Origin of the sequence: Oscillatoria sp. HE19RPO, assembly GCF_024220515.1 — a bacterium.
In the GTDB taxonomy this organism is placed as follows: Bacteria; Cyanobacteriota; Cyanobacteriia; order Cyanobacteriales; family Laspinemataceae; genus Laspinema.
The window spans coordinates 1-40,395 of record NZ_JAMXOT010000125.1 but is presented as its reverse complement, the minus strand read 5'-3'; the positions used below and the strand labels follow the sequence as shown (position 1 = coordinate 40,395).

Genomic DNA, 40,395 nt, shown 5'->3' with positions numbered 1-40,395 from the left:
CTTTCAAAAATTTCTGTCACTTAACCACAATCTAGGCAGAAACCCGGTTTCTAGCCTCCTACCAGACTCAGAAACCGGGTTTCTTTCAAAAATTTCTGTCACTTAACCACAATCTAGGCAGAAACCCGGTTTCTAGCCTCTATAATACCAACCTCCAATCACTCGGCATATGAGGTGGCGGATGACCCTAAAATCTCCAGCCGCACCTGTGCAACACCACTGTTGATCATGCCCAGATTCCGGGCTGCTGCGGCGGAAACGTCGATAATGCGTCCTCCGGTATAAGGTCCGCGATCGTTAATTCTGACGACCACCGAGCTCCCGTTATCCAGATTGGTGACCCGGACTTGGGTCCCAAAGGGTAAATACAGATGGGCCGCAGTTAAGGCATTTTCGTCAAAGATTTCTCCACTGGCACTCATTCGACCATGAAATCCTGGGCCATACCAAGAGGCCATCCCGTTGATTTGGTATTGAAGATATTCCGGGGTGACAGCTTGTAGCGTTGGCGGTTCCGGTTCTGGTCTGGGTTGGGGGCGATTGGCAATTTCAGCGATCGCCGGTGCGCTGGCAATCAGGCGGCGAAGTCGGTTGGTGGCCTGAATCGCATCTTGTGCTAAGTCGTTGGTGGTGTCTGGTAGGCGGGTTTCCTCGTCGATCGCCACCAGGTCCATGCCATTAACTTTGATCAGATATTCGTCACGGATGGAGTATCCTTCTTCGTCCAATTCCCCATTCCATTCGAGGGTAATTTCTGGTGTGGCGGGACTGTTTCTCAGTTGATTCAAGCTGGCGGCGATCGCCTCTGCTCTCGATACGGGATCCCTGGGATTCTGGGCCTGAATCGGACTCTGGGCGATCGCTTTGGATTCCAGATTGCTTAACCCCTTCAATCCCGTTGCCTTCAGTCCCGTTCCTGCGGACCCCATCTCAGTCTCCGCATTGGAATCCCCACTCATGTCCCCAGACTCGATAAAGGTCAAGACGGGAATATTGCGGACATAGAGGGTTGCTGCGGGTTTCCCCGTGATTTCATGGGGTTGAATCTTGGTGATGACTTCGGACCAAGGACTGACCTGGATTTGGTCTGGATCCGAGTTCAAATTAACGGGTCTATTCGGTTCAGCATGACTGGTTGAGGTTGTCCCGCAGGCGGTCGTGAGCAGCACAACCGTTGTCCACCAAAATCTTTGCTTCATATATTTTGCTGTGAGGAACTGATAAAGAACAATCATGAGTGGGGTTAGGCCCTGGGATAGACCCAATGCAGCCCCTTCCTTGGGGCTTGAGCAACCCTATCTCATAGTCGATACGTTTTCGGTTTGGTGTGTTGAACTGCAACAGAGTATCACGAAGGTTTGGGCTTCGGGATCGGTATGGGCGATTAAAACAGTGTAACCTTATTAAAACTTTACAATTGCCAAACTGGGGCTATCCTACTTAAACCGAGATAGAATCACGATTTTGGATTTATCGGCGAGAAAGAATACTTTATCAAAACTTTACATTCACAGGGCAAAATTTGCGATGTGTTCAATTGCCACGCAAAAACCCCCAGGCTGAAGCCTGGGGCTATACGGACGAAGCCTGCCTCCGCAGGCTGAAGAGTAAGGGGATTCCAACAAATAAATCATCCTTGCTTTGATGCGATCGCACCTAACAAGGCTCTTTTAGCCCGCGCAGGCACCGCTTTGTCCTGTGAGCCTCCATGCTTGAGCCTGCGGGTTTTTTGAAGGTTTTATTTTTTGGAGTTCCCTAATAGCAAATCCGGTTGTTCAAAGTAGGTTGTCGCTTTTAGCCCGCGCAGGCGGGCTTTGTCCGTATAGCCCCAGGCTTCAGCCTGTGGGTTTTGATAGACTTTGACAACCGGATTTGGGTAAAAACATCGTGCCTCCCACGATCCATTGGTCCTACCTCCCCTGTAAAATAGCCAAGGTGGAAATAGCCGTTCAGATGGGTTGATACATGGATTATCGAGAAGCAGGCGTGGATGTTGAGGCGGGTCGAGCCTTTGTCCAAAAAATTCGGAATATGGTTACAGGGACCCATCGACCGGAAGTCCTCGGTGGGATTGGTGGATTTAGCGGTTATTTCGAGTTACCCACCGGATATCGGCAACCCATCCTCGTCTCTGGGACCGATGGAGTGGGAACGAAACTCAAACTCGCCATGTTGCTCGATCGCCACGATACCGTTGGCATTGACTTAGTAGCAATGTGTGTGAATGATGTTCTAACATCCGGTGCCGAACCTTTGTTCTTTTTAGATTATTTAGCCACGGGAAAACTGAATCAAGAACAACTGGCGAATGTAGTCCAGGGAATTACCGACGGATGTAAACAATCCGGTTGTGCGCTGTTAGGGGGAGAAACCGCAGAAATGCCCGGATTTTATCAACCGGGAGAATATGATTTAGCGGGGTTTTGTGTGGGAGTCGTGGAAAAAAGCGAACTGCTCACGGGTCAGCAAATCCAAGTGGGAGATGTGGCGATCGGGCTGGCGAGTTCTGGAGTGCATAGTAATGGATTTAGTTTAGTTAGAAAGATTGTGAGTGACTGCGACATCGATTGGCAGGACAAACCGGAACCCCTCCCCGCATCCGTTGGCGAAGTCTTGCTCACCCCCACCCAACTCTACGTTAAACCCGTATTAGCCGCCCGAAAAGCCGGAATAGAAATTCACGGCATGGCGCATATTACCGGAGGTGGATTACCAGAAAATCTCCCCCGTTGTTTACCGGAAGGATTATCCATCCAAATTGACCCCAACAGTTGGCCGATTCTGCCCATTTTCACCTGGTTAGCTGAAGTCGGGAATGTAACGTTGCCCGAAATGTTTAATACCTTTAATATGGGCATCGGTTATGTAGTCGTTGTGCCAGCCAATCAAGCCGAAAAAACAATTCAATGGTTTGAATCTCAGAAAATTTCAGCCTATCAAATCGGTGAAGTTGTTGAAGGAACTGGCGAATTGGTAGGGATTCCATCGGGGGAGTAATTTTTGGGGATTGACCGGCAATTCGGTTCCCATCATGTCTCAATATTGAAGGGTGAGAGTTGTAGGGTGGGCACTGCCCACCTTATTTAATGTGGGCAGTGCCTCCTGAGCTTGTCGAAGGGCCTACAATTGCTCCTTCCCCGTCTGATTAACGCTCAATTATACAAAGATTATCAAGGGTTCTGGACTCATCAGGTATCCATCGCAATCGGGAAGGAGTCCAGGAACTGCTATACCCGACAAGGTGCAAACGATCGCCTATGTTGCCGCGATACCCCATACTGTTGCAAAGCCTGAGTATGTTTCGCCGTACCATATCCTTTATTACTTGTCAAATCATACTCCGGATATTTCTTTGCCAAGCGCACAATTAAATCATCGCGCCAGACTTTTGCCAGAATACTGGCAGCAGCAATCACCAACGAATTGCTATCTCCTTTAATCATCGTTTGTTGGGGAATTCCTAAATTAGGAATGCCCTGATTACCGTCAATTAAACAAAACTCCGGTTTAACTTGCAGTTTATTAACGGACCGTTTCATCGCTAATAATGAGGCTTGTAAAATATTCAGGCGATCGATTTCTTGGACTGATGCCATGCCAATTGCACAGGCGACTGCCTCCTCCCGAATCAGTTTTGCTAACCGACAGCGTTGGTTATGGGACAACTTCTTACTATCCGTTACCCCGGCTGCCTTCAACAGTACAGCCGCCTCATCGGACAAAATAACCGCCCCTGCAACCACCGGACCAAATAAACAACCCCGTCCCACCTCATCTACTCCAGCAATTCTGTCATTTGGGGACGTTTTCTGGGAATTTTTGCTGTTATCTGAAACATCCCAGAGACTAAGTTGTTGCGGCACATTTAACGGCACGATTTTATTGGGGGTAAACAATGATTCAGATTCAAACAAAATTTAAACAAAAAGATTGTCCTTGGAGAAGTGGATGGACTCTCCAAGGACAATTTTGAGGAGCATCTCAATGTTGCCTAAAAACCAGTCTGACCTCTCCGGTGGCCCTCTCCTAAAGGGAGAATAAACCAATTTTTCTATTGCTTGGAGGAGGGAATTTACCTCTTTCTCCCCCTTCCCTCTTAGGGAAGGGGGCTGGGGGGTTAGGTCTCTTTACTAACCTTCGGCAGCAGAAGAACGACGACGGCGACGACGAATGACGACTCCAGCCGAATTATCCTCATTGTCTTCCTCATCGGATGCGGAGATGTCCTCATCATCATCATCAGAATCTGCATTCGCATCCCCATGATGAACTGGAGCAAAATTCTCCTCGGGAGAGTCCTCCTCGGGAGAATCATCCTCTACATCCGCCTCTGCAAGGGATTCTTCATGGTTAAAACCCTGTTCCGAGAAAGAAGAAACCGACTCTCCCGGTTCCGTCACCGAGATGACGGCTGATTTGGAAAGTTTCACCTCCTCTTCCCGGAGCAACAACGGAGAAATTCCCATGAGTGCATAGACATCTTGCTCTTCCGGGGTCATTTCGACATGAATCACCTCTGCCGGTTCGTTCCCCTTGTCATAATCGCGGAAACGGCGACCCCGTTCTAAGCGATCGGGACGATCCTCCTTCGACGATCGCATATCTCGCTCATTCGTCAGCGCATACGCAGGAGCAGCCACATAAGGTTCCGGTTCCGTCCATTCCGGTTTCGGTTCCCGACTCCCCGGTAGGATCGGCGAGGTACTGCGAACCGCAGCAGGCGTTTTTACCGCTGTTTCCTCGGCTGCTTCCCCTTCACCCCCATCTAAGCGGCGACGACGGCGACGGCGGGGGCCTCCTGGACCCAATTCTTGATAGCTGGGATGATTGAGCAGATCCAAGTCCGAGACTTCCGTGGTGGGCTCATAATCGGGGATATCGCGGACGGTGGGTTCTAGGACGCGAGTTTCCTTATCCTTAACGGGGGAGGGGACTACTAGGCGATCGCTCACATCGGGGAGAATCGGCTGACTCGGTTCAATCGGACTATCCCCTTCTCCTGGTAGATGCACATGATGTCCTGACCCTCCACAAGTCGGACAAGAGCGACTAAACAATTCATACACATTCTGACCTTGGCGCTTGCGGGTCAGTTCAACCAACCCCAACTCCGAGAGTTGAGCAATTTGCGGTCTATTTTTATCCGCTTTCAGGGCCTTATTGAAATGCTCCAGAACCTGCAACTGATCCCGACGGGAGTCCATATCAATAAAATCGACAATAATCACCCCAGCGATATTCCGTAACCGCAATTGACGGGCGATTTCCGTTGCCGCTTCACAGTTGGTCCATAACACCGTTTCCCGGGAAGTCGCCGATCGCGTAAATGAACCCGAGTTAACATCGATCACCGTCAGCGCTTCCGTCGGCTCAATAATAATGTAACCCCCGGACGGTAAATCTACCCTCGGTTTCAGCGCTTCACGAATCGCCGCATTCACCCGGAAATATTCCAAAATCGGAGTGCGCTCGCGGTGTTCATCAATCAACACCCCCGGAGGCGTTTTCCCCTCATTCCAACTCATCAACTGTTGCTTGACGCGCTTCACCCCAGTGCTGGCATCAACCACAATCCGATTCACATCAGCGCTGTACATATCCCGAAGCACACGCTGAATAAAATCATCATCTCGATTCAACAGTGCCGGAGGGCGAATTGTCGCCGCTTCTCGTTGCACATCCTCCCACTGTTTTTGGAGAAACTCTAAATCTTCTAAAATCGCCTCTTCCCCGACCCCTTCAGCTTCCGTGCGGACTAACAGTCCCATCCCGGCAGGCTTAATTAAAATAGCTAAGGCTCGGAGTCGATTCCGTTCTGCTTCCGTGCGGATGCGGCGAGAGAGGTTCACCCCACGACCAAACGGCATCAGGACCAGATAACGACCGGGAAGAGTAATATTCCCAGTCAGGCGGGGTCCCTTATTTCCCGTCGGTTCCTTCATCACCTGGACCAGAACTTTTTGTTGGGGTGACAACAGTTCCGTGATGGCTCCGGAGGAGCGTTTTAAGCGTAAAGGTCCAAGGTCAGTAACGTGAATAAATCCATTGCGGTCCGGATCGCCGATGTTGACAAATGCTGCATCTATCCCCGGTAGGACATTTTCCACTACTCCAAGATAGATATCACTGACTTGATGCGTTCCGGTGGCGACGACGAGTTCCTGAATCTGATCTTCAGAAAAAACAGCAGCAATTCTATACTGCTCTGCGATAATAATTTGCTTCGGCATTCAATTTCCTCAAAACTTGGCTATGAGCTATCACCAACTTCAGACTTTTAGTGGAGTCTCTACGTTTACTGGGTTCGCTCGTGGCATCAAAAGCCCAGTACGACCGATGACCGCTTCCTATGTAGCTATAGAAAAAACGAAACTTGATGTTCTAGGGTGTCGGGACAGTAGAGGGAAGACAAGAAGGGTTTTTGACAAAATTTATGCTGGCAAAAGCGAATGGCTTTGGGCCTTAAACCCAGTTTTTTGTCCTGTTTATCTAATACTGAACCGACCCGCTAGGGCGGAAAATTAATCTTTGATATCCCTCGTTGGGTCCAAGCTAGAGCTATTGCCGAAAAGCCCGTGACCGAAGCGATCGAATCAATAGCTACGATGAAAAGGGTATCCCGACTACATTCGTAGAATACTTTGGATTCCCTCTGGCGAAAGAGTGGGTATCCAATTCCTCTTATGGAACTGGCAAAGAATACATCTAAATTCTGAAAGTTTTGGCGGCAGGGAATGATTGCCAGCATCTCGTGCTTGGCATCTGGTGCGCGTCAGTAAGGTCGTAGAACTGCTAAATTTCGCCTCTCTACGGTTTGTCCAGCCACAACTACCGAGGTGTTGATTGCCCCTTTGACACTGTAGTGACTGTATAGAGAACAGAAAGTGGGTAATTAATCTTGACAAATTTACCCTGAACGGCTTCGCACTTAGCCAAAAAGGGATATCACAACCGATGGGTCCCACAGGAGAACAGCGACCGGCTCTGTCTCTGTTGCTTTCTCAAAACTTGACCCGTTTCAAAGGTCCCTGGGCTGTTTGTCTTGATCAAATGCTCTCTATGACGATGGCCTTTTTTAAAGGCCCTTCAACTTTTTACCCTGGGCTGACTCAATATGACTCAATTTGGACGAGTTTAAGGCAGGAAACCTTAAACGTTCTCAAAAGCTGAGTTCCTGTCGCTTCAGGTAAGGATGGGTTGGGCCATCGGGTTATATTTTAGCAGAATCTCGCCTAGCGGTAAATAAATTTCAGATTTCAGCCAAAATTAACTGTTTTCGGTGAGCATGCAACAACTCAAACTCCCGTTTTGCCATCTTTTCAAACATATAGAGGATATGGGTGGGACGTAACAGGGTCCCGTCGTGACGGCAACTGCCGAGAACGCGGAGGGTGCAAGTCAAGGCATCGGTGGACACTTCAACTTGTTCCAATTCAAAGAGGCGATCGCGCAGATTCACCCATTTGACTTTCCCTCTTTTGGTCGTATGTTCCCATTCAATTTCCTCAGCAGCCAGGATTTCCGAGATCCACTGCTGCCAGTCTGACCCTTGCAAAGGTACTTCGGGATCTGACGATGAGGTTAAACCCAATCGCAGGATATACTCAGCTTGGTCCAGGAGTTGACTCGCCGAAGGCGCTTTCACCGCCACAGGTTCAATCCGATAAATCGGCAGGTCTGCCGGAAGTTGAGCCGTCAACCTTTCCCGGAATTCTTCGGGATCCATGAGTTCAGTCAATTCAAAATCTACGATTTCGCTTTCCGAGGTGTAACCCAGAGTCAAAGCATTTGCGGGTGCAATTCGAGGTCCGGGGTGATATCCCCCCGTGAAGGAAATCGGCAAATCCGCTCGGCGCACAGCGCGATCGAATAATCGGAGCAAATCCAGATGGCTAACCAGTGCCATGTCACCCCTTTTACCCATCCACAGACGCAATCGTTGGACGCGATCGATGTTAGGCGAAAAGTGACCGGCAAATGCAGGAATCGGCAGGGGTGCAACAACGATATTGTGACCAAAGTCAACACCACAGACCCCACAATGGGAACAACCCTCAAAAGAACAGTCGGGAACCGTTGCCGCTGCCAGTGCCAGCTTGAGATCTTCTTTCAACCAGTTTTTATCAATTCCGGTATCTAGGAAATCCCAGGGCAGAGGCGCATCGAGACGAGCATCTAAGTCGGTGCCAGTGCCGTCCATGACGTTCCATTCGCCACTTTCGACTTGCCGGTATTTCCAACTTAAATCGGATTCAGCGATCGCCTGGGTCCAAGCTCCAAAAGCCCGGTCCAAACTCTCCCACCAAGAATCCATCCCAGCACCCAGTTCCCAAGCCCGACGTACCACCGGGGCTAAACGGCGATCGCCACGGCCCACAAAATCTTCCATCGCCGAGATCCGCACATCCGTAAAATTGGCCTTCACCCCTCGCATCCGGCGAAATTCCTGGCGAAGCAGGTCCTGCTTCCGCAAAAATTCAGCCGTAGAGACAGAATGCCATTGGAACGGAGTATGGGGTTTCGGCGTAAAGTTAGAAATGGTCAACGTGACCTCTAACCGCTTCCCTCCTAGGGTACGACACTCCTGTTGGAGCCAATGGACGGTTTCGGCAATTCCGATCACATCCGCATCGGTTTCTCCAGGTAAGCCGATCATAAAATAAAGTTTGACTTTATTCCAGCCCTGTTCGTAAGCGGTTTTAATGCCCCGCCACAATTCTTCGTTGGTCAGTCCTTTGTTAATGATATCCCGCATCCGCTGCGTTCCCGCTTCTGGGGCAAAAGTCAGCCCACTGGTGCGGGTACCCCCGAGGATATTGGCAATATTTTCATCAAAGCGATCGACCCGTTGCGATGGCAGGGAGAGGGAAATATTTTGGTCCTTGAGTCGGTTTTTGATTTCCATTCCCACCGCAGGCAAGGCGAGATAGTCCGAACAACTCAGGGATAATAGAGAAAATTCGTTATAGCCGGTGGCCCTCATTCCAGCTTCGATCGCCTCGATTACTTGGTCTGGATCCACATCTCGGGCGGGACGAGTCAACATTCCTGGTTGACAGAAGCGACAACCGCGAGTGCATCCTCGGCGAATTTCCATTGTCAGGCGATCGTGCACCGTTTCCACATAAGGCACTAACCCGATGGAATAGGCAGGAATCGGGGTGGCAACTCGCCGCAAGACCCGTTTGGGCACTCCGGGACGGTTGGGATGCACGGATCCATCCTCCGCCATATCGTAGAACTGGGGAACGTACACTCCCGGAACTTGGGCTAAATCAAACAGCAATTCTTCCCGAGTCAATCCCGCAGCTTTGCCTTCTTCCAGCACTAACCCAATTTCCGGCAGGAGTTCCTCCCCATCACCGAGGGCGATAAAGTCAAAGAACTCAGCGTAGGGTTCTGGATTAGAGGTGGCGGTTTGGCCCCCGGCGAATATGAGGGGCCAGCTTCCGGTTTCCACGTTCCAGGGACCTGGACTAGAACGCTCTTGGGCGGTGAGGGGAATGCCCCCTAGGTCCAACATTTCTAAGATATTCGTGGCCCCAAGTTCATAACTGAGGCTGAACCCAAGGATGTCAAATTCCGGCAGCGATCGCTTGGACTCCACGGAAAATAACGGAGTCTGAGTATTTCGCAGCTTCAAAACCAGGTCTGCACCGGGTAAATAGGAGCGATCGCAAAGCTGTCGCGGTTGGGCATTCAAAATATTGTATAGAATTAGATGCCCTAAATTGGAGGCTCCTACCTCATAAACTTCTGGATAGGTGAGCACCCAACGCACAGCGGCACTTTCCCAAGGTTTATGCACCGCCCCCAATTCATTACCCAGATAACGAGCGGGTTGTAAGATGTCTGGGGTGAGGAGTTTCTCTACTGCAACTGACACGGCAACTCTCTACTTTCTAATGGTTCTCGATGCCCTTCATCAGGGCCAAGCCACATCCAGTCCATACTGATGCACTGATGCGCCATTCGAGCCTCTTTATTTTATACGCTTGCAGGGAAGGATCAAGGCTGAACGCTCAAGAGCAAAAGCTCAAGGCTGAAGAGATTCTACCAGGACCGCCCCATCCATTCCCTCTCCTCTCCCTCTCCTCTATAGATAGAGACAATCCATCTACTGCCCCCTACATCCCAGATTCCATCTCAAAAAATCATCCCTAATCCGGTGTTCGTAGTAACGACTTCAGTCGTTCTCTTAGGGAACTCCACAAAATAAACTATCCAAAACCCACACCCTGTTCGCGCAGCGTTCCGCTAGGAAAGGGTGGGGCTACCAGGACTCAGCCCGCCTGCGCGGCGTCATAGAGTCTTGTTAAAGTCTTCAACGGACAGCTTTACGCCAATCTTGTAGCAGGTGGATAACATTTCAATGCCGGAAATTCTAAATTTATTTAAAATTAAGCCATCTTTGTTTTAATACATTTACCCCTAGAAGTTATCTCAGAAAAATATAAAATCCTAGCCACAAATTCCCTAATCAAAAATAAATATCTCCTGATTATCCCCAATTATGCCATCTTACTCAGCCAAAGAATCCGCCTATTTCCATCTGAAAATTATTTGCTCATAAAAAAATAGCCAACCACAGAAATTCATAAGTCATAACCACCGGAGAATCATAAAACGTCAACTCTGAGCTTCCCATGCAACAGGGGCAAACCCCCAGTTTCTCATACCTTCTGGGAATTTGCCCCTGTTGAAATAGATTTTGCAAACATCCTTAAGTTAATCGAATCAAAGCCAAATATACGGTTAACAGCTCAGAAATAGTTCTAAGTCAAAACGGCTTCAAATTCCGCCCGAGTGTCAAATAGCTCAAAAACCCTATCGAGTTGAGTGATTTCAAAAATAATCCGAATCGATGGAGAGACACCACATAAACTAAAGCGGCGGTTGAGCCGGTGAGCTAGACTCATTGCTGAAACTAACGCCATCAGACCCGCACTATCCAGAAAATTGACATTTTCCATATCGACCAGAACCGTAGAAGGGATCGAAGACTGCACGACTGTGGTGAGTTGAGTTTGAAGTGCAGCAGCATTAGAGGCATTGAATTCACCCTGTAACCGAACGAAGCTAATTTCGGGACTGGCAACATTAGTAAGCATTTGTTTAACCTCGACTGAAGCCTATTTTTTAGTCAATTTAACATCTTGTTTTTATAATGTAGTCTAGTTTCCGGAAAATCTTCTATAGAGGGGGAGTGATTTCGTTGAATCTTTTTATTTAATCCAAGTTTTATAAAGTTTTCATTAAGAAGCTCTAAAACGTATTAAATTATACTCAAGTGTCTCAGTGATCTCCACAAGTCCAGAAAAATTGGGATAGTGAACTTGATATCACAGACTGTCAAATTCTTATGCGATCGAAATCACTAACAAAGGCCGCCTCTTATCACTCGATCTGGTCAAGATTCAGCGGACAATGACAGATGTATCGAATTCTCCCGATCGACCCCATGCGAGGTACCGCAGTGATTCGTCAACTGGTAGAGAAAGCGCTCTATATCAAACAGCTAACTCCAGATATCGAAAATGGTATCAACTCTGAGTTAAGCCGCCTTGGTTATATCGATGATGTAGATTATGAAGCTCTGGAATTATTAATGGCAGAAATGGATGCAGGTCGGATTCAATTAGTGGCAAGTCGCTAAAACATCCAACAAGCTGGCATCCAAAACCCAATTCCAACTCAAAAACAGCCTTCAATCGGTTGCAACCCCTGAATCGGGGTGCATTGGACCCGCCAACCGACTGCTCAGGTCCCAGTCTGACTGGACTGGTTTCCCCGGGTCAAAAAGAAACTTTAGGGGATCAAAAAGTGCGGTAAACTGTCTTCAGGTTTTTTATGCTGACCTGGATCGGGTTGTCACGTCGTCATGCAGTTTGCCAAACGTTTAGAAAAAATTCCTCCCTATCTATTTGCGGAGATTGACCGCAAGCGCAACGAACTCATCGCCCAAGGGATTGACATCATTAATATGGGAGTCGGCGATCCGGACAAACCGACTCCGGCACATATTCTTCAGGCTATGCATGAGGCGATCGAGGATCCCGCAACCCATAACTATCCCCCGTATCAGGGAACCCAGGAGTTCCGGGAAGCAGCGGTCAAATGGATGGAGAAACGGTTTGGGGTGAAAGGATTAGACCCAGACCAAGAAATTGTCTCTTCAATTGGCTCAAAAGAAGCGATTCATAATACTTTTTTAGCCTTTGTGGAACCGGGAGACTATACCTTAATTCCGGATCCCGGTTATCCAGTTTATCGGTCCTCAACTCTGTTTGCCGGTGGCGAACCCTATACCATGCCACTGACACCAGAACGAGAATTTTTACCAGATTTAGAGGCGATTCCAGAAGATGTGGCGCGGCAGACTAAATTGTTGTGGATTAATTATCCCAGCAATCCCACTGGGGCGATCGCCTCTTTAGAATTTTTTGAAAAATTAGTCGCATTTTGTTGCAAACATGACATCTTGTTATGTCACGATCATGCTTATGCAGAAATGGCTTATGACGGCTATAAACCCCCCAGCGTCTTAGAAGTCCCCGGTGCCAAGGATGTCACCCTAGAATTTCACAGTTTGTCTAAAGCCTATAACATGACCGGATGGCGCATCGGTTTTGTCGTGGGGAATGCCAAAGGAATTCAGGGATTGCGTCAGGTGAAATCCAATGTAGATTCGGGAGTATTTAAGGCGATTCAACGAGCAGCAATTGCCGGATTTTCCACCACTGAAGAAGAACTGCAATCGGTGATTTCTGTGTATCAAAATCGCCGAGATATCTTAATTCAAGGGTTACAATCTCTCGGCTGGCCGATTTCACCCCCGAAAGCCACCCTATATGTCTGGACTCCCGTTCCCCCAGGCTATTCTTCTGCGGAGTTTGTGACGTTGCTCTTAGAAAAATGCGGCATTATCGTCCCACCGGGGAACGGATATGGCGCGGCAGGGGAAGGGTTTTTTAGAATTGCTTTAACCCTACCGGAAGAGAGAATAATGGAAGGGATTCACCGCATGAAAGATGCGGGAATTCGGTATCGATAAGCAAGCGAGTGTAGGGGTGGGAGGCGACTGCCTGTGAGGAGTTTCCCAGGGCATCACGGTAGGGAGAAGGGGGGGAAAGAAACCGGGTTTCTGTCTTAGATTTGGGCGGGATGCCAGAGATGGCGACAAGAAACCCGGTTTCTGAACCCTGTAGTGATGTTCAAGAAACCCCTTCAGGCGATCGCTAACACCCATCAAAGGCTTCAGGATGAGCTTGCCAAACCTGTTGAACAAACCCTCGGAGGCGATCGTGGGCGATCGCCGAAAAGCCGGGTTCTGGGGGCGGAAAACTTTGGAGTTCCGTCAACAAAGGAATCACTTCCGTATCTAAAGCCAAGCGGAATAAACTTTGAGGCCAAACGAGATCTGCCCCCTGGCGTAGATCATACAGTTCCCGGGATTCATCGGGAAAGGGTGGACGGGTCAGCACGGGACCCACGGCCAACATCAGGGGCCTCAACCATAACATCGAACGACTTGCCAAAATTTGAATCACTTCGGCATAGAGGCAAGTTTGGTGATGTTCGAGACAGACAATCTGGCAAGGTTGAAAAGAACAAGAAAACTGCATGAATTAGTTTTAAAGCACCCTAAAAACGGCACAGACAACCGGGGTTTGGCTAAAGTGGAGAATCCAGAGCGGATCGAGAGGTGGTTACCCCTTTAGCTGAGACAGTCCGTCGGAGGAAGGCAACTTGCACTTAGGCAATGGTACATCCGGAGAAGGAGGTTAGTTCCCTGAAAAATGGTGGAAACCTGGGAAAGGCGCGATCGCGAATCGGTTCTCAATTCCGAGGAGGACATCCCCACTCAAAGAGTGGACGATTTCTGAGGAGTTCCAAAACTTGTCAGGGTTCAAAGCTTTACCTCCTAAAAGTCGTTTACCCTTGAACTTTATTGTGGAGCAATTCCAAAAGTGCCATGAATTGACCCCTTAAAATGAATCGAGACTTACTCCACCCCAGGAATTCTGAAAACCCATGAGAATGGTTTGCATCTCCCGGTCAGCTAGATATAATAACTTACTCAGGAGATGGAGTTAGGATTCTAGCCCTGTCAAAACCGGGTTAACTCAGGAAGAAAAAAGTGGATGGGAGTGTAGCCTCCCTGAAAAACTGCCCAGGTTGAGTCGGCACGGGTCCCTCAGCAAGGTCTTAAAAAAAATCTGAAAAAAGGGTAGGTTACGCTTGATGGGGACAAAACTTCCACTTTTCCCGATGAGAACATGATATCGTTCAAGCCAGTCTTAAGATTATGTTAATAAACTAAGGCTTATAACCCGTGGGAGGGTGCTGATGGCAACTGGGCTCTTCCAGCCCCTGTTAACCGCTATGGCTGTACTATCCGCAAACAAAACATTTTCATTATGAGAAATTGGGTGAAACCGCAAATATTTTCTTGGCTACTCCCAGCGGCAACTGCCGTGTTACTACTATCGGCTCCCGCGCAAGCGGCTAGACTCGAATACTGGCGTTTTGATACGGCTCAAAACCGACTCCACTTTACGACTGCCGGAGGGGTTCAACCGAAAGCCCAATTAATCGCCAATCCCACACGCCTTGTGATTGATTTGCCCGGGACTACTCTGGATCGATCGACGGTAACTCAACCCGTTGGCAGTCCAGGATTTGAGTCGATTCGGGTGGGACAGTTTGAGTCAGACACGGCTCGATTAGTGATTGAATTAAGCCCGGGTTATACCCTAGATCCGCAACAGGTGCAATTCCGGGGCATCACTCCCACGGAATGGACGGTTGACTTACCGACACCGCAACGGATTGGGACCGCATCAAGTGGATCGGCGGTGGCGGCGTCACCGGCTCAATCGGGCAGCGGAGTTCAAATCGAAAATGTTCAAGTGACGCCGGATGGATTTTTTATCCGGACCCGAGGGGGGCAGCCTCAAGTCAAAATGGAGCGGAATAGCGATCGCTCTTTATATGTCGATATCCCCGGGGCCACTATCTCCCCCAACATGGGCTCACGAGACCAACTGTTCGATCGCCACGGAGTTGCTCGCATGAGTGTCCGACCCCTGGAAGGGTCAGATCCTGGAGTGCGCGTGACCTTCGTATTATCGGATACTAACTCCAATTGGCAGGTCACGGCGAGCAACCTGGGTGGCGTGGTGGTTTTGCCCAGTCCTCAAGGTCCTAGGGTCGGGTCCGGATCTGTGGCAATGGCGCAGAATCCCAGTAGCGATCGCATGGTCACCATTGAAGGTATTGAACTTCAACAAGATGGGTCCCAACTTTTAATCCAATCCAATCAACCGTTCACCTACACCAGTGAATGGGACCGCACTTCCGGAGCTTATCGCATCGTCATTCCCTCGGCTCAGTTAGGCAATGGGGTCCAACCGCCTCAGTCTACAAATCGCGGTGCTTTTTTATGGGTAAAGTTGCAGCAAGAAGACCCCCAAACCGTGGCAATTCTGGTCCAACCCGCAGCCGGGGTGCGGATTGGACCCCTGACCCAACCCAGTCCACAATTGCTCTCGGTGACCTTACAACGTCCGGGTAACGTCGCAGCGGCCCCTAATTCCAGGACCTCCGTTCCCACCGCCCCGGCACCGATGAATTATCCTGCGCCGTCGCCGATGCGATCGCGAGATGGCAGACGAGTTGTGGTCATCGATGCTGGACATGGCGGTCGAGACCCTGGGGCCGTTGGCATTGGGGGACTCCAAGAAAAGGGAGTCGTCATGGACATTTCCAACCAGGTGGCGAGACTTTTAGAACAAAATGGCGTCCAAGTTGTCATGACTCGTCAGGATGACCGGGAAATCGATTTAGCCCCTCGGGTTCAACTGGCCAACCGGGTCAATGCAGATATTTTTGTCAGTATTCACGCCAATGCGATTGATATGAGTCGCCCGGATGTGAACGGCATTGAGACTTATTATTATTCCAGCGGTCAGCGTCTGGCTCAAACGATTCATAACAGCCTCTTGCAAGGGACTGGCGCTCGCGATCGCCGGGTGCGGCAAGCGAGATTTTACGTCTTGCGCCATACCTCCATGCCTGCGGTCTTACTGGAAGTCGGGTTTGTCACGGGTGCAGAAGATGCCCCAAGGCTGGCAAATGCCGCTTACCGGACTCAATTAGCTCAGGCGATCGTCCAGGGTATTCTACAATACCTGCAAAATCCCTAGTTCGCCTCTCGATCGGAAATCTTTCTGAAAAATTCCCGAATTTTGGCTGCTGAGTGCTGATTTTTAACCCATACACTTCTCGCAAATCAACCACCCGTGTCTAACTTTTTTGAGTCTGACCTGCGTCCCTTGCATGACGATTGTCCAGGACAAAGCGATGGGTTTGTCCGCAATACTGGCTCTTCTGACTATCTATCCAGTTCCATTGTGGGTTCCCCCCCCTATCCCCCTGGGGCTAATGGCCACAACCAACGACCTAGAATAGGGGTTTTTGACAGTGGTCTGGGGGGCCTGACTGTCTTGCGAGAACTCTACCGCCAGCTTCCCCAGGAATCTGTTCTTTATTTTGGGGATACCGCTCGTCTTCCTTATGGCACTCGCTCTCAAGCAGAAATTGTCCAATTTGTGCGCGAGATTCTCTACTGGATGATGACCCAGAATGTCAAAATGGTCATTATGGCCTGCAATACCAGTTCCGCTCTGGCCCTGGAAATGGTACAAGCGGAGTTTCCAGTGCCGATGTTGGGCGTGATTTTACCGGGCGCTCGGGCGGCAGTGAGTCAAGGTCGCCGCATTGGGGTGATTGCGACCCCGGCAACCGCGGCTAGCAATGCATATCGGCGGGCGATTCAAGAAATGAATGCAGAGTCGCGGGTTTGGCAAGTGGGTTGTCCGGAGTTTGTCCCTTTAATTGAAGGCAACCTAATTAATGACCCTTACACGATGGAGGTGGCAAGGGAATATTTGGCTCCTCTACAAGAGCAGCAAATCGATACGTTGGTTTATGGCTGTACTCACTATCCCCTTTTAGCTCCAGTTTTCAAGAGTATTTTGCCGAGTTCGGTCCAGTTGGTGGATCCGGCTGTTCATGTGGTGGCAGCGGCGGCTCGGGAGTTGGAGATGTTAGGGTTGCGCGAGACTCGTCCGGCACTCCCTACTCGATTTACGGTGAGTGGTTGTGCTCAAGAGTTTGCTCAACGGGCGGTGCATTTACTCGGATGTACTCCAGTCGTGTCCAAGGTTTGTTTACCTGTGTTAGAAGGTCAGCCTTTGCCTGTGGAACCTTGATCAACGGGCTGTTTCCATTTGCTCTGAGTATTAAGGCGGCCTTTTGCCCGATGTAGAGTGGGTTAGGGCCGTCTTTGTTGATCAATTTTGGGGGTCTGGCTCCTAGATTTTGGTGTCTGGCTGAGGCGATCGCCCCAGGGCCGGTTATTTTAAGGGGAGTCGAAAGCGATCGCCACTCAGCTTGAGGGCGATCGCTCTGCACTGGAATCGTTCTGCGGCATCTGAATCCCGCAGGAACACCGCTTCAGGGTCTCGAACTCGACCCTCTCGCGTGTCGCCCTGCCAAACTCAATAGCAAATAAATGGTTAACAAATAACCTGTTGCCAGAACCGGAATAATCAAAGGCATATCAGTGTAAGTCATAGTACGGCCAGAAATGAAAGCGTGGGAGTCGTCAACGAAAATAGTCATAGGAATTCTGTCAGCACTTTCAAGCAGAATTTGCTTCAAAATACTGGCATGGGCCTTGTAGGACCCATATAGTCGCTCGGTGAAAACCCCTTTTAAAATCTTGAGGACCTATTGAGACTTCCTCGAACCCCTCCAGTTACAGCCGTAACCTTCAAAGCTGGAAATACATCCCGTCCAAAAGATCTCTATCGTTCTAGGTTTTCGATGGATCCCAGGTATCCCGAGCAATGCAACAGTGTGAATGGGAGTGGTGAATGCCAAACCCAATACCATCGGTCTTGCGGTGACCGAGAAAAACCCACTCTAGGTTTTTCAGGGTTCTGGCTACTCCTTGCTTTCCCAAAGCAACAAGCTGCCTGGGAGCGAACGAAACACAAGAAGCGATCATCAAAGAAAATCCAGACTGAAAGCCACCCGTCTTGGGTTTACTGAAAGTAACCCACTCTGGGTTTTTTTCTCATCCAATTATCTAATCTACATCCCAAGCGCCAAGTGACCTAGGAGAAGTTCTGATCTCTAGATCAGTCTCTTAGTTAACAATCTGTTACTTGAACACTCTCTTTGGAGGCAAACCATATCAGGTAGCGTTGCTACACTTATGGATGGAATCTTTAAATTCTTACTTCTTACCCTAACACAAGCGGGTTAAGTTTTCCAGGGTTTTTGCAACTTTATTTAACAATTCTTTAAAAAGAGGCCAAGACATCGGTCCGATGAGCTTTTCAGGATATTTTTATGAGAAAAGTGTCGGATTGGGAGAGGCTTCGCTTAGAATATATGTAAAATTTCGTAACTTTACGTCTGAGTCGGCCTATCCATGACCTCAACCACCTCCCTATTTTCCCCGGTTGAAGCAGACCTGCGGTTGTTAACCGAGAACCTGAAACAGCTAGTTGGTGCCCGTCACCCCATTTTGTTCGCTGCGGCGGAGTACCTTTTTGGGGCCAAGGGAAAACGGATGAGGCCAGCAATCGTGCTGTTGCTCTCGCGGGCCTTGTCACCCGATGGAGAGATCACCCCTCGTCATCGCCGATTAGCAGAAATCACGGAAATGATCCACACCGCCAGCTTAGTCCATGATGATGTAGTGGACGAATCGGAACTCCGCCGAGGAGTGCCGACGGTTCATAGTCGATTTGGCAATCGTGTGGCGGTGTTAGCTGGGGACTTCCTGTTTGCTCAATCGAGCTGGTATTTAGCCAATTTAGATAACCTAGAAGTGGTCAAATTGCTCTCGGAAGTGATTATGAATCTAGCCGAGGGAGAGATTCAGCAAGGGCTGAATCGATATGACAGCAGCTTAGGAATTGAAGCTTACCTAGAAAAAAGCTACTATAAAACCGCCTCCTTAATTGCCAACAGTTCTAAAGCGGCGGGTATATTAAGTGAGGTAGATGAAGAGTTAGCCGAAAACTTCTATCAATATGGACGCCAGATTGGTCTAGCGTTTCAAATTGTGGATGACATTTTAGACTTCACGGGTTCAACAGATGTTTTAGGAAAAAATGCGGGTTCGGACCTCAGCAGCGGCAATCTGACGGCACCGACGTTATATGCGTTGGAAGAGAAACCCTATTTAGAGGTTTTAATAGAGCGCGAGTTTGCCGAAGAGGAGGATTTAGCCGAAGCGATCGCCTTGATTAAAGACTCCAATGGTATCCCTCGTGCTAGGGAATTGGCCGCTTTCCATGCTCGGGATGCGGTCAAGCACTTAGAGGGGCTGCCCCCAGGCGAATGTCATCAAGCCTTGGTAAAGTTGGCGGATTATGTACTGAGTCGCTTGTATTAGCAATGAGCGTTCAGCCGGTCGGGTGGATCGTCATGTAGCGAAATCGCACCGAAGATGAACCGTTAACGGTCCGTTGAGGGTGTTGAGGGTTTGGAAGCGATCGCCGTCGATGGCTCTAGTTTTCATGGGATGCGATCGCGCTTAACCCTTGTTCTGGAAATGGCGATCGCCATTCAAGTTGCCGATCAACTTGCTAAATTTCCCTCCGCCATTTTGGGACCTCTGCTGCGGCAGTGGCACCGAAACCCAGGAACGAAGGAGGGAGTTGGCCAGCCAGGGTCCAGTGTTCAGGCCCTTGAGCCCATGAACCGAGAGCATTTTGTAGAATAGATCCATCAAGGCGGTGGAACGATTCACCCGACAACCGATTTAACAAAGCGGTTGCCCGGTTAACAGAGTGCTAAACAGAAAGAAAACCCGACCGAAGTCAAAACCAATCGCCCTCACCACCCAGGTGAGCCAGACTAACCCTTTGCCCTCTAGCTATTTCTTGAGACTGTTCAGGGGAGAGGTCCTCCAAAAGGGCTAACCTGACCAAACCGGGACTCCCCCCCGGATCGGAATTAGGCAATATCCGGCGGGACCGGGCGAGATTTCAGCGGGTAGGACTTCTGTTGCAGATGCTGTTGTAACTGGGCCTGAATCAAGGTTTGAAGGTCCTGACGGCGGACCTCCGTACCGGCGGAAACATCTCCTGACTTTTCAAAAAAAACCACACTATCGAGGGTATCAATTGCCACCATCTGAAATAAAATATGAATGACCGGGACCGGCACAGCGACGGCTTGTGAATCTTTGGGAGCATAAGTACCATTGCTGGCGTCCTTAACTGAAGGAAAAGCATAAATTACCTGTTTCTCCAGATCGGGTTGAGCGCGATTGCGTAACGCCGTCACCATCCACCGTTGATTAAGAGTTTGCAGGATATAATACTGGGAATGGCGCAATTGCAAAGCCAGTTGCTTCAACGCTGGCGCGATCGCAGCCACGATACCAGGAGTTTGACCATCTTGGGGTGCATTGTCAATCAGAAGCTGAACTTGTCGATCTAAATTCATTGTTAAATAGGTCGAGCTTTCTATCATCCATTTAAGTTTAGCTGTAGTCATCCCTAGCTGGACTAGGGGGTTGATACTTACCAAAACCACCATGATGGGAAAAATCGAGGGGAGCGTGGAAGAAGATATTTTTCAACTTCTATTTACAGAACTCCAGCAAAATACCCGTTCTTCTGACCAAAAATGCCGGGAAGTCGCCGATCGCATTGCGGCAGAAGTTAACCGGATTTGCCAAGAAAGTCAAAGAATTAAAGCATCAGGAGAAGAAGAAAAATGGAGAGTTACCTTATCGCGACATCGCTTACAGCAATGTCTATTTTACTATAATTTTGGGGCGCGTGGGGGGAGAGTGGAATTACACAGTACCCTCAGTGCGATGGTTTATCGCTACATCACGCCGCCTCAAATCCAGTCGAGTTATCAGGCTCGCTTGAACTTGATTGAAGATTTTCTACAAGGATTTTATGTGGAATCCTTAAATGCGTTTCGACGAGAAGCGCAACTGGAAGGGACCTTTTCCCCCACGACCTTGTTAGAACTGTCGGAATATATGGCATTTACCGAACGGTATGCTAAACGACGGATTCCGCTATCGGGAGGGCGATCGCAACAACTGCTGATCTTGCGTGCACAAACCTTTTCCCAACAGCAACCGCCAGAAACAACCGTCGATATGGAACAGGCTGCGGAAGGGTCCTCTTTAGACTCAGACCAAACCTGGAATGACTCCTCCGTGCAGCAAGTGCGAAATGCGATGGTCGATCGCGATCTAGAACCTGCCGATGATTCCTTACGCGAAACCGTCATCAAAGAAGTGCTGGCTTACCTGCAAGAGAGAGGACAAAACGACTGTGCGGACTATTTTATCTTGCGATTGCAAGATTTACCCACCAATGAAATCGAAGAAATTTTAGGCGTGAGTCCCAGGCAGCGGGATTACTTACAGCAGCGCTTTAAATATCATTTGATTCGATTTGCCCTCTCTCACCGCTGGGAACTGGTCCATGAATGGTTAGAAGCCGATTTAGAGCGAAACTTAGGGTTAACCCCGGAACGGTGGCAACAATTTCAAGACAGCCTAGAAGCTCCCCAACGGAAATTACTCCGATTAAAGCAACAAGGCGCGAAGGATTCAGACATTGCCAAACTCTTAGAATGTACAGTGAACCAAGTGCAAAAACGGTGGTTTAGACTATTAGAAGCCGCATGGCATCTTCGCAACGAGCGCGATTCCGGAAATAATGCATCTACAGATGAATAGGGGGGTAAGACATGGATAGGGACGAGCAAGTTTTTCAAAACCTTGCCAACTCAGAGGCTATTCAAGAGCGAATTCTCGGGTGGCTGTTCCAACTCTCTGAGCCAGACTCGATACCGCAAATGGAAGAGCTAACCAGTCCGGAAACACCTCCGGGAGCAGACTTCACGAACCGTTTAGCTCAGAATAACTTAGACCCTCTCGATTCTGAACCAATCGAGCGATCGCCCTCAATCGAGGGTGACTTGGAAGCAGGGTTTAGCGAACTGGACGAGGGAGTGAGTCTCAACCCAGAGCAATCACTTAAACCAGGAGAGATACCTGCCGTGCAAGACCGTTTTTACACACTTGTGAAACGCCGACTGGAAACTGAAATTCAACATCATCCCCCCCTGTTTCCCTGGGAAAATGAACTGTTGGATTACGAACCTGACTATTTAGATTTCCCAGAAGAGAAAAAAGTTCCTGCCTTCGATTGGTTGACCCAGTTGCCCTTATTGAGTTTGCCCGTCACTCTCCCGGCGACTGTGCTCACCCAACTTTTAGAAGAATGCCGGGTTCTGATCCAATCTTCCCTACAAGATGGCGCTAAATTAGTCCGTGCAGTAGAAGGATTATTTCCCGATCGCCGTCCTCAACTCCATCAGTTAGCGGGATGGGCCCTGGCGATGTCTCCAACTCGTGGATCCAGTGCCGAGGCGCTCAATCCCCTGGCCAGTGGAAGCGTTGATTTTCCCCCCACCTACGAAGGGGCCAGTACGGATCAGCAAATGGTCCTCTGCTTACTGGCGGCCCGAGAAATTATGGGGACCCTGACCTTAAGCGTCAGTGCCTCGGGAGGGCCAGTCGAACGACAATGGCTCACCAGTGCCGGAATGTTGAGCATTCGGGTGGAATCTGTCGGGAAACCGAATCATGACCCCTCAAAAGAGACTCAATCCCTAGGATGTCTGCGAGTCCGGGGTGAACTGCCCTCCGGTGGGACCTTACAACTGCGCGGCGGTGAGGCTCAATCTACCACCTCTCGTCCCAATGCCGGATGTTTGCACGTTGAACTGTTTGAACCCCAACCGGACTGCTCCTATTTATTAGAAGTGCGCTTCCATAACGAATACCATAACACCCTGACCTTTGTCGTGCGTCTCTCCTAGAACCGGCAACGGCAGCATTCATCCGCTCTATAGAGTAAATTAGGAAGGAATAAAGACACTCTTTTGCTCTTTTATCCTTCATCACTATGTTTAACTCGTCAGGGATTCGGCATCTGTCCCTTATTCCCATCTGGCGTAGGATCCGACAGCAAATCCAGGCGAGCAAACCTCCGACTCCGGAGGACTCGTTAATGCTGCGGGTGCTGGTGCAGGCCCTTGTGATCGTCGGGATTATTGCAACGGATGTGGCGGCAGGGACGACGATGAGCCTTTGGGCAGTCCCCTTGAGCATTCTGGGAGCAACCTGGAGTTGGTATCGCCGCCGCGATCGCAATATTGCTGTTAAATTTTTGCTCGCAATTGGGATGCTCGTCGCCCTCGGTGCGTTTTTTGGGCGCTTAATTGAGGCACTCAACGATACCCGGGTAGTTCTGGCTGAACTGCTGATTCAAGTTCAGGTTCTCCATAGTTTCGACCTCCCCCGACGCTCGGATTTGGGCTATTCGATGGTGATCGGATTGATCCTGTTGGGGGTAGCGGGAACCGTCAGCCAAACTTTAGCCTTTGCCCCGTTATTATTAATCTTTTTGGCGATCGCCTTGCCGACGTTGGTCTTCGATTATCGATCGCGCCTGGGACTGAAACCGCAGAAACGTCCCACAGGAAGCCAAAAACAAAAGAAAATCAACTCTTCTCAACTGGGTTTTTACGCTTTCCTGTTTAGTCTGGTTCTGGCGATCGGACTGGTCATTTTTGCCGTCATGCCGCGCTTTCCTGGCTATCAATTACAGACTTTTCCCGTGAGTTCTCCCATTGAAATCCCCGGAGATTTAGATGGCCGTCAAATTGTCAATCCGGGCTACGGCAACGGCGAAGGAGACGGCACCGGGGGGGATGGCACCGATGGGCCCGGAGAGATTGATGATACCTTTTATTATGGGTTCAATACCCGGATGAACCAAAATCTCCGGGGCGAAATGAAACCCAAAGTTGTGATGCGGGTGCGATCGCAAGCGGAGGGATTTTGGCGCGTCTTGGCGTTTGACCGCTATACCGGGAAAGGCTGGGAAATCGGTCGCAATGAAGAGGCAACCACCCTGCGCCGTCCTACTTGGTCTTATCAATTTAATGTTCCCATCGACCGGACCCGACTGGGGAGAACTCAGGAAATTGTTCAAAGCTATACAGCAGTTTCGGATTTACCGAATATTATTCCGGCCCTGTATGAGCCGGAATCTCTTTATTTTCCCACGGAACAGGTGACCTTCGATACGGAAGGTAGTCTGCGATCGCCCTTGGGTTTGGTGGAAGGGCTAACTTACACGGTGATTTCAGAAGTCCCCTATCGCGATCGCACCGCCCTTTCTCAAGCCCCCACAACCTATTCAAAGGCGATTCGCAATCATTATCTGCAAGTCCCTCCAGAAATCAGCGATCGCGTGCGCCAACAGACGGAGGAAATTCTAGCAGGTGCACCCAATCCCTTAACCTCCCCTTACGAACAAGCCCTCTACCTGGCTCAATATCTCAAACAAAACTACAGCATTCCCAACGACCCCTTTGGGCTGCCTTTTTTAGGACCTGAAGATGATTTGGTCGAAACCTTTCTGTTCCAACAACAGGGGGGCTATCCCGACCACTTCTCCACCGTCTATACCGTGATGTTGCGTTCCATTGGGATTCCCTCCCGGTTAGTCGTGGGGTTTGCACCGGGCGAGTTTAATCCCTTTACCGGACTTTATGTGGTTCGTAATACAGACGCCTATGCCATGACAGAGGTGTATTTTCCCGAATATGGTTGGTTTGCCTTTGATCCGATTCCGGGTCATGAAATCATTCCCCCATCCATTCAAGAATATCAACCCTTTAGCGTGTTGCGGATGTTGTGGCGGTGGGTTGCAGGGTGGCTGCCTTCTCCAGTGACGGGATTTCTGCAAGCAGTGTTTTCTATCCTGGGCGGTTGGCTGGTGGGAAGCATTGTCTGGGTATTGCGGCTGTTTACCCGAGGCTGGTTGGGACTCTTTACGGGTGCTATTTTACTCACGGGTTTGGCATTTCTGGGTTGGTTAGCTTGGAGTGGCTTCCAACAATGGCGCTATCGTCGGTTTTTGGCAAAAATGCCCCCAGTGGAACGACTGTATCAGCAAATGCTGGATACGTTAGGACGCCAGGGATATCGCAAACATCCGGCGCAAACCCCGTTCGAGTATGCGCGAGCGTTGCACCAACATCAACCCCAGACTGACGCATCCGCAGTTGAGGAGATTTCTCACGCTTATGTGAGTTGGCGTTATGGGGGTCGTGAACCGAATCTTGGTCTTCTCCAGCAACGGTTAGAAGAGTTGAAAAGGCGATCGCAACTCCGCCGAAAGTAGGAGGAGTTAGGTCAAGTGGAGTGAGGGCGAAAAAACGGATTTTGTTTAACAGTAAACGGTGACGTCCTCACCGCATTCATCAGCTAAATAACATAATGCTCGGAAGCGTAGCCCTACAAACTGCTCATAAAATGGGTTGAGTTTACATAGGGGCGGAATGTGAAATAAGACGCGACCCCAGATTTTGATATCCCGTTCAAATGGACATTGGGCGGGAATCATTTTACACAAGCTATGTGCCAGTTGGCGATCGCGAATTTCTAAGCGATCGAGCCACTGCTTGAGTGGGCCTAATGGCTGAAAAAATTGCCGGTGTGGATGAGTTGGAACCCTAGAGCGATCGCTTGGTGGGGTTGCTTTTTCAGAAAGCTCTATCCAAGTCATGCGAATTAGATGCTGTATGGTATAATCTAATACATTCATCTGGTTTCCTCTGTTGTTACGAGCGGGTGCTAAGTCAGCACTTGCATGGACATTACAGCCTTTTATCTGGTCAACCCGGATGGCTCTCAATCTAGTGACTGATCCGCAAGAGGTTTAGGTTTCCCAAGGGGGCGGTCGGATTTGGCCTTGAGGTTCTCCTCTTTCAAACTCTTTCGATCTTCTCTAGTTTCTGTGAAAATGGGACGGACTTCTATCACCAAGATGAATAATCTCTATCACGGCTTAGTAGCGATCGCGATCGCTCTAATTTCAGCTTTTTTACCCTAGGCTAACTCCCAGGGCTAGTCTAAATCGGCGCAAAGCCCTAAAACCTGACTCTCTTTCAAGCTCAAAATCGCTTATTTTGAGGATAAAATTTTCTAATCTCTTTCAGTAAGTTTGACTCAAGCATAGTGGACCTCTATCGAGAGTCTTTCTGACTTGAATACTCACCCAAGCAGGGAAGGGGTAAATCCCGCCCATCTTGTCAAACTGATGTCGGGCATCTCTATAGACCCATTCAGCTCATCCAATCTCTCTCTATTGGGGTATTTATACACAAAAAATAGTGTTTTTGGAGTTTAGAGTTATAAAATAAAATTAATAAAAATCTGTGAACTTTTCCAGGTAAAAAGCAATCTTTGGCTGGTTGGTTATTAAGTTCATAGAGGGTTGTTGAAATTCAAGCAACCCCAATTTGAGTCCAATTAGGATAATAATATCCAGAACCAGAGGAATAGCAGGCAAATCTTATAAAATCCACCCTAAGAGCGATGAAAAAAATCAGGGAAGGCTGTGAAAATAAAACATAGACTTCTGGCAGCAGTCGGAAGTGAAACCAAAGCCCGGTGATGCCTTCAACAGGCTGATTAGATGTCTGAAAAAAGGCCAAAATCAGGCATCGGTTTATTAACCTCAAAACAAACAGGAATGAATGCCAACTTTATGAAGACGGTTAACTTGTCTATTTTACGAACGGTGGGAGCTTTTGCGATGGGGGGGCTATTAGTCGGGTTCATGCCCCTTGCTACACCGGGTCCCAAAAACGTGATGAACCCAGGAGACTCTATCCAGTCACAACCTGGAGAATTAACGGGATATGTAGAAATACTATTTACGGAACCCGGAGACCCCTGCATTCAGAGTCAAGAAAGATATCTCGATCCCGGGACGAAAGTTGTGATTCAAAATAGCGATCGCCAGCCGATCGCCACAGGAATGTTAGGGGTAGGGACCCCGCAACCTTTACAAGCGGGTTTTTCTAAAATGACCTGTAAATTTCCTCTGGTTGTAGAAAATATCCCCGAACTTCAGAACTATATTATTAAGCTAGAAGATGGGGAAGAGTTCCCCTATTCTCGCAAACAGTTTGAGCAGAAAAACTGGCGGGTAGAATTAACTCTGTTTAGATAATAGTAGGTAATATTTACGGTAAATTTGTAGGGGTCTTGTCTATCCCAGGGAGATTGCGATCGCGATCGCAATCTCCCGGGGATAATGTTCACATCAGGGTCAGACGACGATCGCCTTTTAGAGAAACAAAGGGATTTATACTAAGAACAGATATCCGAATTGCTCATCGAAGGTAAAGGCAGCATGAACCCAGAAGATTCACCCAAAGTTGATAATCAAGACGATGAATCCTCGTCCCCCAGGGGGCCAGAATCAAACTTAGGCTTAGACGAGTCAGAATCAGTGGAAGAATTGAATGCCATTGCTAAAGCGCTGATGGTAAAGCTACTGTGGTCTCAGGTGGGGCTAATGGATGATAAAAATCCGTAAGTTTTTATTTACTCAAGAAAAATCCAGGGCATCGATGCAGGAGTATTTCAGAAACCTCGGAATTTCAGTTCGGTCTCCCTAAAAGACTGAGTTCCTCCAGAAATTAGAGTTTGTAAAGACGCGATTAACGCAATTTGTCGATCGCGTCTTTTTTTAGGGGGTTCAGAAAATTTTGGGCAACCGCTGGACCGACTTTTTTCCAACAGTCCCCCGTTTATTCCCCTGATTTCCCTCCTTCAAAAGGACCGATCACCCGGGGTTTAGGTCGAGTAATCTGCACCTGCCATAGTGCTTTGACGACGGCGATAAATTCCCGAAACGTATAGTAAGTCATCGAATCGGTGCGAAAAATTCCCCAATCGGGGGTTCCTAAACCGACTGCTTTAATTCCCATCTGATGACCCGTATAAACGGCCCGAGGGAGATGATACCGTTGGGTAATTAAAACGGCCTGTTCAATGCCAAACAGGGTTTGAGCGCGGTAACAACTATCATAAGTGCTCAATCCGGCGCGATCGAGGAGAATGTCGGTGAGGGGAACCCCCTGTTTTTCGGCATAAGATGACATCGCTTGAACTTCATCATAATCAGGACGGAAGTTGTCCCCAGTCATCAAAATTTTCTGAACGCGACCCAGTTTATACAAATCGATCGCAGCTTGAACGCGATCGGCCAACATCGGGGTGGGACTCCCATCATCCCAAACCCCGGCACCAAAAACAATGGCGATCGGTTGCGGGGGAACCTGTTCGATTTCCCGATAGCGATCGCGGTAAGTCACGGCATAAACGTAAGCATTCAATCCCAAGGGAATGACGACCATAGCCATCCCCAAAAATAACAGTAAAAGAGACCAGTTTATCAAATCCAAAACACCCATTACAGATTCCATTTTACTTGTTTCAATAAAAACAAATTTTATTTTAAAAAATAGAAAATTTTTAGATAAATTACTCTATGCAGTTCAATCCATTGTTTGTCATATCCGTAGGATATTTAAAATTAGTTTACATCTGAATTAGAGATTTATCATTGGGTGACTCAATTGGGTTAAAGATTCCGGAATGCAGAGGATTTCGGAACCTTTAACTTTGACAAATCTTAAGTAATATCATCCGGATTGATGCCCATTTCTTGCAGCTTTTTCCGCAAGATAGCGCTACGCTGACGTTCGGCATCAACTTCGGCGATCGCCTCCTGTGCACGAGCACGTTCGGTATCGGCTTCTTCCTCGGGCGTCAGCACCAGTTCCCCTGCTTGGGTAAAAAACCGCAGCTTTTCCTCTAAAATACCTAAATAAAGCTGCAATTGTTCACTCCAAAGCCATCCTTGCTCATTGGCTTGAATGGCCTGATATTCCCCATTCATCAAGTGAAATCCCTGGAACTCTAAAGTATAGGGATCAAACCAAAAATAATCAGGAGTACGCCAAATATCTTGGTAAAGCTGTTTTTTTAAGCCTCGATCCGTGTTGGCGGTGCTATCAGAGAGGACTTCGATAATAAAGTTCGGATATTTTCCTTCTTCTTCCCAAATGACCCAACTTTTTCGCTCTCGGCGTTCCGTATCCAAAACTACGAAAAAATCCGGTCCGCGCATTTCTTCCGATTTGCGTTGGCGGGTACTGTAATAGACGCTCATGTTGGCGGCTACAAAAAAATCATTGCGATTTTTCCAAAACCGCTCTAAACAAGCAAGCAGCAGCAGCAGTTGTTTAAGGTGTCGATAACTTTCCAATGGCGGCTCCTCACTCCATAAATCGCCTGGGGGAAAGATAGGAATTTCCGAGGTTTGACTCTGTACCATGTTGGTCTCCCCGTTCATCGTTGTTTTTATCTAGTTTAGCAGATTTTTGCATAAACAAAAGAGGGAGATAGGAAGAACTTGATCGCCTCAAACCCCTAAGATTCTAACCTCTGTACAGAATGAGCGGATTCTTTCTAGGAGATAGTTCGGTCAAACCTCTTTAAAGAGGGTGAGTAGCTGGCTTGCTTAGGGTGGGAAAAATCATTGAAGGTTGAAGAAAAAATTCACTTCAAGCTTACGGTTGGCTCAGTTCCATCAACATGAAACCCGGGTGAATTGAGGGGTAAGATTGAGTGATTTATTCCTTTACAATGCAACCGGAGCGATTTTGACAACCCGTGGGGTGATGCCTGCTGTATGGGGAGTGGTTAGGACCCTTGGTAGAGGTTGATGATTCCCGGATCTTGAAAATGAGGACCTGGAGGCTGATTCCTAAACTGGCGATTTCTCAGGGGTGGGGCTTGAGTTGCCTGCCGGTTGAGCAGCCCTAGGAACCCGTTTGGAGCGATCGGGGTGAAAACTATGCAATAGTGGTCAATATCCTGTAAACTAATCAGGCATATTCTGTCTATAGCGCTTCAATAACACTCCAAAAAGTACAATGGTTATTCCGGCAATCGCTATCCTGGCGATCGCCCATCCCACCCCAGGGCTCAATTGTTCTGGCTTCCTGAACCTTGCTGACGCCAATCCACCCCTTTATCATCTCTGAACTGCTCTCTCTATGATGACACCCATCAACTCAGCTTTTATGGAAACTATCAGCCAAGCTTTTGCCAGTAAAATAGACGAAATCCTCAAACAATGGAAAATGAAAGTCCGTTTAGATACTAAAATTGAAAACTCAAAAAAATTATCTGAACCCGCCCTAACTAATTTAATTCCTCAAGTTTTAGAGGCGATGACAACGGCTTTGACTGAATCAGAGGAAGATGATTTTGAAATGGTGGCTCAAGCTAGTTTAGAACATGGAGTCAATCGGTTTGAGCATGGCTATGATGCCGCTGAAATTGCCCGAGAATATCGGATTCTGCGCCAAGTAATTTTTTATATTTTAAAAGATGAACTGCTAAAATTATCTAACATCGAATCGTATCGGGCGTTTAGGATTATTGATGCTGTCATAGACCAAGCGAGTGCTTATTGCTTTCATCAATTTGTAGAAGAACGGACCCGAAAACTAGAAAATCTTCAGCAGCAAATTACCAATAACAATGAAGAATTAACGCGGTTACTGAGTCTGAGCCAAGAAAGTTTTTCTCAACTGGCCCATGAACTCAAAACGCCTTTAAATTCAATTATGGCTTATTCCCAACTGCTCCTGCGTCAGCAACAAGCCAAAACCGAAGAAGATTCCATCACGATTGAGCGAATTGAGCGAGTCCTGCGCGCTTCTCGACAATTACTACAACTGGTTAATAATTCTTTAGAACTGTCTCAGGTTGATGCGGGGAGAACTCAATTAAATTTGAGAAAAATCGACCTCAATTCGGTAATTGCCACGACCATAGAGACCATTGAACCCCTAGCTCAAGCTAAAGAATTATCCATTATTGTTAGCAACGATCGCGCGCCGGAGCAGGTCATTACCGATTTGTCTCGCTTCCAGCAAATTTTAATCAATCTGCTGAGTAATGCAGTCCGCTACACAGAAACAGGCTCGATTACCGTTATCTGTGAAAGCCTTCCTGATGAAAAATGGTTACTGGGTATTAGGGATACGGGTATCGGAATTGCTCCAGAAAATATCGAGCGAATTTTTCAGCCATTTTCCCGAGTGGCCCAGCGGGTTTCTCAACAAGCTGAGGGCAGTACGGGCTTAGGTTTGACCATCGTCTCCCAACTTGTTGAACTTCTGAAAGGAGAAATTGAAGTCGTGTCTCAAATTGGTGAAGGGTCGGAGTTTCTCATTGTTTTCCCCCAGGAAATTAAGCAGAATAACGGATAATCTCTGCCTTTAATGGAGTTGCCCGAGAGAATTTTACTGGTCGCAGTAGTAAAAATTTGGGTGAAATTATTTGCCATTTTAGATGCCGGATAGCTTAAAATAAAGTTCATATTTTTTTATAAAAACGGGCAAACATAATCTGGTATTTTATTCATAAAAAATTATGAAACTACCTAGAAAATTGACTAATTTATGGGTTGGGGAGAGTTTTAGATTGAAGAAAAATAGAGATTGTCCTTCATCTCTCCCCTAGATTTCTCTTGGAACGTATTGAATCTTCCTGAAGTGGCTCGGCCTTTGTTTCACCCTGAAAACTAATGATATTCCTTGACCTGTTCTCTACTCGATCTCAATTTCACCGGAGAGTAATTTACCCAAGAGTAACTCCCGAGTTAACTTGAGGTTAGTCGTTTTGGCTTGTAATATTTCGATTTGCCGACAGAGGGGGTCAAGGGTTTCGAGAAACTGACGGTGGGTAGCGGAGTCGGGAATGGCGATCGGTAATTGTCGAAACCAGCTAAGATTGATTTCGCGGTACATTAATCCTGATGCGAGGTTAAAAATGCGATCGCGGTTTTCCTTAATCCAAAAATATATATAGTAAGCAGATAACCGCTCATTGGGAATACAAGTGATAAACCCTTGGTTAGTACAAGCCGTGGTGGTATTAATTGCCACCACGCCAATGGTTGCCCGAGAGGTCATCATCACCGAATAGGGGGGGAATGTGCGAATTTTACTGCGTTGCTGCCCTAACTCCGTAATTTTGTGAGTAGAACTGGACACAAACATCGTTCCCGCAGTGGTTAAGTCGGTGGTTCTATACCACACTAATGTTCCATTGGCCCAATATTCGGGCTTTTTCTTGGCTGGGGTATCGCCGCTCATGGTTTCGATCGCCTCACCAATCGGTGCGATCGCCCATCCCACGGGAAACAATTCCTGGCCGGTCACTTGTTGTTCTTCTGGCGTTGCCTTCCGCCATTCTAAATTAGGAATCTGCCATTTCGTGAACCACTCGTGATAGAGACTTTGCGCCATCTGTTCGAGTAGCTTAATCCGCCGTTCGTTGTTAGAAATTAAATCATCATAATCCGTCAGAATGGCTGCTATTTTTTGTTGTTTACCCAAATCTGGATAGGCGACTGGCATTCCTTTGAGTGCATTCAAACTGATATAACACTGAACGACTCCAGCCTTCCTGGCCTGTAACGAATTTTGAAAAATCGGGCCTTTCACCCAGTAATAAAGATAGGGCGACCAGATCAGGGTCTGATTGGGTCTTAAAATAGCAAGACTGCTAGAAATCCCAAATAAGTCCTCGGGTTTAACTAAATAGGGTTCTCCGATACTGCCAATGATCCCAAATAAAATATCCCCGGCTTCTGGCTTGCGAATCGATTGTGTACTTTTACAAAAATAGCGTTCAAAATCCGCTTCTGAAATCCAGTCAACTTTAGAAAGTTTTAACCGTCCCGGTTTAATATTTTTGGCGGTTAAATAAAGGATGCCACTGTCTTGTCTTTTGATTTTGGCATGAGTGCCATCGCCAACCAGACAGACTTCACCAATCTGTTTTTTCGTCCAATTGTTTCCTTGTTTCACGGTTTTAACTGAAAAGTATAGTACCAGACTCTAGAATTAAGTAGTCCGCAGTCCTGGAAAAAAGGATAGGAATGAGGAAGTCGGGAGATTATTGGATTGTTCATTCATTTTCTGTGACCTTTAATAGGCCATCAATAGTTTTAGAAATTCGCCCTTCTAGTTCTCTGGACTCCACCGTGAGCATCTCGAATTCGGCATGGAGTTCTTGTAATTTTTCATGAAAATCAAAATCGTCTTCGGGTTGGGGGGCGATCCCGACATACCGGCCCGGATTCAAACTATAAGCCTGTTCTGCAATTTCCGAAATCACGGCAATCCGGCACAACCCGGGAACATCTCGATAGATATTGTCCGGAAATGTTTCCTCCCAATTCGGTAAAGTTCCATAAGCAGGGACCGCCGGATTGTAACGAGTATGTTCCGGTAAAGTTGCCACAGGTTCAACCGATTGTCCGCGATACATTCGGACAATATTCCCTAAAAATTGAATTTGTTCGTCACTAAATTGGCGGTGGGAACGGTAAACGTGCTGATAGAATTGACGGGCGTCGATAAACAGCACTTTATCTTTGCGAGGGTTATTCACTTTGTCGCGATCGAAGAACCAGAGTGTACAGGGTAAGCCTACACTATAGAAAAAGTGAGAACCGACAGCAACGATCGCCTCTAAAACCCCCTCGTGAATCAGCTTTTTGCGAATTTCTAACTCCAGGCCGCGAGCATCGCTGGCGGAATTTGCCATCACAAAACCCGCACGTCCCTTGGCATTTAAGGCACTATAAAATAATTGAATCCACAGATAGTTGGCATTATCAACCCGAGGTAATCCCAACGGAAATCGGGGGTCATTTTTTATCTTTTCTTTATCTACTTTGTCTACATTAAAAGGAGGATTGGCCATGACAAAATCGAATTTACCCACACAATCATGGATATCTTCATAATAAGTATTACTCTGGCGAATATCTCCGTTGAGTCCGTGAATAGCAAGATTCATCAAGCACAATCGAACATTGTCTGCAATTTTCTCTTGTCCATAAATTCCGATTTCAGTGCTAGGATTTTTCTGTCGTTTTTCCACAAAGGAGGCACTTTGGACAAACATTCCTCCACTGCCGCAAGCTGGGTCAAAAATGCGCCCCTGATAGGGTTCGATAATTTCAACAATTAGTTTGACTAAAGAGGTTGGGGTAAAAAATTCACCCCCTTTTTGTCCTTCGCTCATGGCAAAATTGCTGAGGAAGTATTCATAAATTCGCCCAAACGCATCCCCTTCGATATCCAAAGCGATGGTATGAAAGTCCGTCAGCAGTTGCCGGAGGATCTCGTTACTCAGACGGTGGTAAGTTTTGGGGAGGACGTTTTTCAGTGCGGGGTTTTCCGCTTCGATCGCCCGCATTGCACTATTGAGTTCTTCCCCAAGATTGGCGGATTCCGGTCGATTCAGCAGGGATTCAAACCTCGCCTGGAGGGGAATAGATAACACTCGTTCCCGTTCCGCGACGGGGCGATCGCTTGTGCGATAGCGCTGTAAAGCTTGGGTAAACTTATAGTCAGCATAGCGCAGGAAAATTAACCCTAGGACCGGCAGGGAATATTCCGACGGTTTGAGTTTGGAATTGGCACGCAATTGATCCGCCGCGTCCCATAGGCGTTTTTCAAGTTGATAGTAGTCTGGCATCGGTGAGTTTTCCCCTATCTGTGAACGGTATTTGAGAGCGTAGACCTTGGATGCTTCCCTCCATAGGATGTTGACATAAATTTTATTGTATGATACTTGTGGCGCGGAGTCTAATAATTTTTGCTACAAAAACCCTGGTCCCTGAGAAGGGTGGAACTATCGAACCCAGCCGCTCCTGGGTGGACTAATTGACGGAAGGCTTGATTCCGTGGGATTGGGGAGGACTGTTTAGGGAATTAGACTGGATATCAGTCCCTTCTCTGGCTTGAGTCAGGATGACTAAAATTTGTCACGGACATAGGGCGAACGCCGGGGATTCCTGCAAATCCTCGCCTCCCTGTTTAAGGGGGTTAGGGCAGGGATAGGTTTTATATTGCCACAAATGCTGTTACGCTTAGAGTTAAATCTAAACTGCCAGAACTCCAGGCTAGAGGAGTGATTCATCAATCGTTCCTAGGCCCTTTATCCGCGATCCCTCCTGCTTCCCAAAATTGAGGCGAGATTTTCGTTCAGGTTTTACTAAAAGTGAGAAAAGGAGCAAGAATGAGGGAAAAGACCGATCGCCTTGATTAACTGGGCAAATGGTAGCGATAATTACTCCTAATCGGGGTAACGATCCAGTAGGGTGGACTTGTTTTGGCGGTGCAGTCTTTGAGAGTACCTTCTATGATGACTCTAGGGGGTTTGATTAGCATTGGCGGTTTCACCGGGAGAAGTTGGGGACTCTTGGAGTATGGACTTTGGTCCATTAGGTCGGACTCTCCTAAATTGTGTTGTGGAAAATCTCAAACTGTGCAGACAAACCCGGGGAAAAATGGTTTACTAAAAAGGATGGATAGCGTTATCGTGAGAAAGAGGCTTTAGATTCACTTGCTTTTCCAACGGTGGGCATTAACAGTGGCAAATGGCAACCTATCGGGACGGTTACGGCGATCGCTGGTGGTTTATACGGCATTGGGGATGCTCTCCATTGGTGCAATTATTTCCATCATCGGTATCGGCTTCCTTTCTCATCATCTCGACCAGGACCGCCAACAACAGGTACTTTTAGCAGCCGAAACGAAAAGTCAAGCCCTAGAGCAGTATTTTTGGCAGGTGACGGCGATCGCTGAAGAGCTTTCCCTCAATAACACCCTTGAAACATCCAGTCAATCCCTTGGGGTTGATTTAACCCTGGGGTTGCAGTTGAGTTCTCCTCTGTTGATAGATATCCTCCAACAAGCCCCCAAAATAGCCGGGATCACTCGGCTGGATCGCCAAGGTGAGGTGATGGTCCAGTTAGGGAAGGAGATTCCCCGGGCCTGGGAGTCGGAATCCGTGGGGGATCCCCCTGAAAAAATCTCCTTCCAGCCGGTGCAAGAGGGCAACTCGTCTTATTTGCTCGTCACTGTAGCCCGGGTTAACCCGCCATCCCCAGAACCCCAGGGGAGAGATTTATTTTTATTCACCGTCTCGGAAATTGAAAGAGTTTTACAGGAATTTGTCGCGACAGGTCAATCCCTAGAAATTGCCTTAGCACGAGTTAATCATGGGCGGATCGATCTCCTGCTGCCATTCCTAGCTTATACGAAGGAAGCCAGGTTGATGCCCCTGGGGTCGGATACTCATCTGTCGGTATTCCGGAACCAGAATATGACGCACCAGCGCAGGGTAAAATTCCTTAACAACAGTCTTCCCGGTTCGGAAGCGGTGGCGATCGCACCGATTAAGAGTAGCAACTGGGTGGTGCTGGTACAACTTTCCTCCACTCATGTTGAAGCAGGCATTCGGCAGATGCAGCTTTTAGTTGGAATTACGGTGGTTTTATTACTCTTAGGCACGGGAGTAATCGCCCTCTTGATATATCCCCTCACGGGTCCGATTCTGATTCATGCGGATCAATTAGAACAGCAGTTGCAAGCGAATATGGCTTCTTTGGAAGGGGAACTGCAAGAACGCAAACGCACGGAACGACTCTTAGCCGCACACGCTCGGGAAAGTGCGGTGATTGCCGGGTTAGGACAATGGGCGCTGGCGGGGATGGAGGTGATGAGTCTGATTCAAGAAGCCGCCGAAGAAGTGCTCCATACCCTCGATAGCGATTGTTGTTGCTTGTGGGAATTGTTAAACGATCGCCAGGAATTGGCGTTAAAAGCCAGTGTGGGATGTTGTCAAGATGAGATCGCTTCGGTCACAATGGGGGTAAATACAGAATCCCAAGTGGGTTATACCCTATTGGTGAATGAACCGATTTTGTCTTTGAATTTCCAGGAGGAAACCCGTTTCACTCCCTCCCCCTTTTTGTTGGAACGCGGTATTCTCAGTGGGATTACAGTGCTGGTACATGGACAAACGGGACCTTATGGCGTTTTAGCAGCTTATAGTACGCAACGCCATCAGTTTGATGTAGAGGATTTGCACTTTTTGCAGGCGATCGCCAATGTTTTAGCTGCGGCGATCGACCGCCAGAAACGGGAACGCGCCTTGTGTGAGAGTGAAGAACGGTATGCTTTAGCCGTAGCTGGGGCGAATGATGGACTGTGGGATTGGAATTTGCTCACCAACCGGGTGTATTTTTCCCCGCGTTGGAAATCCCTGCTGGGGTATCAGGTGGAAAATGGGGAGAAGATTTCTGAGCATAACTCAGTTTACCGTCCAGAGGAGTGGTTTAGCCGAGTTCATCCCGATGATATCGACCCCCTGAAACAGGCGATCGCCGATCATCTGGCTGGAGTTACCCCCCACTTCAAAAGTGAACATCGGATGTTAGATTTTCAGGGACAGTATCGCTGGATGCTGTCTCGGGGTCTGGCGGTGCGAGATCATCAGGGAAAACCCTATCGCATGGCTGGTTCCCAAACCGACATCAGCGATCGCAAAGCCACGGAAGAAGCCAATATCCGCCTCGCTGCCTTTCCCAAATACAACCCCAATCCCGTCCTCGCCTGCGATTTTCAAGGAGAAATAGTCTATGTCAATCCCGCCACCGAACGAGTTTTAGAAGAATTACGCCTGGGACTGGTAACCGGCTTTTTACCCAGGAATCATCGGGAGTTGGTCATCACCGCCCTCAAGCAGGGAAAATCTGGGTGGCAGGTGGAACGCTTCGTCCAGGACCGGCTGTTTTATTGGTTGTATCACCCGATTCTCTCCCTGAATATTGTGCATATTCATGTTATGGACATCACCGATCGCCAGAATGCCCAAGATACATTACGCCATGAAGCCCTGCACGATAGTCTCACCGGGTTGCCGAACCGGGCCTTTTTCCTCAACCGCCTCACTTCTGCCTTAACTCGGGCCAAAGTTCAACCCGATTATCAGTTTGCAGTGATTTTTCTGGATTTAGACCGATTTAAAGTAGTAAATGACAGTTTAGGGCATTTTATTGGGGATTGCCTGCTCGTTGCTTTAGCCAAACGCCTGCAAAACTGTGTCGGTGCAGGTGATATTTTAGCTCGGTTTGGGGGGGATGAATTTACCATTTTAGTCGAACATATCCCCGATATTGAAACAGCAAGGACCCTGGCTGAACTGATCCAAACTGAACTGATTTCCCCCTTTAATCTGAAAGGTTATGAAGTCTTTACCTCGGCGAGTATTGGCATCGCCCCGAGCAAACAGGGCTATGATCGTCCTGAAGATTTACTCCGGGATGCGGATATTGCCATGTATCGCGCCAAAGCCCGAGGCAAAGCGCGATATGAGGTATTTGACAGTCAAATGTTAGAAAATGCCGTCGCTCAGTTAAACTTAGAAAATGATTTGCGGCGCTCTATTCTTAAAAATGGTGATTTGCCTCTCCAAGCTCCTAGACCTCAGCCCCAATTTCTACCCCAAAAAATCCGCGAATCCACGCCTCATTTTGTGAAGCCCGATCCTCAGAGCTTAGGAGAAAAAACAGACAGTCAGCCCAATTTAGAACCGGCGGAATTCCTGCTCCATTATCAACCGATTGTGGCGTTAGATACAGGGTTAATCTCAGGATTTGAAGCCTTAGTGCGCTGGCAACATCCGGAACGCGGGTTAGTGTTTCCTGGGGAATTTATCCCAGTGGCGGAAGAAACGGGGTTGATTTTACCCTTGGGGGAATGGGTGTTGCGGGAAGCTTGCCTGCAAATGCAACAGTGGCATGAGCAATTTAAGACACCGGAACCGTTGAGTATTAGTGTTAATTTGTCTGGACAGCAGTTGGGACAACCGGATTTACTGGCCCGCATCGATCGCATTTTAGAAGAAACCCATCTGGATCCGAGTAGTTTGAAGTTGGAAATTACTGAAAGTGTGTTAATGGAAAATGCGGCATTAGCAGCAGAGTTACTCGAACAATTGAGGGCGCGGAATATTCATTTGTGCATTGATGATTTTGGCACCGGATATTCTTCTCTGTCTCATCTAGCGCAATTTCCGATTAATACTTTGAAAATTGATAAATCGTTTGTGATGGGAATGGAGGGGGATAATGAAAGTTCGGAAATTGTCCGAGCGATCGCCACCCTGGCCCATAATCTCGGGATGTATGTCACCGCTGAAGGGGTGGAAAAAGAGCAACATCTAGTCCAACTTTGGTCCTTGCATTGCGATTATGGACAGGGGTATTTTTTCTCCCGAGGGTTGGATCGGGTTGCGGCCCAAAAATTGCTAGAAAAATCCCCTCGGTGGTAAATCGGTCCCCCATTTTTGGGGGAATTTTTATCACAAAATCTGCAATTTGTCAAAATGATTTAGACACGCTATATACTCAATCCGGTTGTCAAAAGTCGATTTTCTTTCTGACCCTGCATTTGGCGTAGCCTCATAGACATCGGAAGCGTCCGTTCGACCGGGGAACCCCACCATGCAGGGGTGTGGGTTTTTATAGACCTTTGGGAACCCGATTCCGTATTAGGACTAGAATAAGGCATTCAGTCAAGAACGGCAATACGTGAGGCGTATCTTTTTTGGGCCGCGCCTGGATGACAGAAACCCGAGTTCTTAAAAAACCCGAGTTTCTATCATCTATGTCATGGTTTAGGGGTCAGGAGAGGAACTCCCTACGACCCAGAAGCAACCTAAACCACTTCAAAGAAATCCTGCTGGTCAAGGACTGCAATATTCACCCCATTCAGGATAGCTAGAACCTCATTTCCAACAGAAATCACCGCCCCATTATCCCCTTGAGTCAGAGTGAGGTTATTATAGGTTAACCCTTCAGCTAACCCAATTAAATCCTCGCCATCGGTGAAGTCAACGATGACATCAACTCCGGCACTTGGTCGAATCACAAAGCGGTCATTTCCAGCACCACCGATGAGGATATCATTTCCTAAATCCCCAGATAGCCAATCATTTCCAGCCCCTCCTATCAACAAATCATCATCTTTACCGCCATAGAGAACATCATCTCCATCGCCACCAATGAGGGTATCATTCCCTTGATTTCCATAGAGGAAATTATTCCCGGACCCGGCATAGACTAAATCATTCCCTAAATCGCCAAATAGCACATCGGTCCCAGTGCCCCCGACTAGGGTATCATCTCCTTGTCCACCGTGGAGGGTATTGTTTCCGGCTACAGCAAATAGGACATCATTGCCTTGATTCCCATTCAAGAAATCATTTCCGGGTCCTCCAACTAGGGTATCTTCCCCTAAATCCCCATAGATTTCATTATTACCTGAATTAGCAACAATATAATCATTTCCTTGTCCACCATGCACCAAGTCATCCCCGGCACCAGCATCAATGAAATCATCACCTTGGTTGCCGTGGAGAATATCATTACCATCCAAACCAAAGATTTGGTCGTTACTACCTAATCCTTGGATAAAATCAGCCTCGTTGGTTCCGATGATGGAATCCGGTTCCGGAGT

At 48.1% G+C, this 40,395-nt stretch carries 27 protein-coding genes; 14 read left to right on the top strand and 13 right to left on the bottom strand.

Annotated elements, in window-relative coordinates:
* Positions 1-158: 158 nt before the first annotated feature.
* Positions 159-1,199, bottom strand: a complete 1,041-nt coding sequence (locus NG833_RS12080; RefSeq protein ID WP_254565535.1) for a septal ring lytic transglycosylase RlpA family protein — start codon at positions 1,197-1,199, stop codon at positions 159-161.
* Between the two features lie 766 nt (positions 1,200-1,965).
* Between NG833_RS12080 and purM the strand changes: the two genes are divergently transcribed.
* On the top strand, positions 1,966-2,997 hold the full coding sequence (gene purM, locus NG833_RS12075) for a phosphoribosylformylglycinamidine cyclo-ligase (protein ID WP_254565534.1): 1,032 nt from the start codon (positions 1,966-1,968) through the stop codon (positions 2,995-2,997).
* Between the two features lie 230 nt (positions 2,998-3,227).
* Here the strand turns inward: purM and NG833_RS12070 are convergent, their stop codons facing one another.
* The 4 genes from NG833_RS12070 to NG833_RS12055 all read right to left on the bottom strand — a co-directional run bounded on the left by NG833_RS12070 (position 3,228) and on the right by NG833_RS12055 (position 11,111).
* Positions 3,228-3,914 carry a ribonuclease HII gene (locus NG833_RS12070; protein WP_256555930.1) on the bottom strand — a complete coding sequence of 229 codons (687 nt, stop codon included), beginning with the start codon at positions 3,912-3,914 and terminating at the stop codon, positions 3,228-3,230.
* A 216-nt stretch (positions 3,915-4,130) separates the two neighbouring features.
* Positions 4,131-6,230: an Rne/Rng family ribonuclease gene (locus tag NG833_RS12065; protein WP_254565533.1), complete on the bottom strand. Its 2,100-nt coding sequence runs from the start codon at positions 6,228-6,230 to the stop codon at positions 4,131-4,133.
* Between the two features lie 1,019 nt (positions 6,231-7,249).
* Positions 7,250-9,886: a TIGR03960 family B12-binding radical SAM protein gene (locus tag NG833_RS12060; RefSeq protein ID WP_254565532.1), complete on the bottom strand. Its 2,637-nt coding sequence runs from the start codon at positions 9,884-9,886 to the stop codon at positions 7,250-7,252.
* 889 nt (positions 9,887-10,775) lie between these two features.
* Positions 10,776-11,111 (bottom strand): STAS domain-containing protein, encoded by a 336-nt coding sequence (locus tag NG833_RS12055; protein ID WP_254565531.1) that lies wholly within the window; start codon positions 11,109-11,111, stop codon positions 10,776-10,778.
* 350 nt (positions 11,112-11,461) lie between these two features.
* Here NG833_RS12055 and NG833_RS12050 point away from each other — a divergent pair, with 350 nt between their 5' ends.
* Together NG833_RS12050 and NG833_RS12045 are read left to right on the top strand one after the other, a co-directional pair.
* Positions 11,462-11,656, top strand: a complete 195-nt coding sequence (locus NG833_RS12050; RefSeq protein WP_044197591.1) for a hypothetical protein — start codon at positions 11,462-11,464, stop codon at positions 11,654-11,656.
* A 225-nt stretch (positions 11,657-11,881) separates the two neighbouring features.
* On the top strand, positions 11,882-13,054 hold the full coding sequence (locus tag NG833_RS12045; protein ID WP_254565530.1) for a pyridoxal phosphate-dependent aminotransferase: 1,173 nt from the start codon (positions 11,882-11,884) through the stop codon (positions 13,052-13,054).
* A gap of 184 nt (positions 13,055-13,238) precedes the next feature.
* Here NG833_RS12045 and NG833_RS12040 read toward each other — a convergent pair whose 3' ends face one another.
* Positions 13,239-13,625 (bottom strand): hypothetical protein, encoded by a 387-nt coding sequence (locus NG833_RS12040; RefSeq protein WP_254565529.1) that lies wholly within the window; start codon positions 13,623-13,625, stop codon positions 13,239-13,241.
* Positions 13,626-14,420: 795 nt separating this feature from the next.
* Between NG833_RS12040 and NG833_RS12035 the strand changes: the two genes are divergently transcribed.
* From NG833_RS12035 to NG833_RS12020, 4 genes are all read left to right on the top strand, one after another.
* Positions 14,421-16,208 (top strand): N-acetylmuramoyl-L-alanine amidase, encoded by a 1,788-nt coding sequence (locus NG833_RS12035; protein WP_254565528.1) that lies wholly within the window; start codon positions 14,421-14,423, stop codon positions 16,206-16,208.
* 207 nt (positions 16,209-16,415) lie between these two features.
* Positions 16,416-17,276: a glutamate racemase gene (gene murI / locus NG833_RS12030; protein ID WP_254565538.1), complete on the top strand. Its 861-nt coding sequence runs from the start codon at positions 16,416-16,418 to the stop codon at positions 17,274-17,276.
* A gap of 1,229 nt (positions 17,277-18,505) precedes the next feature.
* The gene (gene sds, locus NG833_RS12025) at positions 18,506-19,477 is read left to right on the top strand and encodes a solanesyl diphosphate synthase (RefSeq protein WP_254565527.1); all 972 of its coding nucleotides are present in this window, start codon (positions 18,506-18,508) and stop codon (positions 19,475-19,477) included.
* Positions 19,478-19,567: 90 nt separating this feature from the next.
* Complete coding sequence (locus tag NG833_RS12020) at positions 19,568-19,807, top strand: hypothetical protein (RefSeq protein ID WP_254565526.1); 240 nt, start codon at positions 19,568-19,570, stop codon at positions 19,805-19,807.
* 233 nt (positions 19,808-20,040) lie between these two features.
* Here the strand turns inward: NG833_RS12020 and NG833_RS12015 are convergent, their stop codons facing one another.
* Positions 20,041-20,535, bottom strand: a complete 495-nt coding sequence (locus NG833_RS12015) for a hypothetical protein (RefSeq protein ID WP_254565525.1) — start codon at positions 20,533-20,535, stop codon at positions 20,041-20,043.
* A 91-nt stretch (positions 20,536-20,626) separates the two neighbouring features.
* Between NG833_RS12015 and hetZ the strand changes: the two genes are divergently transcribed.
* From hetZ to NG833_RS12000, 3 genes are all read left to right on the top strand, one after another.
* Entirely contained in the window at positions 20,627-21,796 is a 1,170-nt protein-coding gene (gene hetZ / locus NG833_RS12010) for a heterocyst differentiation protein HetZ (protein ID WP_375293904.1), read from the top strand.
* Positions 21,797-21,807: 11 nt separating this feature from the next.
* Positions 21,808-22,944 (top strand): hypothetical protein, encoded by a 1,137-nt coding sequence (locus tag NG833_RS12005; protein WP_254565524.1) that lies wholly within the window; start codon positions 21,808-21,810, stop codon positions 22,942-22,944.
* Between the two features lie 86 nt (positions 22,945-23,030).
* Complete coding sequence (locus NG833_RS12000; protein ID WP_254565523.1) at positions 23,031-25,319, top strand: DUF3488 and DUF4129 domain-containing transglutaminase family protein; 2,289 nt, start codon at positions 23,031-23,033, stop codon at positions 25,317-25,319.
* Positions 25,320-25,364: 45 nt separating this feature from the next.
* Here the strand turns inward: NG833_RS12000 and NG833_RS11995 are convergent, their stop codons facing one another.
* Positions 25,365-25,742, bottom strand: coding sequence for a Mo-dependent nitrogenase C-terminal domain-containing protein (locus NG833_RS11995; RefSeq protein WP_254565522.1), 378 nt, complete (start codon positions 25,740-25,742; stop codon positions 25,365-25,367).
* A 930-nt stretch (positions 25,743-26,672) separates the two neighbouring features.
* Between NG833_RS11995 and NG833_RS11990 the strand changes: the two genes are divergently transcribed.
* Positions 26,673-27,155 carry a hypothetical protein gene (locus tag NG833_RS11990; protein ID WP_254565521.1) on the top strand — a complete coding sequence of 161 codons (483 nt, stop codon included), beginning with the start codon at positions 26,673-26,675 and terminating at the stop codon, positions 27,153-27,155.
* A 183-nt stretch (positions 27,156-27,338) separates the two neighbouring features.
* Positions 27,339-27,524 (top strand): hypothetical protein, encoded by a 186-nt coding sequence (locus tag NG833_RS11985; RefSeq protein WP_254565520.1) that lies wholly within the window; start codon positions 27,339-27,341, stop codon positions 27,522-27,524.
* Positions 27,525-27,738: 214 nt separating this feature from the next.
* On the opposite strand, the gene NG833_RS11980 is transcribed toward NG833_RS11985, so the two are convergent.
* A complete protein-coding gene (locus tag NG833_RS11980; protein ID WP_254565519.1) occupies positions 27,739-28,416 on the bottom strand; it encodes a vancomycin high temperature exclusion protein in 678 nt (225 codons plus the stop codon).
* Positions 28,417-28,625: 209 nt separating this feature from the next.
* On the bottom strand, positions 28,626-29,348 hold the full coding sequence (locus tag NG833_RS11975; protein WP_254565518.1) for a Uma2 family endonuclease: 723 nt from the start codon (positions 29,346-29,348) through the stop codon (positions 28,626-28,628).
* A gap of 706 nt (positions 29,349-30,054) precedes the next feature.
* On the opposite strand from NG833_RS11975, the gene NG833_RS11970 reads away from it, so the two are divergent.
* Positions 30,055-31,278, top strand: a complete 1,224-nt coding sequence (locus NG833_RS11970) for a HAMP domain-containing sensor histidine kinase (RefSeq protein ID WP_254565517.1) — start codon at positions 30,055-30,057, stop codon at positions 31,276-31,278.
* A 339-nt stretch (positions 31,279-31,617) separates the two neighbouring features.
* Here NG833_RS11970 and NG833_RS11965 read toward each other — a convergent pair whose 3' ends face one another.
* Together NG833_RS11965 and NG833_RS11960 are read right to left on the bottom strand one after the other, a co-directional pair.
* The gene (locus NG833_RS11965; protein WP_254565516.1) at positions 31,618-32,883 is read right to left on the bottom strand and encodes a restriction endonuclease subunit S; all 1,266 of its coding nucleotides are present in this window, start codon (positions 32,881-32,883) and stop codon (positions 31,618-31,620) included.
* A gap of 100 nt (positions 32,884-32,983) precedes the next feature.
* Positions 32,984-34,564, bottom strand: coding sequence for a class I SAM-dependent DNA methyltransferase (locus NG833_RS11960; RefSeq protein ID WP_254565515.1), 1,581 nt, complete (start codon positions 34,562-34,564; stop codon positions 32,984-32,986).
* An 897-nt stretch (positions 34,565-35,461) separates the two neighbouring features.
* On the opposite strand from NG833_RS11960, the gene NG833_RS11955 reads away from it, so the two are divergent.
* Complete coding sequence (locus tag NG833_RS11955) at positions 35,462-39,208, top strand: EAL domain-containing protein (protein WP_254565514.1); 3,747 nt, start codon at positions 35,462-35,464, stop codon at positions 39,206-39,208.
* Between the two features lie 386 nt (positions 39,209-39,594).
* Here the strand turns inward: NG833_RS11955 and NG833_RS11950 are convergent.
* Positions 39,595-40,395 (bottom strand): calcium-binding protein (locus NG833_RS11950; RefSeq protein ID WP_305884991.1); only part of this gene is annotated, 801 nt, incomplete at its 5' end.

What these genes read in the sequence shown, in the direction of transcription:
- NG833_RS11980 (WP_254565519.1), bottom strand. Translation starts at nt 28,416, where the DNA reads ATGGAATCTGTAATGGGTGTTTTGGATTTGATAAACTGGTCTCTTTTA.
- NG833_RS12080 (WP_254565535.1), bottom strand. Translation starts at nt 1,199, where the DNA reads ATGAAGCAAAGATTTTGGTGGACAACGGTTGTGCTGCTCACGACCGCC.
- NG833_RS12040 (WP_254565529.1), bottom strand. Translation starts at nt 13,625, where the DNA reads ATGCAGTTTTCTTGTTCTTTTCAACCTTGCCAGATTGTCTGTCTCGAA.
- NG833_RS12055 (WP_254565531.1), bottom strand. Translation starts at nt 11,111, where the DNA reads ATGCTTACTAATGTTGCCAGTCCCGAAATTAGCTTCGTTCGGTTACAG.
- NG833_RS11960 (WP_254565515.1), bottom strand. Translation starts at nt 34,564, where the DNA reads ATGCCAGACTACTATCAACTTGAAAAACGCCTATGGGACGCGGCGGAT.
- NG833_RS12050 (WP_044197591.1), top strand. Translation starts at nt 11,462, where the DNA reads ATGCGAGGTACCGCAGTGATTCGTCAACTGGTAGAGAAAGCGCTCTAT.
- purM (WP_254565534.1), top strand. Translation starts at nt 1,966, where the DNA reads ATGGATTATCGAGAAGCAGGCGTGGATGTTGAGGCGGGTCGAGCCTTT.
- NG833_RS12000 (WP_254565523.1), top strand. Translation starts at nt 23,031, where the DNA reads ATGTTTAACTCGTCAGGGATTCGGCATCTGTCCCTTATTCCCATCTGG.
- NG833_RS11970 (WP_254565517.1), top strand. Translation starts at nt 30,055, where the DNA reads ATGATGACACCCATCAACTCAGCTTTTATGGAAACTATCAGCCAAGCT.
- NG833_RS11995 (WP_254565522.1), bottom strand. Translation starts at nt 25,742, where the DNA reads ATGAATGTATTAGATTATACCATACAGCATCTAATTCGCATGACTTGG.
- NG833_RS12035 (WP_254565528.1), top strand. Translation starts at nt 14,421, where the DNA reads ATGAGAAATTGGGTGAAACCGCAAATATTTTCTTGGCTACTCCCAGCG.
- NG833_RS11975 (WP_254565518.1), bottom strand. Translation starts at nt 29,348, where the DNA reads ATGAACGGGGAGACCAACATGGTACAGAGTCAAACCTCGGAAATTCCT.
- NG833_RS12065 (WP_254565533.1), bottom strand. Translation starts at nt 6,230, where the DNA reads ATGCCGAAGCAAATTATTATCGCAGAGCAGTATAGAATTGCTGCTGTT.
- NG833_RS12015 (WP_254565525.1), bottom strand. Translation starts at nt 20,535, where the DNA reads ATGAATTTAGATCGACAAGTTCAGCTTCTGATTGACAATGCACCCCAA.
- NG833_RS11985 (WP_254565520.1), top strand. Translation starts at nt 27,339, where the DNA reads ATGAACCCAGAAGATTCACCCAAAGTTGATAATCAAGACGATGAATCC.
- hetZ (WP_375293904.1), top strand. Translation starts at nt 20,627, where the DNA reads ATGATGGGAAAAATCGAGGGGAGCGTGGAAGAAGATATTTTTCAACTT.
- NG833_RS12045 (WP_254565530.1), top strand. Translation starts at nt 11,882, where the DNA reads ATGCAGTTTGCCAAACGTTTAGAAAAAATTCCTCCCTATCTATTTGCG.
- NG833_RS11990 (WP_254565521.1), top strand. Translation starts at nt 26,673, where the DNA reads ATGAATGCCAACTTTATGAAGACGGTTAACTTGTCTATTTTACGAACG.
- sds (WP_254565527.1), top strand. Translation starts at nt 18,506, where the DNA reads ATGACCTCAACCACCTCCCTATTTTCCCCGGTTGAAGCAGACCTGCGG.
- NG833_RS12005 (WP_254565524.1), top strand. Translation starts at nt 21,808, where the DNA reads ATGGATAGGGACGAGCAAGTTTTTCAAAACCTTGCCAACTCAGAGGCT.